The following is a 55,618-nucleotide window of genomic DNA, read 5'->3' on the forward strand; positions in this document are numbered from 1 at the left end:
TGGTGCGGGCCGGCGTTCCACGGAACCGGCGTGGCACCCATGTGGCCCGCGGCCCGCTGAAGCCGGGTCCGCGCGGCCCTGTCCGGGCCGCCGCTGTCGCCCATGTCCCGTGCGCCTACGACGCCGGGCTGGTGACCCCCGCGACGGGCCGCTGGAGCGGCGCGAGTGGGCGCGTGGTCACCACCCGGCGGCCGCGCTCGTCGTCGTGGATGCAGGTGGACCCGGCCAGCCGGCGTACGATCTCCAGCCCGCGGCCGTGCTCGTCCGGCGGGGTGCTGTCGGAGGAGGCCCCGTCGTGGTGCCGGGCCTCGCCGCTGTCGGTGACGGTGATGACCAGGCCGTCGTCGTGCATGCACAGGCGGATCGACATCTGGGCCCGGCCGTGGCGCGCGGCGTTCGCGGCGAGCTCGTCGACGATCAGCTCGGCGGCGATGCGGTCCTCCGCGGCCAGTCCCCACAGCCCCAGCAGCTCGGACGCGAAGTGCCGCGCGGCGCCCACGTAGGCGGGCTCGGCGGGCTGAACGAGTTCGGCCGAACGGGTGGGGGTGGTGTCACCGCACATGACGTGTGGGCCCTTCATCGATGAGGCCCGCGGTCCCGGCGACCGCGGGGTCGCCCCACCGGCCACGCCGCCCCGCGCGGCACGCCGCGACGTCGGCCTCCCTTCCGGCCGCCGTGCCCGGCACCGCTCCCGTCCCCCCGCGCGGATAGCGTGAACGTGTGCGTCTTCTTGTGATGTCCGATACACACCTGCCCAAACGTGCCAAAGAGCTTCCGGCCGAACTACTGGACCGGATTCCCGAGGCCGACGTCGTCCTCCACGCCGGCGACTGGGCCGACACCGCGACCCTCGACCTGCTCCAGGCGAGGTCCCGCCGGGTGATCGGCGTGTACGGCAACAACGACGGACCCGAGCTGCGGGAGCGGCTCCCCGAGGTCGCGCGGGCGGAGCTGGGCGGGCTGCGCTTCGGGGTCGTCCACGACAGCGGCCCGGCGCAGGGGCGCGAGCGCCGCTGCGCGGAGCGCTTCCCGGATCTGGACGTCCTGGTCTTCGGGCACAGCCACATCCCCTGGGACAGCATGGCGCCGGGCGGGCTGCGGCTGCTCAACCCCGGTTCGCCGACCGACCGCAGGCGTCAGCCGTACTGCACCTACCTCACCGCCGAGGCGGCCGGAGGCGCGCTGACCGAGGTGCGGCTGCACGAACTGCCGCGGCGCTGACCCGCGCGGCGGCGGTCCGGATCACTGCTCCAGCGCCGGGTCGCCGGCCGGCCGGACCGCGCCCGAGGGCTCGGAGACCCTGACCGGCCCAGGGGCCTCGGCGGTCTCCACCTCCCGCTCCCCGGCCTCCGTCCCGGGTGCGACGTCCGCGGGCGGCAGCAGCGCCATGACCGCCTGGCGGTGCCCGTCGCTGGCGTCCTCGTCGTAGGGGTCGGGGGTCGCCGGAACCTGCACCCGGAGCACCGGCCCCGAGCCCAGCCGCACGTAACCGCGGCCCGGCGGCACCTCCGTGGCCGACGTGGAGCACTGGGGCGCGCCGAGCACCGCATGGGTCTGCTCCGCGGTGACCGCGCCCAGCAGCACCCGGGCCCTGGTCTGGGCGATGACCACCTGGGAGAGCGCCTCGGCGCCGTCGAGGTGGTCGGCGACGGCGACGGTCACGCCGGCCGCGCGGCCGTGCCGCAGCGGGATCTCGAGGAGATCCTGCGGGTCGGGGCGGCCCTCGGCGTGCGCGAGCTGGCTGAGCACCGTCGGCCGGTCGACGAGGATCCACAGCGGGCGCCGCACGTCGTCGGGTGCGGTGCGGCCCGCCTGCCGTGCCCGGTTGACGGCGATCAGGCGGCGCTCGGTCTCGTGCGCGGCCCACTCCAGGGTGGCCAGCGTGCCCGCGAGGCCGCTCTCGACGGCCATCACGCCGGGCCGGCCGGTCAGGCACGCGTATTCGCCGGTCCCGCTGCCGTCGACGACCAGGACGTCGCCGTCCGGCAGTGCCTGGAGCGCGATGGAGCGCAGCAGCGTGGTGGTGCCCGTGCCGGGCTGTCCGAGGGCGAGCAGGTGCGGCTCGGTGGAGCGCGGGCCGGTGCGCCAGATCACCGGGGGCGCGTCCCTGAGCCCCTCGCCGTCCTCGACCGGGACGGTGCGCTGCACCGCCTCGGGGTCGGTGAAGCCGAGCACCGTCTCGCCGGGGGAGGTGACGAAGCGCTGCGCGGCGATGCCCGTGGGCAGCGGGGGGAGTGCGGTGAGGGTGAGGTGGTTCTCCTCCTCGTTCCACTCGAAGCGGTACTCGCGGCCGCGCCCCACCTTGGCGTGCAGCACGTGCTCGACGCGGGCCCTGGCCGTGGCCTCGCCGTCGGTGAAGTAGGCGGGGTACCTGAGGTTCAGGCTGACCAGCCGCCCGTCCTCGAAGGTGTAGGCGCCGAAGGCGTTCTCCCAGCTGCCGTCGTGGGCGTAGAGCGGGTTGGGGTCGTCGGCGACGGACAAATACGGCACCAAAGCCTCGTACAGCGCGGTCAGCCGGTCGCCCTCGGCGCCGCTCGGCCCGGTCGGCGCGGGAGTGCGGTCCCGCCCCATCCAGCCGGCGGAACCCATCCAGGCGGCGACCATCAGGTAGGCCCCGTAGGGCAGCAGGACCAGGACGAGGAAGGCGGCCCCCACGGAGGCCAGCAGCGCCGGTCCGCGCCGGTCCTTGGGCGTGTTGCCCCACCAGTCGCGCGCCCAGCCGGCCTGACGGCGCAGTCCGCGCGCGATGACGAAGAGCGGGTGGAGGACGTCCGTGGTGCTGTCGACGGCGGCCCGCGCGAGCTCACGGCCGCGGGAGAGCGAGGGGCGGCTGCTCAGGAGGGCGGAAAGGGGGCGCCGGACCACGGGGAGCTCCAGAGGATCGTTGCGGGGAGGTACGACGGAACGGAACGGGAAGGGCCCGGTGCGGAGCGGCGCCGGGCCCGGTGGATCGGCCGTGCGGAACGGCCGCGCTAGAACTTGATCCCGCCCAGGAGGCTAGCCAGGCTCGCCCCGCCGGCCTTGATGCTCGGGGCGATGGCGGTGCCCGCGAGGTAGAAGCCGAAGAGGGCGCACACGAGCGCGTGGGAGGCCTTGAGTCCGTCCTTGCGGAAGAACAGGAAGACGATGATTCCGAGCAGGACGACGCCTGAGATGGACAGGATCATGGGGGCTACTCCTGTGTGATGGGGACTGTCACCATGAGTTGTTCCAGAATTACAGATAGTAATATGTTCTGAAAAGAGGCAAATGGGTGATTCATAGGGAAGTTCACCCTTTCGGCTCTGCCGAACTGTTTCTTCCGGCGCGATCCTCGCCGGTCGTCCGGCGTGCCATGTGGCAGGCCCCGCCGATGGAGCAGCGAAGTCGCCCGTTCGAGTGATCAAAATCGTTAAGCTTCGGCCATGGCTTCTGCGTGGTCCCCGCATCCGTGCCGTCGCGCACCGGGACACGCCCGGCGAGGCCGGGGCGGTCGAGGCCGCATAGGGTGGATCACGAACGGTCCCGGCCGCGCATGGCGACCAGCCTCTCCCAGTGAGGAACGATGAGCGAGCCGACCCCGCAGAACGACCTGGCGCAGGACCCCGGCGTCCTGCGACTCGCCGCCAAGATCTTCGACCTGGCCCGCCGGGGCGGCACGGAGACCCTGGCGGCCTACGTGGACGCCGGTGTGCCGGCCGACCTCACCAACGACAAGGGCGACACGCTCATCATGCTCGCCGCCTACCACGGCCACGCCGGCACCGTGGCCGCACTCCTGCAGCACGGCGCGGACCCCGACCGCGCCAACGACCGCGGTCAGACGCCGCTGGCCGGTGCCGTCTTCAAGGGCGAGGACGAGGTGGTCCGCGTCCTCCTCGAGGGCGGCGCCGACCCTGCCGCGGGCACCCCCTCGGCCATCGACACCGCCCGCATGTTCGGCAAGGACGCACTCCTCGAACTCTTCGGCGCCGCATGACCCCGGGCGCGCCACGACGACCGCCGCACCCACGATGAAGAGAAGTGGACCATGACGGAAACCGACAGCTGGAACAATCCGCTGCGCGATCCATCCGACCGGCGGCTGCCACGCATCGCGGGCCCGTCCGGCCTGGTGATCTTCGGTGTGACGGGCGACCTGTCCCGCAAGAAGCTGATGCCCGCCGTGTACGACCTGGCCAACCGCGGGCTGCTGCCGCCGGGCTTCTCGCTCGTCGGCTTCGCGCGCCGCGACTGGGCGGACGAGGACTTCGCGCAGGTCGTCCACGACGCCGTCAAGGAGCACGCGCGCACCCCCTTCCGCGATGAGGTCTGGACGGAACTGGCAACCGGAATGCGCTTCGTGCCCGGCGACTTCGGCGACGACCACGCCTTCGACGCCCTCCGCACGACCGTGGAGGAACTGGACAAGGCCCGGGGCACCAGCGGCAACTTCGCCTTCTATCTCTCGGTGCCGCCCAAGTTCTTCCCCCTGGTCGTGCAGCAGTTGAAGAAGCACGGGCTGTCCGACCCTCCCGCGGGGTCCTGGCGGCGGGCCGTCATCGAGAAGCCCTTCGGCCACGACCTGGCCAGCGCCCAGGAGCTCAACCGGGTGGTCCACCAGGTCTTCCCGCCCGCAGAGGTCTTCCGGATCGACCACTACCTGGGCAAGGAGACGGTCCAGAACATCCTGGCGCTGCGCTTCGCGAACACGATGTTCGAGCCGCTGTGGAACCGCTCCTACGTGGACCACGTGCAGATCACGATGGCCGAGGACATCGGCATCGGTGGCCGCGCGGGCTACTACGACGGGATCGGCGCCGCACGCGACGTCATCCAGAACCACCTGCTGCAGCTGCTCGCGCTGACCGCGATGGAGGAGCCCGCGGGCTTCGACGCCAAGTCCCTCGTCCAGGAGAAGCTCAAGGTCCTCCAGGACGTCCGGTACTCCGACGACCTGGGGGCGCACACGGTCCGCGGCCAGTACGCGCACGGCTGGCAGGGCGGCCAGGAGGTGCCCGGCTATCTGGAGGAGGACGGCATCGACCCCGAGTCCAGGACCGACACCTATGCCGCGATCAGGTTGGGCATCGACAACCGCCGCTGGGCGGGCGTCCCCTTCTACCTGCGCACCGGCAAGCGCCTGGGCCGCCGCGTCACCGAGATCGCGGTCGTCTTCCAGCGCGCCCCCCATCTTCCCTTCAGCCACAGCGACACCCAGGAGCTGGGGGAGAACGCCCTGGTCATCCGCGTCCAGCCGGACGAGGGCGTCACCGTGCGCTTCGGCTCGAAGGTGCCGGGGACGTCGATGGAGATCCGGGACGTGACGATGGACTTCGCCTACGGCGAGTCCTTCACCGAGTCCAGCCCGGAGGCCTACGAGCGGCTGATCCTCGACGTGCTGCTCGGCGACGCCAACCTCTTCCCCCGGCACCAGGAAGTGGAGGAGTCCTGGCGGATCCTGGACCCGATCGAGGAGTACTGGGACCGGCACGGCGAACCGGAGCAGTACACCGCCGGTACCTGGGGTCCGAAGGCGGCGGACGAGATGCTCGCACGAGACGGCAGGAGCTGGCGCCGGCCATGAACATCGACCTGACCGAGACCACCTCAAGCAAGATCAACTCCGCGCTGATCAAGGCACGCAGGGCCGTCGGCAGCCCGGCCGTCGGCATGGTGCTGACCCTGGTCATCGTCACCGACGAGGGCAACCACTACGACGCCCTCAAGGCCGCCTCCGACGCCTCGCGCGAGCACCCCTCGCGCATCCTGGTCGTCATCAAGCGGCCCGGCCGCTCCCCCCGCGACCGCCGCGGCGCCCGCCTCGACGCCGAGGTCCGCGTCGGCGGCGAGTCCGGCACCGGCGAGACGGTGCTGCTCCGCCTGCACGGCGAACTCGCCGACCACGCCCACAGCGTGGTCCTGCCGCTGCTGCTGCCCGACGCCCCCGTGGTGGTGTGGTGGCCGGTCGACGCGCCCCCCAACCCCGCCGCCGACCCCCTCGGCGCGCTGGCGCAGCGACGGATCACCGACGCGTACGCCGTCGAGCAGCCCATGGAGGAACTGTCGACCCGCGCCGCCGGCTACACCCCCGGCGACACCGACCTCGCCTGGACCCGGCTCACGCCCTGGCGGTCCATGCTCGCCGCCGCGCTCGACCAGGCCCGGGCCACGGTCACCTCGGCCGTCGTCGAGAGCGAGGCCGACAACCCCAGCGCCGAACTCCTCGCCCGCTGGCTCGGCAACCGCCTGCGCGTGCCCGTCGACCGCGTCGTCACCGACGGTCCCGTCGTCACCGCGGTACGGCTGCGCACCCCGGACGGCGACATCGACATCGACCGCCCCGAGGGCCCGCTGGCCACCCTCACCATCCCCGGGCAGCCCAACCGGCACCTCGCGCTGAAGGTCCGGCCGACCGCCGAGCTCATCGCCGAGGAACTGCGCCGGCTCGACCCCGACGAGATGTACGCCGCTTCGCTGCGCCACACCGACGTGGCGGAGCCACCCCGCCGGGCGAGGACCACCGCGCGCAGCACCAAGAAGCGGCCCACGCCGGCCAGCGCGGAGGCCGCCCAGTAGACCGACTGCCGCAGCAGCATGCCGGGGGCGGCGCACACCGCCGGGAGGATCAGCACGGCGGCCGTGGTGAACAGGTAGCAGACCACCACGGTCAGCGCCGACTCCAGGTGCGCCCGCCACCCGGCGCGGCCCCCCCGAAGGTGGAGCGCGCGTGCAGCTCGGTGGCCAGCACCGCCCTGGCCACCGTCACCACCGCGTTCGCCAGGGCGACCGGCACCCGCCCCGACAGCGCCATCAGCACCCCGGAGGACACCAGCCCCACCCCGCCGCCGCACACGGCGAAGCGCACGAACGCGGCCGGGAAGACTGGCCGGTTCCGCCGACAGCGCGCTGACCGCGCGCCGGCACGGTCGTGGCGACCTGCCAGCCAACGCTCAGCGTCGGGCAACGCCCTCCGCAGCGCCTCCTTCGCCGAGACCTTCCGTTCCTGGACGAAGCCGGCGCGCATCACGTACGGGTCATCGGTATAGCCGACCCTCTTCGCCTCCCACGCGGCAAGGAGGTCCGCGACCGGAGCGTCGCGTAGGGATGACCGTGCGGGTCGTGGAAGACCACCGCCGTCGACCTCCAGCACGACCACGAAGTGGTCGCCACCGTCGGCGGTGGGTGTGTCCGGCTGGTGGAGCAGTAGCCCCATGTCGACGGGACCGACCAGCACCGGACCGCGGGCGGAGGCCTCACGCAGCCGCTCTTCCGCCTCCTCCGCGGTACCGCCGGCCGTACGCGCGCAGCGCACGCCGAGCAGGGCGATGGCCGCGTCCAGACCCTGATCCGGGTCCCAGCCGTAGGGGTCGAACAGCGTAGGACTTCGCCCGCTGCGCAAGATCGTCGATGTCCACGACCGGGGAGCGTGGGGCCCGCCACTGACATCAGCCGACCGTGGACGGTTCCACGGTCAGGACAGGGCGAACGGGCCTTCCGTGGCCTTGCGGTGCTGCATGGCCGTGAGCTTGCGGACGAACAGGATGGCGAGGACCGCGGCCAGGATGTCCACGGCGTCCGCGGCGATGGCGAAGCCGGCGGCGTCGCGGAGGTCGTCGGCGTACACGGAGTTCTCGTTGGTGACGAGTGCCGACAGCAGGTGCAGCAGTTGGACGGCCACCCATGCCCCCCACCAGTACGCGACGGGGCCCGAGTCGGCGGGCCGCAGGCGGCCGTCCTGCGTGGTCTGGGAACTGGCGACCCAGGTCTCCCGGGCGATCCTGGACGGGATCCAGAAGAAGGCGATCGGGATGAACCAGCCGCCGATCGCCCACCCGCGACTCTTCTCGAACCCCTTGGGGGCGAACACCTCGCCGTTGGAGCGGACCCGGTGGAACCAGACGATGAAGACGACGCCCGTCGCCACCAGGGCGAGGAGTTGCAGGGCCGCGGCGTTGCCCGTCCACAGGTCGGAGCGGCTCAGCGCGGACTGGTCGACGGTGGCGAGTTCGTCGGCGACCGCCGTGCCCATGAGGGCGTAGCGACCGGCCTCCGCGGCGATCGCGAGCACGTCGACCACGATCACCAGCGACAGGAGCACCACCACCGCGGTCGCCAGACCCAGCGGGGAACGGAGCACGGAGGTGTTCGCCGGGAGCCCGGCAGGCGTGGGGTACGGGGCGCCGGGCGGCGGCCCGACAGGGTTGAGCGACATGGGATCCCCCCCAGGGACAGAGCATGGAGACGCGCTCGCCGAGCGGCGGGCACGAGGACATTACGGCAGAAGATCTTGGCGAGTCCACATCATTGACGCGTGATCGCCGCCTTCGGCCCGGTCACGATGCCCTGCGCGCAGGAACGGGCCTCCCGCCCGCCGGTTTCCACCGGGGAGACGACGGGTGCCGAAAAGCCCCGCCGACAGCAGGTCCACGAGCCGGTCCATCGAGGCCGCGGCCCGCTGGGCGCAAGTAATGCGAGGGTCGAGAAGCTTCGCCCGGAGGTCCGCGGCGCCCGGGGTGGCCGCGGGTTCACGCGCGGGCCCGGCGGTTCAGTCGTCTCCACCATTACCAGCGTCGACACTCCTGCCACTGTGTACCCGCCCCCTCCGCACGCCGCATCAGGTCGCCTTGATCAGGCGTTATGTCCATCCTTTGGAGGAGATGGGGTGGAACTGCGAGCACACTGCGCTGACACCTTGTGTGTAGACATTGAGTGTATAGACGGCGTGTATATTCGCTGCATGTTCTTCGACCCGTTCCGCCATCCGCTCGCGCCGCCCCAGGCCGCGACCCGCAACCGCCGATCCGTGTCGCACGACGGCATGCCGTGCCCAGGGGGCCCCGCATGAGCCGTCACGGCACTGGGGACGCGCCGGGGCGCATCCGCTCGGCGCTGCGGGACCTGGGGCTCGGGATGCGCCTGGCGGGCTCCGGAGGCCGCGAGGGGTGGATCAGAACGGCCCTGACCGCGGTGGGAGTCGGCCTCGGTGTGGCCCTGCTGTTCCTCGCCGCCGCGGTGCCGAACGTACTGGACGCCCGCGAAGAGCGCGGCCACGCGCGGGAGACGCCGAACTTCGAGAGCGAGGTCTCGGTGCGGCGCGGGGACACGACGTTCCTCTGGTACGACGCCGACACCGAATTCCGTGGCGAGGCCGTCGGGGGGCGGTTGCTGCGTCCGGACGGTCCGGGTGCTCCGCCGCCGCCGGGTGTGGCGCGCATTCCCGGGCCGGGGGAGATGGTGGTGTCGCCCGCTCTGCGCGAGCTGCTGGGTTCGCCGTCCGGGGCCCTGCTCAGGGAGCGGCTCGGCTACCGGATCACGGGGACCATCGCGGACCGGGGGCTACTCGAACCGGGGGAGTTGCGCTTCTACGCCGGGAGCGCGGCGCTCACCAGGGACGGGGGCGCGATCAGGTCCGCGGGGTACGGCCATGACCCCGGCTCCGGGCGTTTCGATCCGCGGCTGGTGGTGCTGGTCGCGTTGATCTGCGTGGTCCTGCTGGTGCCGGTGGGTGTCTTCGTCGCCACCGCCGTCCGGTTCGGCGGTGACCGCAGGGACCGGCGGCTGGCCGCGTTGCGGCTGGTGGGCGCGGATGTCGCGATGACCCGTCGTATCGCGGCGGGTGAGGCGCTGTTCGGTGCCGGGCTCGGGCTGCTGGTGGGGACCGGGCTGTTCCTGGGGGCGCGGCGGCTGGCGGGTTCGGTGCGGTTGTGGGGCGTGAGTGCGTTTCCGGCTGATGTGGTTCCTGATCCGGTGCCGGCGGGGCTGATCGTGGTGGCGATCGTGGTGGGGTCGGTCGCGGTCACGCAGTCCGCGTTGCGGTCGGTGGTGATCGAGCCGTTGGGGGTCGTGCGGCATGCCGGGCTGCGGCCCCGCCGGTTGTGGTGGCGGCTGGTCGCTCCTGTCGTGGGGGTCGGTGTGCTGACGGTGACGGGGTCGGCGGACGAGGAGCTGGGGTCGGGCGGTGTGTATCCGATCGTGGTGGGCGCGGTGTTGGTCCTGGTGGGGCTGACCGGGCTGTTGCCATGGCTGGTGGAGGCCGTGGTGAGGCGGCTGCGCGGGGGGCCGGTGGCGTGGCAACTGGCGGTGCGCCGGTTGCAGTTGAGCAGCGGGACGGCGTCACGGGCGGTGAGCGGTATCACCGTTGCGGTGGCCGGGGCGATCGCGCTGCAGATGGTGTTCGGGGGTATGCAGGAGGACTTCGCGACGTCGTCGGCTCCGAGGGCCGCCGGGTCGGGGTCCGCTCGTGCCGGTGCCGTCCGCGCGGACTTCGGTGTGGCCACTGCTTCGGGGAGTGTGGGTTCCCCGGCGCTGGCGGAGCGGCTGGCCGGGGAGTTGCGGCAGGTCGAGGGTGTGCGGCGGGTGGTCGCCACGGTTTCGACGTATGTGAGCCGCCTGGATGGGGGTGGGGGGCCCGGGTCGGTCACCACGCTCACGGTGGCCGGTTGTGCGACGCTGCGGTCCCTGGCCTCGTTGCCCTCGTGCCGTGACGGTGACACCTTCGTGGCTCATCAGCCGGGGACGTCGCGGCGGGCCCGGCAGGAGAATCTCCTCACCGACGAGGTCGCCGGGCCGGGTGCGCGGATGGATCTCGACGCCGTGTCCGACGGTGTACCGGAGGGCGTCCCGGAGGGTGAGTTGTGGACGCTGCCGGTGTCGGCCCGCGCGGTGGTGGCGGTGCGGGATCCGGTGGGTGACGTGCACGACGGCATCCTGGCCACCCCGGGGGCGCTGGCCGGGCACCGGTTGCCGCGGGCGTCGACCTCCGCGTGGGTGGCGGTCGACCGCGGTGTTCCGGACGCGGCGGAGCACTTGCGCAACGCCGCGGCGCGGCTGGATCCGACGTTGCGGGTCCACGGGCTGGTGAATGTGCAGCGTGACCGGCAGTACTCCAGTGTGCAGACGGGTCTGCGGATCGGTGGGACGCTGACGGTGGTGCTGATCGCGGCGGGGTTGCTGGTGGCGCAGATCGAGCAGTTGCGGGAGCGCAGGCGTTTGCTGTCGGTGCTGGTGGCCTTCGGTACGCGGCGCGGGACGCTGGCGTGGTCGGTGTTGTGGCAGACGGCGGTGCCGGTGGTGGCGGGTACGGTCGTGGCGATCGCGGGTGGGCTGGTTCTGGGCCGGGTGTTGCTGGGGGTCGTGGTGAAGCCGGTGCGGGACTGGTGGGTGTTCCTGCCGTACGCCGGGATCGGTGGGGCGGCGGTCCTGGCGGTGGCGGTGCTGAGCCTTCCGGCGTTGTGGCGGATGATGCGGGCGGACGGGCTGCGTACGGAGTGACCGTGGTGCCGCCGGTCCGCTTCGCGGGCCGGCGGCAGTCGGCTTCGGCTCTTGGAAGGGCCGTTGGCGTGTGGGGACGGTCTTGCGGGTGCGCGCCGGGGGGAACCGCGTCGGCCTCTTGACGTGTCCTGATGGGCGGTGCCAACATCGCGTCCATCAATGTTTGCGTAAACGTGCGCCGACCGCGGTCGCTGATGTTTGCGCAACCATCCCAGTCCCGCCCGTTGCGGCAGGGCCCCGCACGACGATGTGAAGGATGGGATCATGGCTGCCGTACCGCCGCCACCGGGCACCGGCCGGACCGCTCCTCCCCGAGGACGCCGGGGCCGGCGCTGGCTGGGATGGGGCTTCGTGGCACCGTTCATGATCGTCTTCGCGCTGGTCTTCCTGGCGCCGATCGGTTACTCGATCTACCTGAGCCTTTTCCGCGACCGCCTGATCGGCGGGACCTCCTTCGTCGGCCTGGACAACTACGTCCAGGCCTTCCAGGACGGCCAGTTCTGGTCCGGTCTCGGCCGCGTCGCGCTGATCCTCGCCGTCCAGGTGCCGATCATGCTGTTCATCGCGCTGCTGGTCGCCATCGCCCTGGACAGCGGGCGGCTGCACGGCCGGAAGTTCTTCCGGATCACGATCTTCCTGCCGTACGCGGTCCCGGCCGTCGTGGCGACGCTGATGTGGGGCTTCATGTACGGCGACCGCTTCGGCCTGGTCGCCGACATCAACGACACCTTCGGTGCCTCGCTGCCGAACCCGCTCTCGCCCAGCCTGGTGCTGGCGAGCATCGGCAACATCGTGACCTGGGAGTTCGTCGGCTACAACATGCTGATCTTCTACTCGGCGCTGCACGTCGTGCCGCGGTCCCTGTACGAGGCGGCCGAGATCGACGGCGCGAGCCAGCTGCGGATCGTCACCTCCATCAAGATCCCGGCGATCCGCGGGGCGCTGGTCATCGCGACGATCTTCTCCGTCATCGGCAGCTTCCAGCTGTTCAACGAGCCGAGCATCCTCAAGCCGCTGGCGCCCAATGCCATCACGACGTACTTCACACCGAACCTCTACACCTACTCGCTGTCCTTCTCCGGGCAGCAGCACAACTACGCGGCGACCGTCGCGATCGTCATGGGGGTCGTCACGATGATCACCGCCTACGTCGTGCAGCTGCGCGGCATGCGCAAGGAGGCCTGACGATGGCCCAGGCGAGCACCCAAGCCGGCGTCCCGGCCCCGCGGCGCGAGAGCGGCGGCGCCGCACCGTCCGGGCGTCCGGCGGGCCGGCGGCACTCCGCGGACCGGCCCCGGCGCAGTGTCCTGCTCACCGTCCTGACCGCGCTCGTCGCGGTCTACACCCTGGTCCCGCTGGCCTGGCTGGTGATCAGCGCGACCAAGACCCAGAAGAGCCTGCTGGACTCCTTCGGGCTGTGGTTCAGCGGTGACTTCGCGCTGTGGGACAACATCTCGCAGACCCTCACCTACGACGACCACATCTTCGTGCGCTGGCTGCTCAACACCCTGCTGTACGTGGCGCTGGGCGCGGGCGGTGCGACCTGCCTGGCCGTACTGGGCGGCTACGGCCTGGCGAAGTTCGACTTCCCGGGCAAGCGCGCGGTGTTCGCGGTGGTGATCGGCGCGGTGGCCGTGCCGGGCGCCGCCCTGGCCGTGCCGACGTTCCTGATGTTCAGCAAGATGGGCCTGACCAACACGCCGTGGGCAGTGATCGTGCCCTCGCTGATCTCGCCGTTCGGCCTCTACCTGATGTGGGTCTTCGCCTCCGAGGCGATCCCCGACGAGCTGCTGGAGGCCGCCCGGGTCGACGGCTCGGGGGAGATCCGCACCTTCTTCCGGATCAGCCTGCCGCTGCTGGGACCCGGCATCGTCACCGTGCTGCTCTTCACCGTGGTCGCGACGTGGAACAACTACTTCCTGCCACTGATCATGATCAAGGACCCGGACTGGTACCCCCTCACCCTGGGGCTCAACGCCTGGAACGCCCAGGCCGCCACCGCGGGCGGGCAGCCGGTGTTCAACCTGGTGGTCACCGGCTCGCTGCTGACCATCGTGCCGCTGATCGCGGCCTTCCTCCTCCTGCAGCGCTTCTGGCAGTCCGGGCTCGCCGCCGGCAGCGTCAAGGAATGATCACCGGCGCCGCGGCGGCGCCGTACCCACCCTCCCCCTGCGGTCCCGCGCCCGGCACACCGTGCCCTGGCGACGGGTGGTGCCGCAGACCATCACCACAACGAAGTGAGATGCGATGACGAACAAGCCATTGCGCCGTTCGGCGCAGGGGATCGCGGTGCTCTGCGCCGCGGCGCTGGCCCTGACCGCGTGCGGTTCCTCTGACGACTCCGGCTCGGGTGCCAAGGCCGCGGACGCGGGCAGCGTCGAGGCCGCGCTGAACAAGGGCGGCACGGTGACGGTGTGGGCGTGGGAGCCGACGCTGAAGCAGGTGGTGACCGACTTCCAGGCCACGTACCCGAAGGTCAAGGTGAAGCTGGTCAACGCGGGCACGGGCAACGACCAGTACACGGCGCTGCAGAACGCGGTGCAGGCCGGTTCCGGGGCGCCGGACGTGGCGCAGATCGAGTACTACGCGCTGAGCCAGTTCGCGCTGGGCAAGTCCGTCACCGACCTCGGCCCGTACGGTGCCAAGGACCTGTCCAAGGCGTACTCGCCCGGCCCGTGGAACTCCGTCGCCGTGGGCGGCGGTGTGTACGCGCTGCCCATGGACTCCGGGCCGATGGCGATGTTCTACAACAAGAAGGTCCTCGACAAGTACAAGATCGCGGTTCCCACGACCTGGGACGAGTACCTGACGGCGGCCCGCGCCCTGCACAAGGCCGACCCGAAGGCGTACATCACCAACGACACCGGTGACGCCGGGTTCGTCACCAGCCTGATCTGGCAGGCCGGGGGCCATCCGTACACGGTGGACGGCACCAAGGTGAACGTCGACTTCGGCGACGCGGGCACGAAGAAGGTCACCGAGGTCTGGCAGAAGCTGATCTCCGAGAAGCTCCTCGCGCCCATCGCGTCCTGGAGCGACCAGTGGTACAAGGGCCTGGCCGACGGCACGATCGCCACGCTGTCGACCGGCGCCTGGATGCCCGCCAACTTCGTCTCCGGCGTGCCCTCGGCGTCCGGTGACTGGCGTGCCGCGCCGCTGCCGCAGTGGCAGGCGGGCCAGAGCGCCAGCGCCGAGAACGGCGGCAGTTCGCTGGCGGTGATGGAGGCCGCCAAGGACAAGCCGCTGGCCTACGCCTTCGTGAAGTACGCGAACAAGGACGCCGGCGTCCAGGCCCGCATCAAGGGCGGCGCCTTCCCGGCCACGACCGCGGACCTGAACTCCCGGGCGTTCCTGGACACCGAGTTCCCCTACTTCGGCGGCCAGAAGGCCAACGAGATCTTCGCGAAGTCGGCGGCGGACGTCGTCAAGGGCTGGTCGTACCTTCCGTACCAGGTGTACGCCAACTCGATCTTCAACGACACCGTCGGCAAGGCCTATGTGTCCTCCACGCCGCTGTCGGACGCCCTGGGCACCTGGCAGGACGCCTCGGTCAAGTACGGCAAGGACCAGGGCTTCAGCGTCGGTGGCTGACGCCCCGTCGAGATCCGCGGCCGGTGCCCGCGGCTCCCCCACGGGGGAGCGCCGGTGCCGGCCCGGGGGCCCGCGGACGGCCGGTCCGCGCAGCTGCGCCCCCCTAGACTTCTGACCACCAACGGCTGTGAAACGTATGAGGTGTACGACGCACGTGGACGGGACCGGACAGAGCTCTGCGGCGGGCGCGCAGCGGCGGCGGCGCGGTGCGTCGATGGCCGACGTGGCCAAGCTGGCGGGCGTCTCGGCGCAGACCGTCTCCCGGGTCTCCAACGGCTTCCCCGGGGTGCTGGAGGAGACCCGGCGGCAGGTGCTGGCCGCGATGAAGGAGCTCGGTTACCGGCCCAACAGCGCCGCCCGCGCCCTCAAGCGCGGTGAGTTCCGCACCATCGGCGTCATCCTGTTCAACCTCTCCAGCACCGGAAACATGCGCACACTGGAGGCGGTGGCCTCCTCCGCGGCCCGTGAGGGTTACGCCACGACGCTGCTGCCGGTCACCGCGCCCACGCAGGACGGGGTCCGGGGCGCGTTCACCCGGCTCGGTGAGCTGGCGGTGGACGGCGTCGTGATGATCATGGAGGTCCACCTGCTGGACGCGATGACGGTGGCGCTGCCGCCGACCGCTCCGGTGGTCGTGGTGGACTCCGACGCCGGCGACCGGTACTGCGTGGTCGACACCGACCAGGCCAGCGGCGCGCGGGCGGCCGTGGAGCATCTGCTGGGCCTCGGCCACGGCACGGTGCGGCACATCGCCGGCCCGGAGGAGTCGTTCGCCGCCGAGCGCCGCGTGGGTGCCTGGCGGGCGGCCCTGGAGGCGGCGGGGCGCGAGGTGCCGCCGCTGCTGCGCGGCGACTGGTCCGCGGAGTCCGGCTACGAGGCCGGGCTGCGGATCGCCGGGGACCCCGGCTGCACCGCGGTGTTCGTCGCCAACGACCAGATGGCACTCGGGCTGCTGCGAGCCCTGCGCGAGCACGGCCGGCGGGTGCCGGAGGACGTCAGCGTCGTGGGCTTCGACGACATCCCCGAGGCCGCCTCGTACATGCCGCCGCTGACGACGATCCACCAGGACTTCGCCGAGGTCGGCCGGCGCTGCGTCGACGGGGTGCTGCGGCAGATCCGCAACGACGAGGCGGAGCGGGGCACCACGCTGGTGCCCACCAGTCTGGTCGTGCGCGCCAGTACCGCCCCGCCGCCACACGGCCGCTGACCTTGCCCCGGAAGTTTCCCGCGGTCACCGCACCATCGCGATGGCAACGCAAACATCCCGTCACGGGGCGTCCCCGCCGCACACCGGCGAACGCCCCGTGACCGCACCGCACGCACCAGAACTCGACTCCACTGGAGGAGCACGGCCCATGCCCGTACTGCGGATCGAAGGGAACGAATTCCGCCTCGGCGGCGAACCGTTCCGCATCATCTCCGGTGGCCTGCACTACTTCCGCGTCCACCCCGCCCAGTGGCGCGACCGGCTGCGCAAGGCACGGCTGCTCGGACTCAACACCATCGACACCTATGTGCCGTGGAACCTGCACCAGCCGCGACCGGGGACCTTCCGTGCCGACGAAGGCCTGGACCTGCCGGCCTTCCTGGAACTCGCGCAGCAGGAGGGCCTGCACGTCCTGCTACGCCCCGGCCCGTACGTCTGCGCCGAGTGGGAGGGCGGTGGACTGCCGTCCTGGCTGCTCGCCACGCCCGGCATCCGGTTGCGTACCGTAGACCCGCGCTACCTGGCGGCGGTGGACGACTACCTGGACCGGCTGCTGCCGCTGGTCGTGCCCTACCTGTCCACCAACCAAGGGCCCGTCCTGGCGGTGCAGGTGGAGAACGAGTACGGCGCCTACGGTGAGGACCCCGTCTACCTGACGCACCTTCAGGACAAGCTGCGTGACGGCGGCGTGGACGTCCCCCTGTTCACCTGTGACCAGCCCGCCGACCTCGCCCGCGGCAGCCTCCCGGGCGTCCTCGGCACCGTCAACTTCGGCAGTCGCCCCGCGCAGGGCCTGGCCGCGCTGCGCGAGCACCAGGGCGACGGGCCGCTGATGTGCACGGAGTTCTGGAACGGCTGGTTCGACCGCTGGGGCGGCGTGCACGTCGTCCGCGACGCCGCGTCCGCCGCCGCCGACCTCGACGAAATGCTGTCGGCCGGCGCCAGCGTCAACCTGTACATGTTCCACGGCGGGACCAACTTCGGCTTCACCAACGGCGCCAACGACAAGCACACCTACCGGCCCACCATCACCTCCTACGACTACGACGCGCCCCTGGACGAGGCCGGCGACATCACCCCCAAGTACCTGGCCTTCCGCGACGTGCTCGCCCGGCACACCACCGTCCCCGGCGAGCCCCTGCCCGAGCCGTCCAAGAAGCTGAACCTCCTCGGCGTCCCGCTCACCGGCAGCGCCCCGCTGCTCGGCTCCGCCGACCGCCTCGGCGAGGCGGTGACCGGGCCGCGCCCGCTGACCATGGAGGAACTCGGCCAGGACTTCGGCTTTGTGCTGTACGAGACCGCGCTGCGCGAGCCGGGCCCGGCCCTGCTGCATTTCGCCGGGATCGCGGACCGGGCGCAGGTCTTCCTCGACGGCGCCCCGGCGGGCGTCCTCGAACGCGAACTGCACGAGAGCGCCCTGGCCGTCACCGTGCCCGCCGGCGGAGCCACTCTGACCGTCCTCGTCGAGAACCAGGGCCGCGTCAACTACGGGCAGGGCATCCACGACCGCAAGGGCCTCACCGGGACCGTCACCGCGGGCGGCATTGAACTGACCGGCTGGAGCAGCAGGCCCCTGCCCCTGGACGACCTGTCGGGCCTGACCTTCACCACCGGCGGCCCGCAGCCCGTGGGACCCGCCTTCCACCGCGGGGAGTTCGAGGTGGAGCAGCCCGCCGACACGTACCTGGACCTCACCGGCTGGACCAAGGGCAACGCCTGGATCAACGGCTTCGCCCTCGGCCGCCACTGGTCCCGAGGCCCCCAGCGCCGCCTCTACGTCCCCGGACCGGTCCTGCGCGCCGGCACCAACGAACTCGTGGTGCTGGAACTCCACGCGACCGCCCGCGCGACGGCCGACCTGCGCGACACCCCCGACCTCGGCCCGACCGAGGAGTGAGCGAGGAGTGACCGAGGCCTGAGCCCCGCCGCCCCGCCGCCCCGCCCCGCCGTCCCGGTACCCCGGACGGCGGGGCGGCGCCGCCGGCCGGGCCGGCTCGTCATGGCGGCGTCCGCCCGCCCTTCAGACGAGGGCGGCTGCGATCATTGCCGGCGGCCGACCCACCTGTTCGGCCGCACCACGTGCCCGGCCTGCGCCGCGGGCTTCTGCGTTCCGGAGCGGATCACGGCCTTCGTGCACCCGTGACGCACGAGCCGTACGGCGTCTGCATCTGCCGCGCGGGAAGAGCAGCAGACCCACAGGTCGGCGGTCTCCCTCCACACGCGGCCGGCGAGGCGGCGGACGGCGGCCCCGACCACGGGTCGCGCCTGTCCATCGGGGGGGAGCCGGTGGGACGGCTCCGGTTCCGCGGGCAACCGAACGGCGCCCCACCTGGTTGGAACAGGGGTGAGGAGTTCAACCGGGACAGGAGCGCGATGGCAGGGGCCCGTCGTACGCGGTTCGCGGAGGTCCGGACCGGGCGGCACAGAAACTCCGGGGAGAGCCCGGGGTGCACGTACGTGAGGCGCCGGTCGACGCGGGGACGTCTCGGCGGGTGGATTGGGAGTGAGGAACATGCGCGCCGCGCCTGACGAGCAGTGGCACGAGACGGAACAGGCGCTGCGCCGCCTCCTGCGCGACGGGGTGCCGCAGCCCGCGACGCCCGCCGACCGCATGAGGCAGATCCGGCGGCGTGTGCAGCGTCGCCGGAGGCGCCGTGCGGCAGCGGCCGGGGCGGCCACGGCGGTGGCCGCCGTCGTGGCCTGCGTGGCCCTCGTACCGGGGCTGCGGCCACCGGGTGACGTACAGCCGGCGGCCGCGGCCCCCGAGCGGCAGCGTGCCCTCCCCACCGCGACGCCCCCGGCCGGCACCACGCGGCTCCTCAAGACGGTCCGTCTCCTGCACGGGGCCGGACTGATCCTGCAGGTACCGCGAAGCTGGCACAGTCTGTCCGTCGACGACCGCGCCACGGCGACGGGTTTCGTCTCCTCACAGCCCCTGAGCCGCCCGTCACGCGGCTTCTGCCCCGACCTGGCCGATGACGCGCTCCCCGCCTGCGTGCCACTGAAGGCTCTGGAGGAAGGCGGGGTGCTGCTGTCGTTCCGGCCCGCCGTGACGGGTAAGGCCGGCCTGGCGACGCCGCTGCGGATGGGCGAGCCGGTACGCGCCGGGAAGAACTGCCGGATCCTGAGGGGCGACACGGAGATCGTCGCCTGGGGGAGCGGTCGCGCAGCCCCGTACGGCAAGCCCTTCGAGGTACGCGTCAACGTGTGCCTGCGCGAACCGTCGGAGGCCACCCTCGCCACGGTCACGCAGGTCCTGGGAACGGCGTTCCCCCGTGTCGCCGGCTGACGCGAGCGCGACCCACGCGGCGAGTGCCGGCGGATATTTTCGGGGCGGCTCCACACAACCAAACCCTTGCCCGGCATGTCGTACATGACGAGAAAGCAGGAGCCGCGATGCAAGGGGGAACCATGCGTGCGAAACGATACGGGGCGGTGCTGGCCGCCCTGGTGATGACGGGTGCGGGGATGGCCGTGGCGGCGCCCACCGTGGCCGCGGCGCCCGCGGCGGCGTGCCCGACGGGCTGGGGCAGCCTCCCGAAGTCCGCCACCGACGCCGACTTCGGGCCGCTGACCGACATCAGGACCGGCCGCCACGAGTGCTACGACCGCGTGGTGTTCGACGTGCCCACCGCGGGCACGGACACCATCGGCTACACCGTGCGGTACGTCGCCGCCGTCCACCAGGACGGCTCGGGCCGGGTCATACCGGTCTCCGGCGGAGCGATCATCGAGATCAGGGTCGCCGCCCCCTCGTACGACCCGCAGACCGGTGCCGCGACCTACCCGGGCCGGGCGGGGCGGACGCTGCCGGGGGTCGACCTGACCGGCTACCGGACCTTCCGGGACGCCAGGTTCGCGTCGAGTTTCGAGGGTGACACGCAGGTGGGTCTGGGGGTCCGGGCCCGGCTGCCGTTCCGGGTGTTCCAGCTGTCCGACCGCCTGGTGGTCGACGTGGCCCACACCTGGTGAGGCGCGCGCCGGCCGCGCCCGGTGGCGTGGGGGCCACCGGACCCGGCCTGGGCGGAACCGGCCTTGACCCGTAACTCCTGTGCATTCCCGGGGCGGTTGAACACTCCGGGGGTGGGCTCCGTATGTATCGGCGGCTTGTCGTGTTCAGGCCGCCAATCATCAGGCGCGCAGGAGGGTTTCCTTGGTACGCAATTCGCGCAGACGTGCTACCGGTACACGTAGCGGCACCTTTGTGGCCGTCGCCCTGATGCTGGGAGGCGGAGTCCTTGTCACGGCGAACGTTTTCGCCTCGGCGACCGAGGGTGACTCGTCGGGCCAGACCGCCCGGACGACCTCCGCGGGCCAGGCGCTCACGGTCGACTGCCCCGACGTCGGCACGCAACTGACCTCCGTGCCCGAACAGGCGAAGGAGGACGTCGACAAGGAACTCGCCCTGCTGGACAGCCAGATAGCGGAGGCCTACCAACGGCTGAAGGAGACGTCGGCAGCCCAGCAGCAGGACCCCGGCTTCGTCGACAACGCGATACTGGGCCCGCTGAAGGACAAGCGCGCCGCGACGATCGCGCGCATCCTGCAGGCCATCGACCGGGTGGGGGACCCCCCGCAGGGTGTCGAGGGCCTCGCGGGGTGCACGGTCCGCGCCGCCGACGCCCAGGAGGGCCGGCAGGGCCAGGAGGGGCAGCAGGGCAGTCCGCAGCCGTCCACGGGCGACGGCGGCCAGAACGGCCAGGCCGGCCAGGGCGCCCCCGGCGACCAGGGCGGCGGTCAGGCCAATGCCGGGCAGGGCGGCAACGGCCCCGTCGCGGCGGACTTCGCCGACATCATGAGCGTGAGCCCGAACGCCCCGCGCGGCCCGCAGCCGTCGGACGCCTCCTCCGGCACGTTCTCCTCCGAATGCGGTGTCAACGCCAACGGCCTGTTCAACTCCGACAACATCATCGTCGCGCCCGGCGTGACCAACGGCGCCCATCACTTCCACGACTACATCGGCAACCAGTCCAACAACGGGCTCGCCACCATCGACGACCTGGCCAAGGCGGAGACCAGTTGCAAGGACCAGGGCGACAAGTCCTCGTACTACTGGCCCGTGCTGCGCGTGCAGGACGGCACCGTGGAGCGGGACGCCCAGGCGCCCGGCGGCGGCACCGAGGGCAACGCCGGGAAGATCGTGACCCCCAAGCAGGTCACGCTCACCTTCGTCGGCAACCGCGTCAGCAAGGTCACGCCTATGCCGCGCCTGCTGCGGATCATCACCGGCGACGCCAAGGCGTTCGTCAACGGGCCGGCCAACGCCAACGCGTCCTGGAGCTGTACCGGTCTCGAGGACCGGCAGCTGAAGGACAAGTACCCGCTCTGCCCCGACGGCAGCGACGTGGTCCGCACCTTCCGCTTCCAGAGCTGCTGGGACGGGCAGAACGTCGACAGCGCCAACCACCGAACCCACGTCGCGTTCGCCGACGCGGGCGGCAACTGCCCGCAAGGCTTCAAGGCCATCCCGCAGCTGGTCCAGCGCATCGTGTACGACGTCAAGGCGCCGAGCCTCCAGGACGGCGGGAAGACTGTGCCGCTGTTCGCGGTGGACTCCTTCCCCGAGAACCTGCACAAGCCGATCACCGACCACGGCGACTTCATCAACATCTTCGACGAGGGCCTGATGCAGCAGGTGGCCGACTGCATCAACCAGGGTCGCACCTGCGGCGCCGGCGACGACGGCGCGGAGGAGCCCGGCAACGGCGACGACAACGGCGGTGCGGAGCAGCCCGGCAACGGCGACGACAACGGCGGCACCGAGCAGCCCGGCAACGGCAACGACAACGGCGGCACCGAGCAGCCCGGCAACGGCGACGACAACGGCGGCACCGAGCAGCCCGGCAACGGCGACGACAACGGCGGTGCCGAGCAGCCCCCGGCGGACACCCCGGACGACGACCAGAACGGAGGCGGTGACACCCCCGACGCTCCCGTCACGGTGACGCCCAAGGCCGACTCCACACCTCCGGCGGACCAGGGCGACACCGCCACCCCGCCCGCCGGCGGCCACGAGCACCACGGCGAGCAGCAGGGCCAGCAACAGGGCGGGCAGCAGGGCCAAGAGCAGTCGGCGGCGCCCGGGCAGACCCCCGCCCCCGGCGGGTTCGCCCCGAGCCCCGCGGGACAGGCGGGCCAGCAAGCGATCAACGGCGGGCTGGCCGACACCGGGACCAACCTGTGGCCGGCCGGCCTCGGAGCGGTCCTCGCGATCGCGGGATTCCTCCTGCTCCGTCACGTGAAGCGCGGCTCGCTCTAGCCCCGCCTTCCACGCCGCCGCAGTGAAGTCCCTTGTGGCGACCGGGTGCATCGCCCGGTCGCCAGGGGCGTTGTCCGGCCGGCACTCCACCAGGAACCCGCTGTCCGGCCTTGTCCTTCGCCGGGTGGCGGGAGTGGAGCGGGACGTCGGTCGTACGGGGGGCGGTCTCACGGAGACCGCCCCCGATCGTGCCACCAGGCCGCAGGCAGGAAGGTGCGGCGGCGGCTGACTGCTTGGCGTCCGCGGCGCCGGTTCGACCAGCTCAGCGCGTGGCGAAGACGCATGCGGCACCCATGGTTTCTCCCGTTTCTGGCTCGCGCGCGATACAGGGCAGATGTCAGGCAGCAGCTGGACCCCACGAGCGGAGATCAGGGAAGGTACGGGCGTGCACATCTTCCCCAGCCAGGCTCAGCATCCGTCTCCAGGACACATGGTCATCTGCGGCGACGACGCGCTCGTACACCGGCTCGCCCACGAACTGGCCGCCTCTACGGTGCGCACGTCACCGTGGTCCTGCCGTCGTTGCGCCGCAACCACGGACCGCAGATCGTCGAGTTGACGCCTCGTCACGGGGTGCGTGTGATGGAGGCCGCCGACCCGGTCGAGGCCGCCTTGCATGAGGCGGGGGTGCATTTCGCGGTGGCGCTGGCGCTGGCGTACGAGGACGACCAGACCAACATCCACGCTGCCTTACGAGCCCGGCGCATGAACCCGGACGTCCGCCTGGTGATCCGCATGTACAACCGCAAGCTGGGGCGCCATCTGGAGGAGTTGCTGGAGCGTGCCGCCGCGGCGCGCTCTCCCCACCTGAGGCCTTCGGAGCTCGACGCCTCCACCACCGTCCTGTCCGATGTCGACACCGCTGCCCCGGCGCTGGTGGCGGCCGCCGTGGTGGGGAGCAGTAAGGTCGTCCAGGCCGACGGACTGCTCCTGCGTGCTGCCGAGCGGCCCTTGAACAGTGAAAACGATGGCTTGCGCCGCCCACCTGCGCTGTGCACCCTGGCTGTGCTGTCTGACTCCCGGTCTGATCCGGACGGAGAAGCCGGCAGCCTCGGCACCGGCGGCGCGCAACTGCTGCCCGACGATCAAACCGTCCAGGCGGCGACCGGAGTGCACGGCCGCGTGGTGCTCGAAGCCATCAGCAGGCAAGCGGAGGAGCCGGCCGCCCGGCGACGCCGGCAGGCGGCTCCGCCGCTGCGTGAACTGTTCTCCCCGCGGCTGTGGCACGCCGCTGCCGGACTCGTCGCCCTGCAGGTGATCTTCGCCGCCATGACCTGGCATGTCATCGGCGGCTCCCCTCCGCACGCGGCGTATCTTTCGCTGCTGGATGTCCTCAACATCAACGATCCAGCCGTGGACGAGCGCCCCGCCCGTCAGGTCCTCCAGTTACTGTCCGGACTCGCCGGCATGGCGCTGTTGCCGGTGCTCTTCGCGATCGTGCTGGAGACGCTGGGGGCCTTCCGTACCGCCTCAGCCCTGAGGCTGCCGCCCCGCGGCTTGTCCGGACACGTCGTACTGGTCGGCCTGGGCAAGGTCGGCAGCCGGGTCCTGGACCAGCTGTATGCGCTCGGCATCGACGTCGTCTGCATCGAGCGGGACCCCGAGGCCCGAGGTGTGGCCACGGCCCGTGCACGCCGCGTGCCGGTCGTCATCGGGGACGCCACGCAAGAAGGCGTCATGGAAGCCGCCCGCATCGCCGGCAGTCGTGCGCTGATGGCGCTCACCAGCGACGACACCACCAACCTCGAAGCCGCCCTGTACGCACGCGAGGCCGCCCCAGCGCTGCGCGTAGCGATGCGCCTGTTCGACGATGACTTCGCCTCCACCGTCTACCGTGCGCTGCGGGACTCCTATCCCGAAGCCACGACGCGCAGCCGCAGCGTCTCCACCCTGGTGGCGCCCGCGTTCGCCGACGCCATGATGGGGCGTCAGATCCTCGGCGCCATCCCGGTGGAACGCCAGGTTCTCCTCTTTGCCGCTGTGGAAGTGCGCGGTCACGTCGAGCTGGAGGGACACACCATCCGTGATGCCTTCCACCCCGGCGAATGGCGGGTACTCGCACTCGACCTGGCGGCTCCGCCCGACCGACGCCCGGACCTCGCGGCCGGCAACTACCATGATTTTCCTTCCCGTGAGCCGGAACTGGCCTGGGACCTGCACCCCTGATACGTTCTCCAGCCTGATGACCGCGTGGTTCTGGCGGCCACCCGCCACGAGCTTGTCCGCCTGCTCCAACACCGCGGACATCAGGCCCCGGCAGTGGAGTGACACCCCTGACAGTGGGCGCGACGCGGGCGGTGGCAGGGGCCGCGGCAGCAGCGGCTGGAAGGCGGGGACGCCGGCGCCGTCGAGGAGCCGGCGCATGTCCTCGGCGGGCAGACCGGGGTTGCAAGCGGCGAAGCGGGTCGTGCCGGGGTCGTCGAGCAGCTCCCGGAGCAGCGGTACGGGGAGCCGCGGATGCCGGGCCGCCGCCCATCGCAGGTCCGGGTCGCGGGCCAGTGCCCTCAGGGCCTCCTCGGGCAGATCGGGGTCGTCCAGCGCGAGACGGCGTTCCTCCCTACGACCAGGGGGTCAGCCACGTCCCGAGTTCCGCGGCCGCCCGCCCGCCGAGCATGTCGACGGCGCCCGGCAGGTTCAGCGCGTGCGCGCTCGCCCCCGCCCACCACAGCAGCGCCGTGAGCAGCAGCCCCCCGGTCAGGACCGGTATCGCCGCGCGCCGGTACGTCATCTGCCACCCCCGCTTCGATCGTCCGTCCAGCGGGCGTTGATCATAGGCGAACACCGTCCCGGCCCTTGGACGGGGCGGGCCTGCCGCTTCGGGTCCCGCAGTCCCCTGGTGCCGGCCATCGCTCCGGCCGCGGCCGGCGGCGTCCCGGTCGCCACCAGCGGTGCGACGGCCTCCGGTGTCCCGTACGTCGACGACAGCACACGCACTTCGTTTCTCCCCGCGCCCCGAATTCCGGTTGCGGTGGGCGATTCCTCGGTACTCCCGGGGCCTTGCCGCAAGACCCCCGGGGCGCTGTACGTCGGGAACGGATTGGGGCCGGACGAGCCCCTTTCCTTTTCTTTTTGCCGCCCTCGCCCGCCGGAGGGGCGTCCCGCCCGCCCCGGCGCAGCGCCGAGGCCCACGTCCCGCCGCGAGACGCAGAAAATCCCCGTTCCGCAATTGCGGAGCGAGGATTCCCTCACGTATATTGAGTGTTTCTGTGCGCGCACAGAAACGGCCCCTCAATGGGGGCCACTAGAAACAGCATATCCGACAGGGAGCGAATGTGTCAACTCGCGAAAGCGTCGAACTGCAGAAGGAGCAGGAATTCATCGACCGGCTCTACGGGCGGGTCGACACGCTGCGCGGGGTCGCCGCCCAGCGCGTCGACGACGCGCTGTCCCCGGTCGGCACCGGCATGCAGGCCCGGCTCGAACGCGACGTCCTCGTCGCCGAGCGATCCGGGCTGCTGGCGGCCCTCAACGCGGTCGACGGCTCGCTGTGCTTCGGCCGGATCGACCTGCGGGACGGTGCCGCGCACCACATCGGCCGCATCGGGATCCGTGAGGACGACATCGACCACACGCCCCTCCTCATCGACTGGCGCGCACCGGTCGCCCGGCCGTTCTACCTCGCCACCGGGCACACGCCCATGGGTCTGCGCCGGCGCAGGCACATCACCACCGAGGGCCGCCGGGTCACCGAACTGCACGACGAGATCCTCGACCTCGAGGACGACGACCGCAGCGGCTTCGAGGACCGCACCGGCGACGCCGTGCTGCTCGCCGCCCTCAACTCGGCGCGCACCGGCCGCATGGCCGACATCGTGCGGACCATCCAGGCCGACCAGGACCGCATCATCCGCGCCCCGCACCGCGGCGTCCTCGTCGTCGAGGGCGGACCCGGCACCGGCAAGACCGCGGTCGCGCTGCACCGGGCGGCCTTCCTGCTGTACGAGCACCGTGAGTTGCTGGCCAAGCGCGCGGTCCTGATCGTGGGCCCCAACCCGGCCTTCCTGCGCTACATCGGCGAGGTGCTGCCCGCCCTCGGCGAGACCGGCGTCATGCTCGCCACGCAGGCCGAGCTCTTCCCCGGCGTCCACGCACGCGGCACCGACACCACGCGCGCAGCGGCCGTCAAGGGCGCCGCGGGCATGGCCGAGGCGCTGGCCCTCGCCCTGCGCGACCGCCAGGCACTGCCCGAGCCCGGCGCGCCGATGATCATCCCGCACGACGACGGCGAACTCGTCCTGGACTGGGAGATCGCCTACCAGGCCCGGGAGGCCGCCCGCGAGACGCGCCTGCCGCACAACCTCGCCCGGCCGTACTTCGCGTTCCACGTCATCGACACCCTCACCGCGCAGCTCGCCGACCGCATCGGCGCGGACCCGTACGGCGGTCCCAACTTCCTCGGCCCGGACGACATCGCGCAGCTCGGCAAGGGCATCGCCGCCAGCGGCGAGGTGCGGGCGGCCGTGGCGGAGCTGTGGCCGATGCTCACCCCGCAGGAGTTCCTCGCCGACTACCTGGCCGAGCCGGTGTACCTGCCGGACGAGGACGCCGAGGCCATCCGCCGCGCCCCCGGCGACGGCGAATGGACCCCGGCCGACGTGCCGCTCCTCGACGAGGCGGCCGAACTGCTGGGCGTCGACGACAGCGCCGCGCGGGCCGCCGCCGAGGCCGAGCGCCAGGAGCAGATCGCCTACGCGCAGGGCGTCCTGGAGGTGTCCCGCGGCTCGGAGTCCTTCGAGTTCGAGGACGCGGAGTCCGAGGTCCTGGCCGCCCACGACATCATCGACGCCGAGCGGATGGCCGACCGGCAGGAGGAGGCCGACCACCGCAGCGCGGCCGAGCGGGCCGCCGCCGACCGGACCTGGGCGTTCGGGCACATCATCGTCGACGAGGCGCAGGAGCTGTCGCCGATGGCGTGGCGCCTGCTCATGCGCCGGTCCCCGACGCGCTCACTGACCCTGGTCGGCGATCCGGCGCAGACCTCGGAGGAGGCGGGCGTCGGGTCCTGGGACAAGATCCTCCGGCCGTACGTCGGCGACCGCTTCGAGCATGTGCGGCTCGGCGTCAACTACCGTACGCCCGCGGAGATCATGGACCTGGCCGCGCAGGTCGTACGCGGCGAGGACCCCGCCTTCGAGCCGCCCCGGTCAGTGCGCTCCACCGGCGAGAAGCCGTGGACGCGGCACTGCGGCGCCGATCTGGCCGGCGCGGTCGCGCAGGCCGTCGCGGAGCTGACCCCCGACGAGGGGCGCCTCGCGGTGATCGCGCCGCGCGCGTTGCACGAGGAGATCGCCGCCCCGCTCGACGGCGTCACGGCCGGCGCCGAGCCCGACCTCACCCGGCCCGTGGTGCTGCTCGGCCCCCGCGAGGCCAAGGGGCTCGAATTCGACCACGTCCTGGTGGTGGAACCGGCGGCGTTCGGGACCAGCGACCTGTACGTGGCCCTGACCCGCGCCACGCAGCGCCTGGGCATCGTCCACCGTGAGGACCTGCCCGAGTCGCTGCGCTGACGGGCGGCCGGCCCGACCCGACGGCCCCGGCACGGACGGGCCGGGGCCGTCGGGGGCCGTCCCGGTGTTTCCCACGCGGTGCCGTGGCGCCACACTGGGCGCGTCAACCGCGACCTCGATCCTGGCCTTGCCGCCGCGGGCGGCCTGCCGGCAGCCCCGGAGCACGCGGCGGCCGGCCTCGGCGCCGATCCCGTCACCGTGCGCGCCGGAGTGCGCCACGACGGCTCGCGCCCCTGCCCGGGCCGCGTGCACCGCAGCGCCGGCTGACGAGCGGTACCCGCACGCCCTGGCGCCCTGCCCAGGCGCCTGGCACGCCGTCCGGGCCCGGTGCGGCCCCGACCGCGAGGCGGTGCGTCGCCGGTGTCGCTGAACTCGTCCGGGACGTGCGTCGCCGCACCGAAAGCCGGCTTCGCGCGGTCACGGACCTGGCGGGGTCCATCCGGCGGTGACCGGACGGGCGCGGGCCGGCGGCGCGGTGAGCCCGAGCGGAACGGCCGCCCGGACGAGGCTAGTACCAGTGGTTGGCCTGCCAGAACGACCAGGCACCGCAGGGGCTGCCGTACCGGCTGTTCATGTAGTTGAGGCCCCACTTGATCTGGGTGCCGGGGTTGGTGCGCCAGTCGGCGCCCGCGGAGGCCATCTTGGAGCCGGGCAGGGCCTGGACGAGGCCGTAGGCGCCGGAAGAGGCGTTCGTCGCGGTGTAGTTCCAGCCGCTCTCACGGGTCACGATGTTGGAGAAGCACTGGTACTGCGAGGCGTCACCGATGATCCCCTGCGCCATCGCCTGGACTTCGGCCACGGTGTACGAGGCCTTCACGACCAGCGCGGCGCGGGCGGCGGCCTTGGCCTTGCGGTCGGCCTCGGCCTTCGACGCCGCCTCCTTGCGGTCGGCGGCGTCCTTGGCGGCCTGCCTGCGCGCGGCCTGCTCCGCGGACTTCCTGGCGCCGGCGTCGGCGGCGTCGGACTGCGCCTGCACCTGCTGCGTCAGGGAGGCCTGCTGGACCCGCTGGCCGGCGGGTATGTCCCCGAGGACCGTGGAGTCGGTGGCGGCGACGGGCTGCACGCTCGCCTGGCTGCTCGAGGCGACACCGACGACGGCGCCCACGGAGGTGACCGCCGTGGCCGAAGCCACCGCGATCCCCCGGACCGAGATCCGGCTCACACGGTTTCCTTCCAGCGTGGCCCGTTCGGTGACCTCCCGGACGCGATCGTGCCCGCCGCCCACTCCGGTGCCCGTACGCGCGTACGTACGGGTGTGCGGAGGACGGGGCCTGACTGGGCCGACAGCCTGCCTTAAGGGAACGCCCCAAGGCAATTCCCCCGGCACATTTCCTTACCCGCGCATCACCGGCCCCGGGGGTCTCTCCCGTACCGGTCGAGACGGCCGAGGGCGGTCAGTGGCTGGTGAGTTCGCCGGTGAGCTTGCCGTGGAGCGCGGCGCTGGGCTGGTTGAGGCCGGTGATCTCGACCGTCTTGCCGCGCTGGGCGTACTTGGTCTCGATGGCGTCGAGGACGGCGACGGAGGAGGCGTCCCAGATGTGGGCGGCGGACAGGTCGATGACGACCTTGTCCGGGTCGCTGGCGTACCGGAACCGGCCGATCAGGTCGTTGGAGGAGGCGAAGAACAGCTCGCCGGTCACGGAGTAGACGACGCTCGTGCCGTCGGGGCCGGTGACGGCGGTGACGTCCGCGAGGTGGGCGACCCGCCTGGCGAAGACGACCATCGCGGTCAGGGAGCCGACGACGACGCCGATGGCCAGGTTGGAGGTGGCGACCACGACCACGACGGTGATGGCCATGACGGCGATCTCCCCGGCGGGCATCCGCCGCAGCGTTTTCGGCGCGACGGAGTGCCAGTCGAACGTCGCGAAGGAGACCATCACCATCACCGCGACCAGGGCGGCCATGGGGATGTCGGAGACGACCGGACCGAAGACGATGCAGAGCACCATCAGGAACGTGCCGGCGAGGAAGGTGGACAGGCGGGTGCGGGCGCCGGAGACCTTCACGTTGATCATCGTCTGGCCGATCATGGCGCAGCCGCCCATGCCGCCGAAGAGGCCGGTGACGATGTTGGCGACGCCCTGCCCGATGGACTCGCGGGTCTTGGAGGAGCGGGTGTCGGTGATGTCGTCGACGAGCTGCGCCGTCATCAGCGACTCCATCAGGCCGACCAGGGCCATCGCCAGCGCGTAGGGGGCGACGGTGGTGAGGGTGTCCACGGTGAACGGCACGTCGGGCAGGCCCGGCACGGGCAGTGAGGAGGGCAGGGCGCCCTTGTCGCCCACGGTCGGCACGGCGATCCCGGCGGCGACCGTGATGACGGTCAGGATCACGATGGAGACCAGAGGGGCGGGGACCACCCTGGTGACCTTCGGGAAGAAGACCATGAGCGCCAGGCCCGCCGCGATGAGCGGATAGACCGCCCACGGCACGTCGTGCATCTCCGGGACCTGTGCCACGAAGATCAGGACGGCGAGCGCGTTGACGAAGCCGACCATGACCGAGCGCGGCACGAAGCGCATGAGCTTCGCGACCCCGAGCGCGCCGAGGACGATCTGGAAGACACCGGCCAGGATGACGGCCGCGACGAGGTAACCCAGCCCGTGCTCGCGGTTGAGCGGGCCGATGACCAGGGCCACGGCACCGGTCGCGGCCGAGATCATGGCGCGGCGTCCGCCGACGACGGAGATGGTCACCGCCATGGTGAAGGAGGCGAACAGGCCGATCGCCGGTTCGACGCCGGCGATGACCGAGAACGAGATGGCCTCGGGGATCAGCGCCAGGGCGACCACCAGACCGGCCAGCACCTCGGTGCGCCACACCTTGGGGTCGGTGAGCCAGTCGGGGCGCAGGGCGCGCATCAGTGCGGCGGGCGAGGCCACGGCGGACACGGCGGTATCGGCGGTATCGGCGGAATCGGCGGAAGAGGACAAGGGAACGGGAACCTGTCGTGTTCGGGCACGCCCCCGTGGACGGGTGGGGGAGCGCGGGAAGGGCGCGGGGGCCGGGACGGCACCCGCGGGCGGCCGGGACCATGGACGAGCGGCACGCGGGCGTACGTCCCCCGCACGGTTCGAGGTCTCCGCCGGGGGCTTCATCGGCCCCGACACGGCAGCGCGCGGGCCGACGTGGCCCGCTCCGGCGACTCTACCCTAACGTTAGGGTAGGGATCGGGGAGGGCGTGCGCGGTCGACGCCGCGCCGGCCGGTGAAGGAAGGGCAGGCCACGGCAGTGGACGGCAGGCACATGCAGATCGGCGAGGTCGCCGCACGGACCGAACTGTCGCTGCGCACCATCCGCCACTACGAGGAGACCGGCCTGGTCGCCCCGTCCGCGCGCTCGCAGGGCGGTTTCCGCCTCTACACCGAGACCGACGTCGCCCGGCTCATGGTCGTCCGCCGCATGAAGCCGCTCGGCTTCACCCTGGACCAGATGCGCGACCTGCTCGAGGCCATCGACCGTCTCGACGCCGCGGACCCGCCCCACGGCGAGGAGCGCGAGGCGCTCCTGGACCGTGTGCGCGCTTATGAAGAGGCCGCCGCCGGCAAGATCGAGGAGCTGCGCGTGCAACTGTCCCGCGCCGAGGACTTCGCTGCCACCCTCCGCACCCGGCTGGCCGGTCCCGGTCGCCCCCGTACGGCCGGTGACGCACCTGCATCACCGGCCGTACGGCCGCTACGACACCCTCAAATCCCCCTCTGAACCCGGCTCCGGCAGGCTTCGACCACCCCCGGTGATGGGCACGTGCCCGGCACAGGCAGTGGGGGGAGACGTCATGGACGAGGCAACGGCGGTCCGGCTGGAACCGCACGAGATCGCGCTGCTGCGCGGTGGCCCGAGAGCCGCCGTGACGGTCGCCGTGGTGGCGCTGCACCTGCGCGGAGCCGTGGAGTCCGGCCGGCCGGGCACCCTGCGCCGGGAGGTCTCCCCGGAGCAGACGGACCCGCCGCCGCACCGCCACCCGCTGGAGAAGGCGATACGCGTCGGGCTCTACCGGCCGGCGGGGATCAGGGAGCTGCTCGACCGCGCGGTCGTGCGCAAGGCGCTGTCCCGGATGCGCGCCGAGCTGGCCGGGGCCGGGCTGCTGCGCCTGGTGCGCCTCAGCCCGACCCGGGCCGCCCGCCGGTATGTCGCGGACCTGCGGCGGAACACACCGATGCCCCAGGACCGCGCGGGGCTCGCGGAGGAGGACATCCTGCTCGCGATCGCGCTCCACGGCGACCCGGCGCTGACCGCGCTCGTCCCGGCCTTCACCGGTGAGGCCGGGCTGATCGGCCGGGGAGCGGTCGCGGACGAGGGCCTGTTCCCGTTCGGCCGGCACGAGTTCCTGCGCCGGCGCGCCGACCACCCCGACGACGGCGCGAGCCACGGCTTCGACGGCGGCGCGGACCACACCGGCCACTTCGCCGACCACTTCGGCGGCGGCCTCGGCTGCGGCGGCGGAGGCGGCGGGGGTTCGGACTGACGGCGCCGGGGTCAACGCCGCCCGGGCCGGCGCCGAAGGGTCACACGGCCTTGAAGGGCTGCCGGTAGGACTTGCGCAGGGACCCGGCGGCGACGGGGAGCAGCGTCGCGAGGAGCTTGCCCTTGAGCGTGCCGGGGGTGCGGGTGAGTTCGACGTCGATCCGGGTGCGGTCCCCCTCGGGGGTGAGCTGGAAGATCCATCCGCCACCGGGCCCGAACACCTTCGAGTCGTGCGTGACGATGGTGACCCTCCCCTCCTCGGCGTCCCAGTCGTAGCGCGCCCGCTCCCAGGCGGACGCGGTGCCCTCGGTCACCTCGGCCCAGGTGTCGCCGATCGAGTGGACGGTGAGGTGCTCGGCGTCGATGGTGGGCCAGTTCCGGGCCCGGGCGGGACCGAAGTCGGTGAGGACCGCCAGGGCCTCGGACGGGCTGAGCGAGGAGATCAGGTGAAAACGTACGACGGCCATTGCGGCGTCCCCCACATCAGTAAGTAACCGTTCTGAACGGTGACGACGGTCGCACGGAGTGAAATCACCTGTCAAGCCAGTGACGAATCCAGAATCACCGGTTAGGATGGTGATGTGAAGCATGCCTTTCCCTGCGGGACACTCGCCCTCGACTTCCTGGGCACGCTGCGCGCACGACGCAATGCGGTGCCCACGGAGATGCTCGCGGCGCCCGCGGACCTCGACTCCTGGTTCGTCGAGTCCCGGATGCTCGACCGCGAGCCCGGCTCCGACGCGTCGGACGTCGCGGCGGCCCTGGAACTGCGGGAGTCGATCTACGCCCTGGTCGAGGCGCGGCTCGACGGCAGCCCGCTGCCCGCCGAAGCGGTCGCCGCGGTGAACCGCCACGCGGCACGGGCTCCCGTCGTGACGCAGCTCGCCCCCGACGGCACGACCCGCTCCGGCTCGGCCTCACAGGGCCTCGCCGCCCTCGCCCGCGAGGCGGTCGAGATCATCGGCGGCGTCGACGGGGCACTGCTGCGCGAATGCGCCCGCCCCGAGTGCACCCAGGTCTACCTCGACCGCTCCCGCGGCCGCCGACGCGAGTGGTGCGCGATGCGGACCTGCGGCAACCGTGTCAAGGCCGCCGCCTTCCGCGCCCGCCACCGCACCACGACGGCCTGAGGCCACCGCCTCCGGCGACGCGGGCAGACTCCGGTCACCAGACAGCGGTCGCGCCACCGCCGTTCCCGCCGCGGCGCGGCCGAGTCGCGTGGCCTTCAGCCGCACGGCGTTCGGGACGCGGAGCGGCGCGTCACCCCCCGTCCCTTCGGGGCCAGGCCGACGCGTACGCGTCCGCGTCGGCGAACGCCTCAGAACGCGACGGTGAGGTGGCGGGGGCCGCGGAGCATGGCGTTGCGGCGGTAGGGAGGCGGGTCCTGCAGCAAGGTCGCGGTGCCGAGGCCGGGGAGCAGCGCGCCGAGGGCCGTCTGAGCCTCGATGCGGGCGAGCGGCGCACCGTAGCAGAAGTGGATGCCGCTGCCGAAGCCGATGTGCTCGTTGTCCTTGCGGGTGGGGTCGAACCTTTCGGGGTCCCGGAACCGCAGGGGGTCACGGCTTCCCGAGGCGAGCCCGAGGATCACGGACGTCCCCTTCGGGACGACGGTGCCCGCGATCTCCACGTCGGCCAGCGGGATGCGCTCACGCAGATGCACCGGCGGCTCGTACCGCAGCAGTTCCTCCACCGCCTCCGGCATGAGTTCCGGTTCCTGACGCAGCCGCTCCAACTGGTCCGGGTGGCGCAGCAGGGTGAGCACGCCGTTGGTGATGAGGTTGACCGTGGTCTCGTGCCCCGCGATGAGGAGCAGGATCGCGGTCTGCGTCAACTCCTGATCGGTGAGCCGCAGCTCCGGATCCGGTTCGTTGACGAAATCCGAGAGCAGGTCGCCGGTGGGCCGGCCGCGGCGCTGGTCCGCGAGGCCGAGCAGATACGCGCCCAGCTCCATCCGGGCCTTGCGGCCCGCCTCGGCCCGGGCGGCACTGTCCTCGCCGGGGCTGATGTCGGCGGAGGCGACGAGCAGGTCGGTCCACTCCCGGAACCGTGGCTCGTCCTCGCGCGGGACACCGAGCAGCCGGCAGATGACCGTGACCGGCAGGGGATAGGCGAGGTCGTCGACGATGTCGATGTGCTCACGGCCGCGGAGCCCGTCGACCAGTTCCCGGGTGATCCCGGCGATCTCGCCGCGCATGGCGTCGACCCGGCCGGGACTGTGGGGCGGGCCGAACGGCCGCATGGCCAGTGTGCGCAGCCGGTGGTGCTCGGGGTCGTCCAGCCGCAGGAACGGCAGGTGCCGCGTCTCGTCCGACGCCGGCGGGGCCGGTGTGGTGCGGTTGCGGGGGTCCGCGCTGAGCCGTGGGTCGTGGAGCAGGCCCACGACCTCGTGGTAGGTGCCGACCAGGTAGCTGCCGTCCGTCTGCCGCACCACGGGCCCGGCCTCACGGAGCTCCGCGTACAGCGGGTACGGGTCGGGGCGGCTGGCGTAGTCGGTGATCCGTTCCAGCAGGGTCTCGGCGGTCATGCGTGGTGGCTCCTCGTGGATGGGCGGGGGTGGGTCACCCGGTGGGCCTCGCCAGGACCAGCCGCCGGTCCGGCAGGTACCCGGTGAGCGCGACCGTGGGACCGTGCGAGAGCCTGCTCGGGTCCGGCACATCGGAGGGGACCGGGACTTCGGCCGCCGCACGCCGGTCCGCCGCCCCCGGCGGGGGCGGGAACGGGGCCGCGGTCTCGATGAGGCGCTCGTAGTACTCCAGCGACTTGGCCATGTTGACCGTGACCGCCGCGGTCACCCGGCCGCGGTAGCCGTAGGCCACCACCAGACGGCGCGCCTCCAGCGAGCCCTGGGCGATGACCACCTGGTCGGAGAAGGTGGGGACACCCACCGACTTGATGTTGTGGCCGAACTGGCTCGACCAGAACGTCGGGACGCTGAGGTGCGGACGCCGCAACGGCCCCGGACTGATCATGTTGTGGGCGGCCACCTCGGCCTGGTCCACCGCGTTGCGCCAGTGCTCCAGGGAGAGCAGCTGGTACTCGTACAGCGGGTGCGGGAAGCGCGAGACGTCACCGGCCACGAAGACGTCGTCCGTGACGATCCCGTACATGTTGAACGCCCGGCACCCGGCGTCGCAGGCGATCCCGCGCGGACCCGCGGCCAGCCCCGAGTCCGCCAGCCATTCGACGTTGCGGACCGCGCCCATGGCGACGACGCACACGTCCGCGTCGACGCGGGTGCCGTCCGAGAGGTCCGCGCCGGTGAACCTGCCGTTGCCGCGCAACGAGGTGACGGTCACGCCGCAGCGCAGATCCACACCGTGTGCCCGCTGCATGGCGGCCGCGAGCTTGGACAGCGTCCCGCCGAGCGCGCCCACCAGCGGCGCGGGGCCGCGCTCGGTGACCGTGACCTCCAGACCGCGCTCGCGGCACACGGAGGCGATCTCCGAACCGGTGAAGCCCGCGCCGATCACCAGGACGCGGCGCGGCCCGGCGGCCAGCCGCTCGGCCAGGCCGGCGGCGTCGTCGCTGGTCCGCAGGGTGAACACCCCGTCGAGGGCGGCCTCCTCGGGAACCGGCCAGGGCCGCGCCCGCGTCCCGGTCGCGATCAGCAGCCGGTCGAACGGCAGCGACGTGCCGTCCCCCAGCAGCACCCGCTTCTCGAGCGGGTCCAGCCCGGTGGCAGGCACCCCCAGCCGCCACTCCGCGTCCGGATCACGGCGCATCGGCAGCCCGGTGGCGTCCGCCGGCACCTTGCCGAGCAGCACGTGCTTGGACAGCGGGGGCCGGTCGTACGGCGGGTGAGGCTCGTCCCCGACGACGGTCAGCGAACCGGTGAAGCCCTCGTCGCGCAGCGTCTCCGCGGCCCGCAGGCCGGCCAGGGACGCGCCGACGATGACGATCCGGCCCTTCTTGAGGTCACCGGACACCGGCGCTCACCTCCTCGCCGACCAGGATCGCCTGGACCGGGCACGCCGCGGCGGCCTGCCGCACGCGTTCGTACTGGTCGTCCGGAAACGCCGGGTGGTACAGCAGTGCCTCCTCACCGTGCAGTTCGAACACGTCCGGCGCAAGGAACACGCACTGCGCATAGCCTTGGCAACGGGTGAGATCCACGACAACGCGCATGCCCAGCCACTCTCTCCGGCCTGTTGGTGTCCCTCCATTGATAAGCCCCGCGGGCTCCGGGCGCGCGTCCGGATACTCCGCCAGGATGCGTCAGCCCCCCGACGGGGCCAGGCTGAGCCGGTGCGATGCCGAGTGATCGTGTACCCGCCGTCGGGCAGCGGCGGCCGCCGCGTGCGGTGCGACGGCAGGATCCTCGGCCTCGCCTACGGACCCCGTGACGTCCTCGCCTTGGTACGCCGCGCCGGGCTCCGCATGCGCCTGGGCGACCTGTACGACAGCGACCTCGTCGAATGGCGCGGCGCCGGCCCCACGACCTGGTGACCGGCGCGCCGACGAGGCTACGGACGCGGCCAGAGGTGCGTCATCACGCCCAGGTCGATCACCGACACCCACTCCGCCGAAGGGATCGCCCGCTCCACCACGAACCACTCGTCCGGACGCCCGTCGAAGCGGCTGCCCGTCGGCGCCTCAGCGGATCCGGCGGGCAGCCTCATCCCCGCCCAGGCACGCCACCGCTGCGCCTGCGGCGCCGGCACCTCCACCGTGATCCGCACCGTGCGTCCGCGCCAGTTACGGCAGGTCGTCCATCTCCTGCGGCCAGGTCGCCCTGATCTTCGCGTCCGCCAAGATCAGCGGCCACAGCCCCGGCCGCGTGAAATGGAAAAGCAGCATGCGGGGACCTACTGGCGTATCACCGCCGCGTGTGTTTCCCGGCAGGTGACGACGAGCGCCGCCCTGGGTCAGCCGACCGGACCGGGCCGATCGAGCGGCGAGCCCGCGGCGACCACCGCGACCAGTTCGAGCGGCAGTTCCTTGTCCTCCTGGCCGACGGCGAGCCCGAGCCACCGGCCCCTCTCCGGGAGGGGCCACACCCGCACGCCCACGACGTGCCCGCTGAGTGAGGCGTACGGCTCGGGCACCGCCTCGCCTTCGCAGCCGGCCCTCAGACACGGCCACAGATCCACTTCGCGCGGCTCGCCCCAGCGCTCCGTGAACGTCGCGCCCAGGGCCTCGAGATCGGCCCGCAACTCCCGCTCGGCCCTTTCCCAGGCCTGCCCGTCCGGGTCGTCCCAGAAGTCTTGGCTCGCCCGCAGGATCCGCACCCGGTACCCCGGACCGCCGTAGCCGCCGGCATCCTGGACGTCCGCCTCCGGGAAGGGCTGGGCGATCATCGTTTCGGTCAGTGACAGGTATTCCTCGACCGCCGCGCTGGTCATGAGCGCAGACTATGGCACCGCACGGACAGGCGGTCCGGGGAGTTCATCGCGGTCAGCGCAGGCGGTAGGGCGGTTCCTGGGCGCAGCCCCTGGTCAGCGCGGTCCGTCAACACGCCGTCGCGCCGGTGCCGGCGCTCACAGCAGCGGGCCCGCAGAAGTCGCAGGGGCGCCGCACGCGACCGTCCGCCGATCCGGCCAGGGGTTCGTCGTCGTTCGCGGTAGCGGAGTGCCACGCGTGGTGGGGTGGCGCGGAATGCGGTGGCACATCGCCGCGGTCGGTTCGCAGAAGCTTTGCGCCCCGGCGCCCCGGCGCGCCCTGCCGACATGCCACCGCGCGTGGCCGTCCCGTCAGGCCGCGTCGGCCGCCGCGGCGAGGATCCGGGCCAGTTCCGCGGGCTGGGTCACCATGGGCCAGTGGCCTGAGTCGATGTCGGCGAAGTCGACGTGCTTGGCCCGGGCGAGCTCCGGGACGTCGCCGGCGTTGATCCACTGCTGCGCCTGCGCGGGCGTGAACTCCGGGCACACGACCACGACCGGGACGTCGAACCTTCCTTCGCCCGTCAGCCGCACCACTGCCCTGGACACGCCCGCGGGCACGGGGATCGCGGCAGCCGCCAATTCCCGCCTGGCCCCGTCGTCGAGGTCGGCGGCGTCCGGCCCCTCGAACGGGCCCCAGCCAGGGAAGGGCATGGCGTCGTCCCGCACCTCGAAGAAGTCGGCGTACGGCTGACCGTCGGCGGTCGGGAAGCCGCCGATGAGGGCGACCTTGGCCAGCCGCCCCGGCCGCCGGTCGGCGGCCAGCCAGGCCAGTGTGCAGGCGGCGGAGTGCCCCACCACCATGGGCTTGCCGGGCGCCGCGTCCACCGCGGCGAGCACCGCCTCCAACTGGTCGTCGAGCGTGGCGGTCACGGAGCCGTCCCCTTGCCCCGGGAGAGTGAGCGGCACGGGGCGATGGCCGAGCGCCTCCAGCGCGGACGTGACTCGGCCCCATACGGATCCGTTGAGCCACAGGCCGCCGATGAGCAGGATGTCCATGGTCAGTTCCCCTTCTTCAGCTTCGTGGACGTCACCGTAGGCCGAGATCCGGACGATCCGGTGCCGGTATGTCCGGCGACCCCTCAAGGAGCGGATTAGCCTGCTCCTGTGCCGAACGACCTCAGTCCCACCGCGCGTGCGTTGCGCGCCCTGGAAATCCTCCGGACGCGCCCCGGAACGACGGCCGGCGAACTCGCCGTGCGGCTGGGAGTCACGGAGCGAGCGGCTCGCCGGTACGTCGGGATCCTGCGAGAGGCCGGCATCCCCGTGGAGTCGGCCCGTGGGCCGCACGGCGGTTACCGGCTGGGGCGTGGGACGAGACTGCCCCCTGTGCACTTCACACAGTCCGAGGCCCTGGGGCTGGTGATGGCGGTACTCAGCGGCCGGCCGGCCGCGGCCGACACCGACGATCTGGTCGGCACCGCCCTGGGCAAGGTCGTCAAGGCGCTCCCGGAGGGCATCGGCCAACAGGCGGCCATGCTGCGGGAGTACGCGTCGGCCGCCCCGGACCCGTACTCGGCCCGCCCCGATCCGGCCATCACCAGCGAACTCGTCGACGCCGTCGCGGACCGGCGCCGCGTGCTGGTGACGTACCGCAGCGAGGCCGGCAACGAGTGGGACGCGGAGGTGGATCCCTGGTCCATCGTCGTCCGCTACCGGCGCTGGTACTTGCTGTGCCACTCCCATCGCGCGGACGCGATCCGCACCTACCGGCTCGACCGGGTCCGCGCGGTCCGGCCGACGGAGCACGGATTCGAGCCGCCCAGGGGCCTCGACCCGGTGGCGGTGCTCGAGGAGAACCTTGGTCTGGGGTGGGAGTTCGCCACCCGCGTGGTGTTCGACACCCCCCTTGCCGAGGTGGCCCCGTGGATCCGGCCGCCCATGGGGCGTCTTGAGCCCGCGGGGGACGGATGCGTGCTGGTCGGCAGCACCCGCAACCCGGACATGTACGCCCAGGAATGGCTGGCGAGGCTGCCGTTCCCCTTCCGCGTAGACGGCGGGGAGGAACTGCGCGCGGCCGTCGCGGCGCTGGTGGCGCGCTTCACCGCCGCCGTGGCGGACCACGGCTGACAACCCTCGCCGGCTGTGCTGAGGCGCTCGTCGGCGCGGAAGCGTGGGCCTTGCGGTGGAGCCCGGGCCCGTCGGCGATCACTCGGTCGTGATCTTCCGAACCCGCGGGGACGGGCTGTTACACCTTGGTCATGAGCTGAGCCAGGGCCCATGACGTGTGGGCGCCAGGGTGGTCGCCGACGCGCCGGATTCCGTGCGCCGTCGACTGATCTCCTCGCGCTTTCGAAAGGCACGGCATTGTTCGCTCTCGTCTTCGGAGGGCACCTGTTGTACCTCCTTCTCGTCGCCCTCGTCTCGGCGGCGGTGCTGGGGGGCGTCACGTTCGCCCTGCGTGGCCGTTCCGACCGCCCCTGGGCCTATGCGGCCTGGGCGGCCACGACGACGGCCGCCCTGTTCCTGACACTCTGGCTCAGACCCACCGGTACGGGCTGGGTGAGGTGCACGGTGAGCAAGGACGTATGGGAGTCGTTCGGGACGACCCAGGGCTGGATGAACGTCGCCCTGTTCGTGCCGATCGGCTTCTTCGGGGTGCGCGCGGCCAGGCGTCCGCTGCCTCCTTTGCTGCTGTCCGTCCTCCTGGCCTGCGGGATCGAGACGGTCCAGGCCTGCCTTCCCGTCATCGGCCGTTACTGCGACACCAGCGACTTCACCACCAACGTCGCGGGCGCCTTCGCGGGCGCGGCCGTGGGGGTCCTGTCCCTCCGCTTCGCCGGTTCGCGGCTTTCTCCCTGGCCCACGCGTCACCGCTGGTTCCCGACCGTGACCGGTGCGGGGTTCCTGGCCGTGGCCTGCGTTCTGGCGACCGTCGTCGACGTGCGGGTCGTCGACCACGCCGAGCCGAACAGGCAGGCATCGGCGGAACAGCAGGCGGTGTTCGGGCAGGCGATCCGCAAGGCGCTGGGCGACGACGTCAGGATCGGCCGCGTCGAGGACAGCACGCCGTGCGGTATCGACGGCCTGCACGAGGAGGTGTGGGCTCTGCTGGAACCGCACGGGATCGCCTCCATGAGCTGGCCGCCCGCGGACCGGTTCGAGGTGAACGTGTCGGTGGGCCCCCAGACCGAGGCCGCCGCGGCCGGGAGACCCATCCCGGGTTCCTCCGGGCCGGTGCGCGACTCGGCGGCGGCCGAGCGGGCTGCCGGTCGGTACGTCGCCGTGCACTACCCGACCGCCGACACGAAGCAGCCCGCGGTGGACCGGGCCGACGTCGGCACGGGCGAGTCCTGGACGGTCACCTACGACTACCGCGACGACCGCATGCCGGCCGTGACGTCGCTGCAGGTGACGGTGAACCGCGCCGGACGCCTCCTCGGCGTCCGCCTTACCGCGCCCGCCGCCGGCCTGCGGGAGAAGACCGCGGGCTGCGGCTGACGAGCCCCGGTCCATCCCGTCGCCTTCACGCCCGGTTTCCGTCAGCCGCGCAATGCCACGTGGCCGCCTGTCGACCGGGCGGGGTATGCGTGGCTTGTTGCGCTCCCGCATGGAACGGGGGATACGGGGTTCGGCATGCGGCCGCCGGGCCCGGCCGTCTGTCGCATGACAGGCACGACGGCAGCGGCTGGGGCTCCGGGATCTGGGGCCTTGTCGCGGTGCTGGTCGTCCTGACGCTGGTGGTGGTCCTGGTCGTCGCCGTGCGACGGGGTTCCTCGCCGGACGACGGGTCCCTCGCCGGACGACGAGATTGATCCGGCGCGGACCGCCCGGGGCACCGCGGCGGAGCGGTCGGTGTCGGTGGTGGCGCCTAGCATCGGGCGGGACATCACGTTCGCCGCGATCACCTGTACCACCGGAGGCCGCAGTTGCCCTCGATCCATCGGGGCTCTCGTTCGTGGATACCCCTGGCTTCAGCCGGGGGAGGAAGCGAAGCTCCTGCGGAGCGGGGCAGGGATAGCCGGTTGGCCGCCAGGGCGGACCGGTGTCTGCCCCCGACAACCCGCACTCCGCCCACAAACTGATGATGTAGTGCGTGAGCCGTGGAGGCCGCCCATGTGAAGCGGGCGTTGAAGTACCGCTTCTATCCGACCGATGCGCAGGCAGCGGAGCTGTCCCGCACCGGTGGACGTCCCGGCGACTACTCCGACGGCCCCTGGGCATGGCGGTCCCATGCCACCGCCACCGCCCAGGTGACCCCGGGCCCCGCGGTCACCTTGAGCCGGGTCGCGGCCTCGGGGGTCCGTACCGCAGTGCCGTTCATGCTGCCCTCCGGCACGGCGGAGCAGTACTCCGTGGACGTGCCGTAGCGGCCCGCGTCGACGGTGAGCGTGCCCTCGCCCTGGCACTGCGTGGCCACGTAGACCGTCCCGCCCGCGGACTTCGCGGGCAGCGCCAGCATCGCCCTTCTGGCCGTGCGAGCAGACGCGGGCAGACCCAGGCCGACCACCGCTTCCGGAGCGGTGTTCGTCTCGATGTTCACCAGGATCGTGCGCGGCCCGACTCGCTGAGCCGGCACCGGCAACGTCCCCTCACGGAACCAGCGATACGCGGTCTGCGGATGCACACCCTGCGTCTTCGCCCATTCCGTCAGATTCACACTCTGACAACGACACTCACTCACACATGGTCACGCTCACTTACTCGATCTCGAGGGCCAGCAGGCGAAGACCCCCCGTGTGTGGACCGCGATCGGCGGATCATGGTGACATGCCCCGGCCGTGGCCGTACAGGTCGGCCGTTCACGAGGATCGGATACATCCGCGCGGCCGTTCGCCTGACACTCCGTGAGGAGCGTGACGCCGTACGCCCGGTGGTCCCTCCGGCTGGACTGACGGCACGTCGCGGCGCGCGCGGGGGAGATCGACGGGGCTGCGCGCCCGCGTCGAGCGAATCGCGAACCTTCCGGTCAGGTCGATGCCGCTGCGCTTTCGCTGTGGACGATCTGGATGAGGTTGCCGCAGGTGTCGTCCAGGACGGCGGTCGTGACCGGGCCCATCCGCACCGGTTCCTGCGTGAAGTACACCCCGAGCCCGCGCAGTCGCTCGAACTCCGCGTGGACGTCGTCCACGGCGAAGGAGGTGGCCGGGATGCCGTCCTCGACCAGCGCCGACTTGTACGGCTTCACCGCGGGATGGCCGGAGGGCTCGAGCAGCAGTTCCGTCCCGTCGGGATCCTCCGGCGAGACGACGGTCAGCCAGCGGTCCGTACCGATCGGGACGTCGTGCTTCTTCACGAAGCCCAGCACGTCGGTGTAGAAGCGCAGCGCCTTCTCCTGATCGTCGACGAAGACGCTGGACAGGTGGATCCTCATGGGGCGCTCTCCGGTGTGTCGGGCCTGAGCCACCGGGTCACGATGCGCTCAAGGGGTTCGGTGTTCAGGTCGTGGTACTTGTAGCGGCCCTGGCGCCGCGTGAGCACCAGGCCCGCGGATTCGAGTACGGCCAGGTGCTGGCTGACGGCCTGCCGGGACAGCCCCAGGCCGTGCTTCATCGCCAGCCGCCCGCAGATCTCGAACAGGGTCTGACCGTCCCTTTCCACCAGCTCGTCGAGGATGCGCCGACGGGTGGGGTCGGCCAGCGCCTTGAAGACATCCTCTGCCATGACCGGGAGAATAGGCAAGTAACGACTTGCCTATCAAGTCCGGGGCCGCCGGTGCCGCGTCAGGCGTCCATGTCGCAGCCGAGCTCCTCTGCGGCTATGTGTCTGAAGGAGTTCCCGTCGGCGACGGCCGCCGCATCGCGCCCGCGGAACCGTTCGAGCAGGGCACCGGTCAGCGCGTCGGCGGCCCTCATGGCATGGTCCGGGCCTTCGTCGGAGTCGTCTTCCGGCCCCTCGTACTGATCCGCCTCCTGTGCGGCCTGCTCGTAGGCCCGGGTGAACGCGGCAAACGCTTCGGGGCCGGAGTTCAGCGGGCGTGGTGCCCCGTTGCTCGGCGGCAGCCACGGTGAGCCATCACGCCGGCGCCGGCCGATCGCGTTCACACCCGGGTCGAGCGCCACCACGGCGTACCGGATGCCGTCGACGGTACGGTCCGAGATGAGCGCATGCCATGCTCCTGGGTACGGCCGTGCGGAACATCCCGCATGAGTGAGGGGTCATCCTCCGTCCGGTGCCCGCCGCGCGATCGCGAGGGCCGCGCCCGCGACCAGGAGGGCGGCGAGGGCCGCGTAGCCGTAGGGGAGGGCGAACGCGGCGGCGAGGCCGCCGACCAGCAGCGGGCCGCCGGCGTCTCCCAGTTCGCGGCCCAGTTCGGCCGCGCCCATGGTCTGGCCGAGGCGCTCTCGGGGTGTGGTGGTGGCGAGCGCGGCGAAGCCGAGCGGGGTGATCAGGCCGGTGCCGATGCCGATGAGGGCGGCGCCGCACAGCACCCCGGTCAGACCCGGCAGCATGGCGCAGCCCAGGCCGCCCGCGGCGAGCAGCAGCCCGGCGGTGATGCCGCCCGGTATGGTCAGGCGCCCGCTGTCCAGCGCGCGCCCGGCGCGGGGCTGCACGAGTGCCGCGCACGCGGCGAGGACCGACACGGCGGCGCCGGTGGCGACGGTGCCCAGGCCGGCCGCGCGACCGGAGACCGGCAGGAAGCCAACGCCGACCGACAGGGCGGCGGTCGCCCCGGCCAGGGCGGCGGTCGGGGCGAGGAAGACGGGGTCCGCCAGGCGGCGGGCCAGGTCGAGCAGCGTCTGCCGGGCCTTGGGCAGCGGCGGTACGACCGGGACCGCGACCGCCGCCCAGACGGCGACGGCCGCCCCCAGGACCGTCAGTACGGCGAAGAGCAGGCGCAGGCCGCCCGCCCACACCAGGACGCCGCCGAGCAGTGGCCCGAGGGTGTAGCCGATCGATTTGTAGATGCCGTACGAGCCGAACGCCCGCCCTTGCCCCGCCGCCGGGTTGAGACGCGCGACGAGCGCGGAGGCGGAGGGGGAGAAGGCGGAAGCGGCCGCTCCCTGGCCCAGCCGGGCCGCCCACAGCCAGCCCGGGCTGCCCGCGATGGCGTACAGGGCGGAGGCTGCGGCGAAGGCGACGAGCCCGCCCAGCAGTACCGGGCGGGCTCCGACGCGGTCGGCGAGGGTGCCGAACAACGGCTTGAGGACCACCTCGGCGCCGTCGTACAGGGCGAGCAGTCCGCCGAGCACGATGAGGGAGGTGACGGCGTCCCCGGAGAGGCCGCCCAGGCTGGCGGCGATGCCGTGCGCGCCGAAGGCGGTGGTGAACCCGGCCGCGTACAGCGGCCACATCTGCCGACGTGGCGCCGCCGCCCCGGCCTTCGCCGCCGGCGGGGTCATCGCGGCACCTTTGGTGTCCCGTGCGGGGCGGCGCGCAGGCCGCGTCGCACGTCGTCCACTGTGTAGGGCACATCGGAGAACGTACAGCCGTCGCCGCGGGATCGTGCCGTCCGTGCGGTCACGCGGTGAGCACTCCTGTGGCGAGGAGACCGAAGAGCAGCAGGCCGACGGCGATGCGGTAGACCACGAAGGCGTTGAAGGAGTGCCTGGCGACGAACTTCAGCAGCCACGCAATCGAGGCATAGGCGACGACGAAGGAGACCGCGGTGCCGACCAGGAGCGGCGCGGCGCCGACCCCCGCGCCGACGGCGTCCTTCAGTTCGTACAGGCCTGCGCCGGTCAGGGCGGGGATGCCGAGGAAGAAGGAGAGCCGGGTCGCGGCCACCCGGTCCAGGTCGAGGACGAGCGCGGTGGACATGGTGGCGCCGGAGCGGGAGAAGCCGGGGAAGAGCAGCGCCAGGATCTGCGAACTGCCCACCAGCATGGCGTCCTTGAGGCTGGTGTCGTCCTCGCCGCGCTTGTGACGGCCCATCTGGTCCGCCGCCCACATCACGCCGCTGCCCACGATCAGGGAGCCGGCCACCACCCACAGCGAGGCGAGCGGGCCTTCGACGAGCGGTTTGGCGGCCAGGCCGACGGCGACGATCGGGACGGTCGCGTAGATGACCCACCAGGCGAACTTGTAGTCGTGGTGGTTGCGCTCCTCGCGGTCGAGGATGCCGCGGCCCCAGGCGGAGACGATGCGCACGATGTCCTTGAAGAAGTACACGAGCACCGCGGCGATCGCGCCGACCTGGATGACGGCGGTGAAGCCGACGACGGAGGTGTCGTCGACGGGGATGCCCATCAGCCCTTCGGTGATCTTCAAGTGGCCGGTGGAGGAGACCGGGAGGAATTCCGTGATTCCTTCGACCACTCCCAGGACTGCGGCCTGGCCGATGCTGATGGCGCTCATCTGGGTCCTATTTCTGTGACGCGGTGCGGGTGGCGCGGGCGGGGCGGTGCCTGATCCGGCACGGGGAAGGCCGGGGCCGGTTCGTGCAGCAGCGGATCGGCCGCGTCGGCGGCGTCCGGGCGGATGTCGACCAGGGGCACGACGGCGATCCGGGGGCCGATGGTGAAGCGGGGGCGGGCGCGGTGGCGCAGCATCGAGGCCACCGTCACCGCGTGGTGCTCGTCGGCCAGGGCCGTGGCGAGGTTGAGCGTGATGCGGATGGTGCCGGGTTGTGGATCAGGCAGGTGATCTTCATGCGGTGGGTTCCCGGCTCGTCTCCGTGCCGGTGCGGTCGCCGCGGCGGCGCGAACGCAGCAGTTCCAGCGCCAGGGGCAGGAGGGAGAGCGCGACGATCACGCCGACGAGGGGGAGCAGGTAGCGGTCGACGTGGGGGATGCTCGCCCCGAGGGCGTAGCCGCCGAGCACCAGGGCGACCGTCCACACGAGGCCGCCCGTGACCTGCCAGAGCGCGAAGGTGTTGGCGGGTACGCGAACGATGCCGGCCAGCGGGTTGAGCACGGTCCGTACGACGGGGATGAAACGGGCGAGGACGATCGCCTTGCCGTGGCCGTACCGGGCGAGCAGGTCCTCGGCGCGGGCCGTGCCGTCGATCAGGTGCCGGTTGCGGGCGCGGCCCAGGAGGGTCCGTCCGGCGCGGCGGCCGATCAGGTAGCCGGCCTGTGCGCCGAGGAGCGCCCCGGCGGCGGCCGCCACCAGCACCCGGGGGAGCGACAGGTGCAGGCCGTCCGTCCCGGTGGTGCAGAGGAGCCCGGCCGTGAACAGCAGCGAGTCGCCGGGCAGGAAGAAGCCGATCAGGAGCCCGGTCTCGGCGAACAGCACCAGGAAGATGCCCGCCGTGCCGAACGCCGTCAGCAGCGACGTGGCGTCCAGGGGATTGAGGGCCACAGGCACCTGAGGGTCCTTTCCTGTCGTGCCCTGACCGGGGCAGGGCTGTCCCCGGGTGCGAGGGCATGGCACACTCGGGCGGACGGCTTTTACACCGCCGTAGAAGTTCTACACGAATGTAGAAGATGAGCGAGCGAACGACAAACCCAACGGGCGATCCCGCCCACGGACGCGGTCCCAAGCGCGCCAACGGTGCGCGCGAAGCCGAGATCCTCGGCCTGCTCCAGCAGGCCGACGGCGCGCTGACCCCCGGTGAGGTCGCCGAACGCCTCGGCGGCGAGCTGACCTACAGCACCGTGGTGACGATCCTCACCCGCATGCACGCCAAGCAGCTGCTCACCCGCACCCCGCGCGGCCGGGCCTACGCCTACGCCCCGGTGACCGACGACCCCGGGTTCGCCGCCCGGCGGATGCGTTCGGTCCTGGAGGAGCGGCCCGACCGCGAGGCCGTCCTCGCCCGCTTCGCCGACGGGCTCTCGGACGCCGACGCCGATCTCCTGCGCCAGCTGCTCGGCCCCGACCAGTAGGAAGGCGCCGCCGCATGCACATCGCCGTCTACCTTCCGCTGCTGCTGCCGCTGCTCGCCCCGCTCGGCGCGCGTCCCTTGTCCGAGCGGTGCGAACCCCGCCTGGCGACCTGGCTGCTCGCCGCCTCGGCGGTCGTCCTGGGTGTCGCGAGCACGATCTCGCTGGGCCTGCTCACCGTCGTCGGCCTGATCCGTGTCCCGCAACTGGCCGGCCTCGGCCACTGGTCGGCCCAGGCCGCGCAGCGCGACGACCCCGCCGAACTGTCCGTCTCGCTGATCGCTGGGCTGCTGCTCGGCAGTGCCGTCGTCATGGCCGCCCGCATGCTCTGGCGGCGTGCCCGCACGTTGGCGGCCGCCGCCCTGGAAGCCGCCTGTATGCCCGCCCGCGACGGGCTGGTCGTGGTCGAGGACGAGGCCCCCGACGCCTTCGCGATCCCCGGTATGCCCGGTCGCGTCGTGGTCTCCACCGGCATGCTCCGCACGCTGGACGAGGCCGAGCACGACGTACTGCTGGCCCATGAGCGCGCCCACCTGACCGGCCACCACTACGCGTTCGTCGCCCTGGCCCAGATCGGGGCCGCGGCCAACCCCCTGCTGCGGCCGCTCGCCACCGCCGTCACCTACACCATCGAGCGCTGGGCCGACGAGAACGCCGCCGCCGCCACCGGCGACCGCACCCGGGTCGCCCGATCCGTGGGCAAGGCCGCCCTGGCCGCCCGCCGCAGCCCGGCCCGCATCCGGGGTGCCGCCATGGGCATCCTCGGCAGGCGTCCCGGCCGTCGCGCCGGCCACCGGCCCAGGCCGGCCGGAGCGGGCCCCGTACCCCGGCGCGTCGCCGCCCTCCTTGCTCCACCGCTCGGAGGGCACCCGGTGCTCGCCGCCGCCACCACGGCCGTGCTCGCCGCCACGACCCTGTCCACCGCCGAAGCCGCCCACGACCTTCACCGTCTGCTGGAAACCGTCGGGGCCTGGTAGGGCGCGCGGCTGCGGGCGGCTCTCAGGCCGTGTCGTCGGGTTCGCCCGTGCCGTCGGCTCCGCCCGCTCGCAGACCGCGGCGGAGCGCGTCGAGCTGCTCGGCGATCATGCGCCGGCTGACCTCGGTCCGCGGGGCCAGCTGGGCCGCGCCGTGGAAGGCGCCCGGGAAGTGGTGCATCTCGCTGGGCACGCTCGCGGTGATCAGCCGCTGGGCGTAGGCCAGGTCCTCGTCGCGCAGCGGGTCGAACTCGGCGGCCGCGAGGTACGTGGGCGGCAGTCCTGCCAGGTTCTGCGCACGGGCCGGGGCGGCTTACGGGCTGACCTCGCCGCCACCGCGCAGCCCCTTGCCGCCGAGGTAGTGGTCCCAGCTCCGCTGGGCGCTGCGGCGGTTGAATCCGGAGGTGTCGGCGAAGGCCTGCATGGAGGCGGTGGCCAGTCGGTCGTCCTGGATCGGGACGCCGAGGCACTGCATGCTCAGGGCGGGGCCGCCGTGGTCGCGTGTGTACAGGGCGACCGCGGCCGCGAGGTTCCCGCCGGCGCTCTCCCCGGCCACGCCGATCCGGTCCGGGTCGCCCCCAAGCTCGCCGGCGTGCCCCGCCAGCCACCGCAGCGCGGCGTACGAGTCCTCCAGGGCCGCCGGGTAGGGGTGTTCCGGCGCGAGGCGGTAGTCCACCGGCACCACCACCGCGCCCACCTCGGCGGCGATGCGGGTCGTCTCGTCGCGGAAGAAGTCCACCAGGCCGACGACGAAGCCGCCGCCGTGCAGGTACAGCAGGCCGGGCAGCCTCCCGTCCCGGCCCGCGGGCCGGTAGACGTGCACGCGGACGTCCGGAGCGCCCTGCGGGCCCGGTACGGTGACCTCGCGGAAGTCCACCGGTACCGGCGGGGTGTAAGGACCGGCCTCCATCAGCGCCGCTTCCGCCCGCATCCGCGAGACTTCCGCGTGTGCGTCGGCCTCGGCGTGTCGGGCCATCCTCGGGGCCAGTTCCGGGTCGAACGGGAAGGCCAACGTCAATTCCTCCTGCGTGTGGCGCGCCTCGCCACGAACCCGACTGGCATTGCCGAAGTCAGAGCTGGAGTGTGTACGTAGTGAATCCTTGCCGGGTCAAAGATCTCGTGAGGTCGTGCACGACCCGTCGGGGATGTGCCGGGACCCGCCCGCCGCTCGGGCGAACCGGCCTGCGAGAGTGGGCCCGTGCTCCTGGATCCCGAGAAGACGCTGTTCGTCCGTGGCGCCACGCCTGTGCTCGTGCTGGCCGACGCACCCGTCCACCTCGCCCTGCCGCCCCTGGTCGCGCCCGACGGGGCGGTGCCTCCGTGCGAGGGCTGGAGTCTCGTCCCCCGGCTCACCCTGTGCGTCGTGGACGGACCCGGCGACCACGGATGCGTCGTCCCAGCCCTGGCCGCACCGGTGCTGGGCGGTGCCGACGGTGGTGCGGCACCGAGCGGGATGGCCGACTGGTGCCTGGACGTCGAACGGGTCGGCGGGGCGGTCGTCCTGTCGCTGGATCAGCTGCCCGAGGTGCTCGACTGGCCGGTCCTGCTGTCCTCCGGCGTGGCCCGCGGCGGCTTCATGCCCGCCCTGGCCTGACCGCGCCCGGGCCTCTGCCATGCCGAGCCGTGAAACGCCCTCCTCCGCCGCGCACCTTGCCGTCGTCGACCGCCTGACCGTGGCGGCCTTCCCCGACCGGACGCGACCACCGGGAAAGGGGAAGGAGTGGAGCGGCCCCGGATATCACCTTGCCGTGCTCCAGGAGAGTCAGGACTTCTGGGAGGACCGCGGTGAGGAAATCGTCGAGGCGGCCGAGCGGGACATCGAGGATGCCCGGCTGGCGCTGGACGCCGCTCTGACGGACCGCTGGGGCGAGCCCGAGGTCGTCGACCTCTGGCCCTACCTGGGGCTCGACGACGCCGGTCCCGATGTCGTGGCACCCGAGCCCATGAGCTTCCTGTGCGGGGTCGCCGGCAGCGTACGGGTGTGGAGGCTACCCTCAACCGGCCGCTGGCTCGGGCTGGCCGTCGGCCAGGCCGACCCCGAGTGGCCGGTCCAGTTGCTGGCCGCGGTGGGTGAGGACGCGGCCCTTCCACGGTGACCGTCGCGGGACTCCCCGCGGGCCCCGTCAGGTGGATCAGGCGGGGGAACTCCGCGGAACGCCGGGACCAGGTGACGGCGACGGCCTCCTCGGCGCCCGCGGTCCGGCCCGCGGCGTACGCGGCGCGGGCCTCGGCCCAGCAGGGTCGGCGGTTTCGCCGCCGAGCCCGGCGAGGGCCCCGCGCAGTCCATGGCGGCCGCGAGCAGGCGCCGTTCGGTCCCCGGCGGCAGGGGCGCGGTGGAGGGCGTCCCCGTGGGATCGCCGTCGCGCAGCCCACTGCGACCGTCACTCGAACGACGGCCACCGGTCAACGCCCCACTCCCGCCATCCCGGCCACCGGGCGGGAGAGGCACCGACGTCCTTCCCGGCGAGTTCGGCGGCGGGCTCTTCGAACAGGGCCCACCGGCGCAGGAGGTCCGCCTCGCTCATCGGGAAGGTCCGTTCCGGGGTGGTGGCCTGGCGCCGGGCGACACGGGCCCGCTGTCGCGTGGTCCACCGGTACGTACACGAGGTGACAGGACCCGCCCGCGGATTGCGGCAGGCGGCGGATCGCCGACCCCTCGTCGCGCGGCCAGCATCCGAAGTCCAGGACCACATCGGTCCCGAGCGCCGGCGATTGCAGCGCGAGGCGCAGCAGCAGCCTACCGGCACGTCAAGCTTCCCGTCCGCCTCCGACGCGCCGAACGGCGGGATCATCCGCTCGTCCGGTTCGGGCGCAGCGCGCCGTGTTCCTCGGCGGGGCGCCGGGCCACGGTGGTCTTCCCGGCCCCGGGCAGGCCGGCCATCAGGAACAAAGAAGTCACCCGGAGATCCTGCCAGGAAAGGGACGGGGCCATCGGTGGCAGGGCATCCGACCCCCATGGACCTAATGTCCGGCGTGCCGCGCGCAGGACGGCACCGCATGACGTCACGCTGCTGCCGTGATCGGCGTGCGGTGAGCCGCCCGTCGCGAGGTCCGGCTCGCAGGCCGCACCCGGCATCCCCACGAAGGGCCTCAGACATGTCCGCTTCCCCTCCCGGCACACTGTCCCGCTCCGGCTCCCACGCCATCGACGAGCACGCCGTTCCGCCGTACGTCCATGACGCCGGCCTGCTGCTCCTCCGGCTGTTGCTCGGACTGACCATGGCGAGCCACGGGGCGCAGAAGCTCTTCGGCTGGTTCTCCGGGGTGGGCCTCGACGGCGCCGGACGCGTCTTCACCTCCGTCGGATATCCGGCGGGGAAGGCGATGGCCGTGCTGGCCGGGCTCAGCGAAGTCCTCGGGGGCGTGGGCCTGGCTCTCGGGCTGCTGACCCCGCTCGCCGCGGCGGCGGTGGTCGGCGTCATGGTCAACGCCGTCGCCCTGAAGTGGGGCGGCGGGTTCTTCGCCCCGGCGGGGGTGGAGTACGAACTCCTCATCGCCGCGGTGGCCGTCACGCTGGCCGTCGCCGGGCCCGGCCGCCTCGCGCTGGATCCGCACCTTCCGGGTGTGCGGACGCACCGGGTGGGCAACGGCGTCGCCGCGGTCGTCCTGGGTGTACTGCTGGGCGCGATCGTGCTGCTGTTCCGCGGCTGACCACTTCGTGGCCTCAAGGGGGTGAGGGCCCGCCGTCCGGCGGGCCTTCGCGCGTTCCCGGCTATCCCGCCACGGAGGCGGTGAGGCGCTCGGCGACCTCCGGGGCCGACGGCATGGCGGCGATCTCGTCACGGAGGCGCTGTGCCGCCGTGGTGAACCCGGGCTCGGCGAGCAGCCGGCGGACGGCGGCCGTGACCGACTCCGGAGCCTGGTCACCGATCGGCAGTGCCAGGCCCGCGCCCGCGGCCTGCAGCCGGAACGCCTGGCGCTGCTGCCCCGGCGCGTCCGGCACGACCGCGGCCGGGATCCCGCGTGCCGCCGCCCCGAACGTGGTGCCGGAACCACCGTGGTGCACGACGACCGACACGCCCTCCAGCAGCTCCGCCGCCGGGACGAAGGTGACCAGCTCGACCCGGCCCGGCTCCAGCCCGAGGTCCCCGACCGGGACGCCTCCGGACGTGGCGACCAGGTCGACGTCCAGCGCGCTCAGTGACCGCAGCAGCGGACCGAGTGTGGGTACCGCGCCGCGGGCGGTGCTGAGGCTGACGAGCACGCGGGGGCGGCCGGTACCGGGCACCCTGGCCGCGCGGGGCGTTCCCTCCGGGCCTTGGTGGGGCTCGGGCCGCAGCGCGATGCGCTCCAGGGGCGGCAGAACACCGTCGCGCTGCAGGCCGGGCGGGCAGATGTCCAGTAGCCAGCGGCCGGACGGCGCGTGGCGCGGCGCCTGCAGACCGCGGTCGAGGTAACGGGAGTGCGCCGTGGCGGCCAGGGCGTCCAGCACCTCGGGCTCCAGCGCCGGGTCGATGCCCATCACCGCGGACGGCACCTTGAGCACGGTGGCGACGAGCGGCCCCACGAAGTCGCAGTGCTCCGACACGACCAGGTCCGGCTCCCAGGCGCGGGCCCCGGCGAGCGCCTCGTCCACGGCGAGATCGACCCGCGCCCCGGCGAAGAACTCGGCGACCAGCGCCGGCGAGGGATTGGTCATCATGTCGACACCGCTGCGGCGGGACACCTCGGCGACCGCCACGTCGACGGTGGGACCGGCGGGGATGAGCTCGAAGCCCTCCGCCCCGACGGGGCCGGCCATGGTGGCGGCGGAGACGAAGGCAACGGTGTGCCCCTGCTTCCGCAACGCCCGGGCGAGCGGCAGAAGGGGCAGGAAGTGGCCGGTCAGGGGGGTGTTGAACATGAGGACGCGCATGGGTATCGAGATCACCTGTGTGCTTGTGCCACGTGGCGCGGCCGCCGTGGGGCGGATCGTCGTCGCGGCGCGACTCCCCGGTCCGGTGCTTGCCCTGGACCCGGAACTGATTGCGGATGCAAGTATAGCGGGCTATTTGCCGAAGCAAGGACATGTCCGCCGGTCGGTGGACGAGCACGAGCACACCGCGCCGACTGGTCGCGCGGGCCGCGCGGGCCGCGCGGAACGCCGCGTCCGGGGCCGGGTGGGAGGCAGGACGGCGCCGTCGGTTCAGCGCCCGTGGGGGGATGCCCTTGGGCCCGTCAAGGCTGCGCCATTAGGGTGTCAGCAATGCGTCAAAACGTTGGCGCAGGGTGTGCCGGGAAGTCTGGTCGGCGTTGTCAGGGGCTGCGCGCCCGTTCGCCGATGTCCCGGAGGTCCGGCTCCATGGCCGCTGCCCCTCGTTCCCGCCCCCTGTTCCTCGGCGTGCTTCCCTGGCCGGAGCGACGGGCCGTCGCCCGCGCCTTGCGGACGGAGACGGTCGGCGGCCTCGTCCTTGTGGCCGCCGCGGTGGTGGCGCTGCTGTGGGCGAACAGTCCGTGGCGCGGGGCGTACGAGGCGATACGCGACTTCCACTTCGGCATTTCCGCCCTCGGACTGGACCTGTCGGTCGGGCACTGGGCCGCGGACGGGCTGCTGACCGTGTTCTTCCTGGTCGCGGGGATCGAGTTGAAGCGTGAACTCGTCGCCGGGGAGCTACGGACGCCGGCGACCGCCGCGCTGCCGGTCATCGCGGCCGTGTGCGGGATGGTGGTCCCGGCCGGGCTGTACGTGACGGTCGCCGCGCTCGGGGGTGGGAGCCTGCAGGGCTGGGCGGTGCCGATGGCGACCGACATCGCCTTCGCGCTGGCGGTGCTGGCCGTCATCTCCACCCATCTGCCCGCGGCCCTGCGGGCCTTCCTCCTCACCCTCGCGGTGGTGGACGACCTGGGCGCGATCCTGGTGATCGCCGTGTTCTTCACCTCCGACCTCAACCCCTGGGCACTGGTGGGCGCGGTGGCCGGTCTCGCGGTCTTCTACGCGTTGCAGCGGCTGCGGGTGGCCGGCTGGTGGTGGTATCTCCCGCTGGGACTGGTGATCTGGGTGCTGATGTACGACGGCGGCGTGCACGCGACCGTCGCCGGTGTCGCCATGGGCCTGATCCTGCGTACGACCCGGGACGACGACGAGACCGCCTCCCCCGCCGAGCGCACCGGGTTCCTGCTGCACCCGCTGTCCGCCGGCGTCGCCGTCCCGCTGTTCGCCCTCTTCGCGGCCGGAGTCACCGTCTCTCCCGGCGCCCTCAGCGAGGTGTTCACCCGTCCCGAGCCGCTCGGTGTCGTCATGGCCCTGTTCTGCGGCAAGATCATCGGCATCTTCGCCGGGACCTACCTGGCCGCCCGCTTCACACGCGCCCGCCTCAACCCCGACCTGGGCTGGGCCGACGTCTTCAGCCTCGCCACCCTGGGCGGGATCGGCTTCACCGTCGCCCTGCTGATCGGCGACCTCGCCTTCACCCCGGCGCAGGGCGAGCACGTCAAGGCCGCCGTCCTCGTCGCCTCCCTTGCATCGGCCTGCCTCGCCGCACTGCTCCTGCACCGTCGTAACCGGCTCTACCGGCGCCTGTGCGCCGAGGAGAACGCCGACGCCGACGGTGACGGCATCCCCGACATCTACCAGCGGCCCGTCGGCAGCCACACCGAAGTCGGGAAGCAGGCCTGAGAGCACTGCCACCCGAGGTCCTGCGCCCCGGCGTCGGGGCCCGACGGGGAATCCGGATATTCCGGGTGCCGCGACTGTGCCGGCCTGATCACACGCCTTTTCGGTCGGTATTTCGCTGTCTGCGGTGGTGGCGAGGCGCCCTGCGGCCGAGCTCGGGATATGTGTGGACGGCTGGATCACGGCCGCCGCCATGCGTGGCGCGCCCTGGCTGCGGAGGGTCGGTTCATGAGCGGCAGCGGACAGGCGACACCGGGCGGCCCGGCTGGAGGGCCGGATCGTCCCGGGGAACCCCAGGCACCGCCACGGCAGCGCCGCAAAGACTTCATGGCGGCTGTATCCGTCCGTGTCGGTGAGGCCGCGCGCCGGATCGGTTCGGCATCCGTCCGTGTCGGTGAGGCCGCGCACCGGATCGGTTCGGCCCCCGCGCCGCCGGGCCCCTTCCGGCCCGGATTCTGGCGCAGTCCGATCCGAGGGCCGTGGCTGACATCGGCCTTCGGTCTCGTACTCCTGTTGGGCATTCCGGTGATGTTCGTGACCGGCCTGCTCTCCTATGCCGCTTACAACCCGGGCCTGGGGCCGATCAACGACCAGACGCCGGACAAGGGCCTGCTGGGGTTCTATCTCTTCGACTGGCCGACCCACCCCTCCTGGCTGTACCGGCTGACCCAGGGCATCCACGTGACGCTGGGCGTGGTCCTCGT

General features: G+C 72.4%; 52 protein-coding genes and 4 pseudogenes (1 of these 56 cut by a window edge). 29 read left to right on the forward strand and 27 right to left on the reverse strand.

Features of this window, described 5'->3' with window-relative positions; genetic code table 11:
* Nucleotides 1–115: 115 nt before the first annotated feature.
* Nucleotides 116–562: an ATP-binding protein gene (locus tag AC3EUJ_RS14835; protein ID WP_431961671.1), complete on the reverse strand. Its 447-nt coding sequence runs from the start codon at nt 560–562 to the stop codon at nt 116–118.
* A 158-nt stretch (nt 563–720) separates the two neighbouring features.
* Between AC3EUJ_RS14835 and AC3EUJ_RS14840 the strand changes: the two genes are divergently transcribed.
* Nucleotides 721–1,221, forward strand: coding sequence for a metallophosphoesterase family protein (locus AC3EUJ_RS14840; protein WP_431961672.1), 501 nt, complete (start codon nt 721–723; stop codon nt 1,219–1,221).
* Between the two features lie 21 nt (nt 1,222–1,242).
* Here the strand turns inward: AC3EUJ_RS14840 and AC3EUJ_RS14845 are convergent, their stop codons facing one another.
* Together AC3EUJ_RS14845 and AC3EUJ_RS14850 are read right to left on the reverse strand one after the other, a co-directional pair.
* Entirely contained in the window at nt 1,243–2,865 is a 1,623-nt protein-coding gene (locus AC3EUJ_RS14845) for a hypothetical protein (RefSeq protein ID WP_431961673.1), read from the reverse strand.
* Nucleotides 2,866–2,972: 107 nt separating this feature from the next.
* Nucleotides 2,973–3,167 (reverse strand): hypothetical protein, encoded by a 195-nt coding sequence (locus AC3EUJ_RS14850; RefSeq protein ID WP_018534760.1) that lies wholly within the window; start codon nt 3,165–3,167, stop codon nt 2,973–2,975.
* Between the two features lie 377 nt (nt 3,168–3,544).
* Between AC3EUJ_RS14850 and AC3EUJ_RS14855 the strand changes: the two genes are divergently transcribed.
* Genes AC3EUJ_RS14855 through opcA form a run of 3 tightly spaced genes read left to right on the forward strand, consistent with a single transcriptional unit; the run spans nt 3,545 to nt 6,537 of the window.
* Complete coding sequence (locus AC3EUJ_RS14855; protein WP_431961674.1) at nt 3,545–3,958, forward strand: ankyrin repeat domain-containing protein; 414 nt, start codon at nt 3,545–3,547, stop codon at nt 3,956–3,958.
* 51 nt (nt 3,959–4,009) lie between these two features.
* Nucleotides 4,010–5,545: a glucose-6-phosphate dehydrogenase gene (gene zwf / locus AC3EUJ_RS14860; protein ID WP_431961675.1), complete on the forward strand. Its 1,536-nt coding sequence runs from the start codon at nt 4,010–4,012 to the stop codon at nt 5,543–5,545.
* The gene (opcA, locus tag AC3EUJ_RS14865; protein WP_431961676.1) at nt 5,542–6,537 is read left to right on the forward strand and encodes a glucose-6-phosphate dehydrogenase assembly protein OpcA; all 996 of its coding nucleotides are present in this window, start codon (nt 5,542–5,544) and stop codon (nt 6,535–6,537) included. The genes zwf and opcA overlap by 4 nt, the downstream gene beginning before the upstream one ends.
* 346 nt (nt 6,538–6,883) lie before the next feature.
* Here the strand turns inward: opcA and AC3EUJ_RS14870 are convergent.
* Both AC3EUJ_RS14870 and AC3EUJ_RS14875 read right to left on the reverse strand, forming a co-directional pair.
* Nucleotides 6,884–7,351, reverse strand: a pseudogene (locus tag AC3EUJ_RS14870) (hypothetical protein); the annotation flags it as partial.
* 81 nt (nt 7,352–7,432) lie between these two features.
* A complete protein-coding gene (locus tag AC3EUJ_RS14875) occupies nt 7,433–8,173 on the reverse strand; it encodes a DUF4328 domain-containing protein (protein ID WP_431961677.1) in 741 nt (246 codons plus the stop codon).
* A 629-nt stretch (nt 8,174–8,802) separates the two neighbouring features.
* Here AC3EUJ_RS14875 and AC3EUJ_RS14880 point away from each other — a divergent pair.
* The 10 genes and pseudogenes from AC3EUJ_RS14880 to AC3EUJ_RS14925 all read left to right on the forward strand — a co-directional run bounded on the left by AC3EUJ_RS14880 (nt 8,803) and on the right by AC3EUJ_RS14925 (nt 24,557).
* Nucleotides 8,803–11,232 (forward strand): ABC transporter permease, encoded by a 2,430-nt coding sequence (locus tag AC3EUJ_RS14880; protein WP_431961786.1) that lies wholly within the window; start codon nt 8,803–8,805, stop codon nt 11,230–11,232.
* 264 nt (nt 11,233–11,496) lie between these two features.
* The gene (locus AC3EUJ_RS14885) at nt 11,497–12,417 is read left to right on the forward strand and encodes a carbohydrate ABC transporter permease (protein WP_431961678.1); all 921 of its coding nucleotides are present in this window, start codon (nt 11,497–11,499) and stop codon (nt 12,415–12,417) included.
* A gap of 2 nt (nt 12,418–12,419) precedes the next feature.
* Nucleotides 12,420–13,364, forward strand: coding sequence for a carbohydrate ABC transporter permease (locus tag AC3EUJ_RS14890; RefSeq protein WP_431961679.1), 945 nt, complete (start codon nt 12,420–12,422; stop codon nt 13,362–13,364).
* Between the two features lie 115 nt (nt 13,365–13,479).
* On the forward strand, nt 13,480–14,823 hold the full coding sequence (locus tag AC3EUJ_RS14895) for an ABC transporter substrate-binding protein (RefSeq protein WP_431961680.1): 1,344 nt from the start codon (nt 13,480–13,482) through the stop codon (nt 14,821–14,823).
* A gap of 136 nt (nt 14,824–14,959) precedes the next feature.
* Nucleotides 14,960–16,030, forward strand: a complete 1,071-nt coding sequence (locus tag AC3EUJ_RS14900; protein WP_431961681.1) for a LacI family DNA-binding transcriptional regulator — start codon at nt 14,960–14,962, stop codon at nt 16,028–16,030.
* 148 nt (nt 16,031–16,178) lie between these two features.
* Complete coding sequence (locus AC3EUJ_RS14905; protein ID WP_431961682.1) at nt 16,179–17,927, forward strand: glycoside hydrolase family 35 protein; 1,749 nt, start codon at nt 16,179–16,181, stop codon at nt 17,925–17,927.
* 615 nt (nt 17,928–18,542) lie between these two features.
* Nucleotides 18,543–19,319 carry a hypothetical protein gene (locus AC3EUJ_RS14910; protein ID WP_431961683.1) on the forward strand — a complete coding sequence of 259 codons (777 nt, stop codon included), beginning with the start codon at nt 18,543–18,545 and terminating at the stop codon, nt 19,317–19,319.
* A 122-nt stretch (nt 19,320–19,441) separates the two neighbouring features.
* The gene (locus tag AC3EUJ_RS14915; protein WP_431961684.1) at nt 19,442–20,002 is read left to right on the forward strand and encodes an AMIN-like domain-containing (lipo)protein; all 561 of its coding nucleotides are present in this window, start codon (nt 19,442–19,444) and stop codon (nt 20,000–20,002) included.
* 247 nt (nt 20,003–20,249) lie between these two features.
* The gene (locus AC3EUJ_RS14920) at nt 20,250–22,289 is read left to right on the forward strand and encodes a DUF1996 domain-containing protein (protein WP_431961787.1); all 2,040 of its coding nucleotides are present in this window, start codon (nt 20,250–20,252) and stop codon (nt 22,287–22,289) included.
* A gap of 430 nt (nt 22,290–22,719) precedes the next feature.
* Nucleotides 22,720–24,557, forward strand: a pseudogene (locus tag AC3EUJ_RS14925) (NAD-binding protein).
* A 289-nt stretch (nt 24,558–24,846) separates the two neighbouring features.
* Here AC3EUJ_RS14925 and AC3EUJ_RS14930 read toward each other — a convergent pair.
* A complete protein-coding gene (locus tag AC3EUJ_RS14930) occupies nt 24,847–25,017 on the reverse strand; it encodes a hypothetical protein (RefSeq protein ID WP_431961798.1) in 171 nt (56 codons plus the stop codon).
* A 568-nt stretch (nt 25,018–25,585) separates the two neighbouring features.
* Between AC3EUJ_RS14930 and AC3EUJ_RS14935 the strand changes: the two genes are divergently transcribed.
* The gene (locus AC3EUJ_RS14935) at nt 25,586–27,796 is read left to right on the forward strand and encodes a HelD family protein (RefSeq protein WP_431961788.1); all 2,211 of its coding nucleotides are present in this window, start codon (nt 25,586–25,588) and stop codon (nt 27,794–27,796) included.
* 508 nt (nt 27,797–28,304) lie between these two features.
* Here the strand turns inward: AC3EUJ_RS14935 and AC3EUJ_RS14940 are convergent.
* Both AC3EUJ_RS14940 and AC3EUJ_RS14945 read right to left on the reverse strand, forming a co-directional pair.
* Entirely contained in the window at nt 28,305–28,958 is a 654-nt protein-coding gene (locus AC3EUJ_RS14940; protein ID WP_431961685.1) for an aggregation-promoting factor C-terminal-like domain-containing protein, read from the reverse strand.
* A gap of 232 nt (nt 28,959–29,190) precedes the next feature.
* Nucleotides 29,191–30,660: a SulP family inorganic anion transporter gene (locus AC3EUJ_RS14945; protein WP_431961789.1), complete on the reverse strand. Its 1,470-nt coding sequence runs from the start codon at nt 30,658–30,660 to the stop codon at nt 29,191–29,193.
* Nucleotides 30,661–31,030: 370 nt separating this feature from the next.
* Between AC3EUJ_RS14945 and AC3EUJ_RS14950 the strand changes: the two genes are divergently transcribed.
* Together AC3EUJ_RS14950 and AC3EUJ_RS14955 are read left to right on the forward strand one after the other, a co-directional pair.
* Nucleotides 31,031–31,501, forward strand: coding sequence for a MerR family transcriptional regulator (locus AC3EUJ_RS14950; RefSeq protein ID WP_431961686.1), 471 nt, complete (start codon nt 31,031–31,033; stop codon nt 31,499–31,501).
* A gap of 73 nt (nt 31,502–31,574) precedes the next feature.
* Entirely contained in the window at nt 31,575–32,264 is a 690-nt protein-coding gene (locus AC3EUJ_RS14955; RefSeq protein WP_431961687.1) for a TIGR04222 domain-containing membrane protein, read from the forward strand.
* Between the two features lie 40 nt (nt 32,265–32,304).
* Here the strand turns inward: AC3EUJ_RS14955 and AC3EUJ_RS14960 are convergent, their stop codons facing one another.
* Entirely contained in the window at nt 32,305–32,730 is a 426-nt protein-coding gene (locus AC3EUJ_RS14960) for a hypothetical protein (protein WP_431961688.1), read from the reverse strand.
* 114 nt (nt 32,731–32,844) lie between these two features.
* Between AC3EUJ_RS14960 and AC3EUJ_RS14965 the strand changes: the two genes are divergently transcribed.
* Nucleotides 32,845–33,393 (forward strand): CGNR zinc finger domain-containing protein, encoded by a 549-nt coding sequence (locus AC3EUJ_RS14965; protein ID WP_431961689.1) that lies wholly within the window; start codon nt 32,845–32,847, stop codon nt 33,391–33,393.
* A 188-nt stretch (nt 33,394–33,581) separates the two neighbouring features.
* Here AC3EUJ_RS14965 and AC3EUJ_RS14970 read toward each other — a convergent pair whose 3' ends face one another.
* The 3 genes from AC3EUJ_RS14970 to AC3EUJ_RS14980 are packed head-to-tail and all read right to left on the reverse strand — an operon-like array spanning nt 33,582 to nt 36,388.
* Nucleotides 33,582–34,787 (reverse strand): cytochrome P450, encoded by a 1,206-nt coding sequence (locus tag AC3EUJ_RS14970; protein WP_431961690.1) that lies wholly within the window; start codon nt 34,785–34,787, stop codon nt 33,582–33,584.
* A 34-nt stretch (nt 34,788–34,821) separates the two neighbouring features.
* Entirely contained in the window at nt 34,822–36,189 is a 1,368-nt protein-coding gene (locus AC3EUJ_RS14975) for an NAD(P)/FAD-dependent oxidoreductase (RefSeq protein ID WP_431961691.1), read from the reverse strand.
* Nucleotides 36,179–36,388: a ferredoxin gene (locus AC3EUJ_RS14980; RefSeq protein ID WP_431961692.1), complete on the reverse strand. Its 210-nt coding sequence runs from the start codon at nt 36,386–36,388 to the stop codon at nt 36,179–36,181. Before AC3EUJ_RS14980 ends, AC3EUJ_RS14975 begins: the two co-directional genes overlap by 11 nt.
* Nucleotides 36,389–36,508: 120 nt before the next feature.
* On the opposite strand from AC3EUJ_RS14980, the gene AC3EUJ_RS14985 reads away from it, so the two are divergent.
* Entirely contained in the window at nt 36,509–36,709 is a 201-nt protein-coding gene (locus AC3EUJ_RS14985) for a hypothetical protein (RefSeq protein ID WP_431961693.1), read from the forward strand.
* Nucleotides 36,710–36,726: 17 nt separating this feature from the next.
* Here AC3EUJ_RS14985 and AC3EUJ_RS14990 read toward each other — a convergent pair whose 3' ends face one another.
* From AC3EUJ_RS14990 to AC3EUJ_RS15000, 3 genes are all read right to left on the reverse strand, one after another.
* The gene (locus AC3EUJ_RS14990) at nt 36,727–36,942 is read right to left on the reverse strand and encodes a hypothetical protein (RefSeq protein ID WP_431961694.1); all 216 of its coding nucleotides are present in this window, start codon (nt 36,940–36,942) and stop codon (nt 36,727–36,729) included.
* A gap of 186 nt (nt 36,943–37,128) precedes the next feature.
* Nucleotides 37,129–37,605 (reverse strand): hypothetical protein, encoded by a 477-nt coding sequence (locus AC3EUJ_RS14995; protein ID WP_431961695.1) that lies wholly within the window; start codon nt 37,603–37,605, stop codon nt 37,129–37,131.
* 348 nt (nt 37,606–37,953) lie between these two features.
* Nucleotides 37,954–38,640: an alpha/beta fold hydrolase gene (locus AC3EUJ_RS15000; protein ID WP_431961696.1), complete on the reverse strand. Its 687-nt coding sequence runs from the start codon at nt 38,638–38,640 to the stop codon at nt 37,954–37,956.
* A 108-nt stretch (nt 38,641–38,748) separates the two neighbouring features.
* On the opposite strand from AC3EUJ_RS15000, the gene AC3EUJ_RS15005 reads away from it, so the two are divergent.
* The 3 genes and pseudogenes from AC3EUJ_RS15005 to AC3EUJ_RS15015 all read left to right on the forward strand — a co-directional run.
* Entirely contained in the window at nt 38,749–39,711 is a 963-nt protein-coding gene (locus AC3EUJ_RS15005; protein ID WP_431961697.1) for a helix-turn-helix transcriptional regulator, read from the forward strand.
* Nucleotides 39,712–39,978: 267 nt separating this feature from the next.
* Entirely contained in the window at nt 39,979–41,082 is a 1,104-nt protein-coding gene (locus AC3EUJ_RS15010) for a VanZ family protein (protein WP_431961698.1), read from the forward strand.
* A gap of 602 nt (nt 41,083–41,684) precedes the next feature.
* A pseudogene (locus tag AC3EUJ_RS15015) lies at nt 41,685–41,771 on the forward strand (helix-turn-helix domain-containing protein); the annotation flags it as partial.
* An 11-nt stretch (nt 41,772–41,782) separates the two neighbouring features.
* On the opposite strand, the gene AC3EUJ_RS15020 reads toward AC3EUJ_RS15015, so the two are convergent.
* The 8 genes from AC3EUJ_RS15020 to AC3EUJ_RS15055 form a co-directional block, all read right to left on the reverse strand.
* Complete coding sequence (locus AC3EUJ_RS15020) at nt 41,783–42,160, reverse strand: hypothetical protein (protein WP_431961799.1); 378 nt, start codon at nt 42,158–42,160, stop codon at nt 41,783–41,785.
* Nucleotides 42,161–42,550: 390 nt separating this feature from the next.
* A complete protein-coding gene (locus AC3EUJ_RS15025; RefSeq protein ID WP_431961699.1) occupies nt 42,551–42,955 on the reverse strand; it encodes a VOC family protein in 405 nt (134 codons plus the stop codon).
* A complete protein-coding gene (locus tag AC3EUJ_RS15030; RefSeq protein ID WP_431961700.1) occupies nt 42,952–43,245 on the reverse strand; it encodes an ArsR/SmtB family transcription factor in 294 nt (97 codons plus the stop codon). The genes AC3EUJ_RS15025 and AC3EUJ_RS15030 overlap by 4 nt, the downstream gene beginning before the upstream one ends.
* Before the next feature lie 59 nt (nt 43,246–43,304).
* Entirely contained in the window at nt 43,305–43,646 is a 342-nt protein-coding gene (locus AC3EUJ_RS15035) for an SUKH-4 family immunity protein (protein WP_431961701.1), read from the reverse strand.
* A gap of 93 nt (nt 43,647–43,739) precedes the next feature.
* On the reverse strand, nt 43,740–44,876 hold the full coding sequence (locus tag AC3EUJ_RS15040; protein ID WP_431961790.1) for an MFS transporter: 1,137 nt from the start codon (nt 44,874–44,876) through the stop codon (nt 43,740–43,742).
* 166 nt (nt 44,877–45,042) lie between these two features.
* Nucleotides 45,043–45,879: an undecaprenyl-diphosphate phosphatase gene (locus AC3EUJ_RS15045; protein WP_431961702.1), complete on the reverse strand. Its 837-nt coding sequence runs from the start codon at nt 45,877–45,879 to the stop codon at nt 45,043–45,045.
* On the reverse strand, nt 45,876–46,073 hold the full coding sequence (locus tag AC3EUJ_RS15050; RefSeq protein WP_431961703.1) for a hypothetical protein: 198 nt from the start codon (nt 46,071–46,073) through the stop codon (nt 45,876–45,878). Before AC3EUJ_RS15050 ends, AC3EUJ_RS15045 begins: the two co-directional genes overlap by 4 nt.
* A 97-nt stretch (nt 46,074–46,170) precedes the next feature.
* On the reverse strand, nt 46,171–46,830 hold the full coding sequence (locus AC3EUJ_RS15055) for a DedA family protein (protein ID WP_431961704.1): 660 nt from the start codon (nt 46,828–46,830) through the stop codon (nt 46,171–46,173).
* A gap of 119 nt (nt 46,831–46,949) precedes the next feature.
* On the opposite strand from AC3EUJ_RS15055, the gene AC3EUJ_RS15060 reads away from it, so the two are divergent.
* Together AC3EUJ_RS15060 and AC3EUJ_RS15065 are read left to right on the forward strand one after the other, a co-directional pair.
* A complete protein-coding gene (locus AC3EUJ_RS15060) occupies nt 46,950–47,351 on the forward strand; it encodes a BlaI/MecI/CopY family transcriptional regulator (RefSeq protein ID WP_431961705.1) in 402 nt (133 codons plus the stop codon).
* Nucleotides 47,352–47,365: 14 nt separating this feature from the next.
* Nucleotides 47,366–48,325 (forward strand): M56 family metallopeptidase, encoded by a 960-nt coding sequence (locus tag AC3EUJ_RS15065; protein ID WP_431961706.1) that lies wholly within the window; start codon nt 47,366–47,368, stop codon nt 48,323–48,325.
* Nucleotides 48,326–48,347: 22 nt separating this feature from the next.
* On the opposite strand, the pseudogene AC3EUJ_RS15070 reads toward AC3EUJ_RS15065, so the two are convergent.
* Nucleotides 48,348–49,298: pseudogene (locus tag AC3EUJ_RS15070) on the reverse strand (alpha/beta hydrolase).
* 222 nt (nt 49,299–49,520) lie between these two features.
* Between AC3EUJ_RS15070 and AC3EUJ_RS15075 the strand changes: the two are divergent.
* Together AC3EUJ_RS15075 and AC3EUJ_RS15080 are read left to right on the forward strand one after the other, a co-directional pair.
* Nucleotides 49,521–49,916, forward strand: coding sequence for a hypothetical protein (locus AC3EUJ_RS15075; RefSeq protein ID WP_431961707.1), 396 nt, complete (start codon nt 49,521–49,523; stop codon nt 49,914–49,916).
* A 154-nt stretch (nt 49,917–50,070) separates the two neighbouring features.
* Nucleotides 50,071–50,418, forward strand: a complete 348-nt coding sequence (locus AC3EUJ_RS15080) for a hypothetical protein (RefSeq protein ID WP_431961708.1) — start codon at nt 50,071–50,073, stop codon at nt 50,416–50,418.
* A gap of 285 nt (nt 50,419–50,703) precedes the next feature.
* Here the strand turns inward: AC3EUJ_RS15080 and AC3EUJ_RS15085 are convergent, their stop codons facing one another.
* Entirely contained in the window at nt 50,704–50,847 is a 144-nt protein-coding gene (locus AC3EUJ_RS15085) for a hypothetical protein (protein WP_431961709.1), read from the reverse strand.
* Nucleotides 50,848–51,110: 263 nt separating this feature from the next.
* Entirely contained in the window at nt 51,111–51,221 is a 111-nt protein-coding gene (locus AC3EUJ_RS15090; RefSeq protein WP_431961710.1) for an AAA family ATPase, read from the reverse strand.
* 197 nt (nt 51,222–51,418) lie between these two features.
* Between AC3EUJ_RS15090 and AC3EUJ_RS15095 the strand changes: the two genes are divergently transcribed.
* Entirely contained in the window at nt 51,419–51,973 is a 555-nt protein-coding gene (locus AC3EUJ_RS15095; protein ID WP_431961711.1) for a DoxX family membrane protein, read from the forward strand.
* A 61-nt stretch (nt 51,974–52,034) separates the two neighbouring features.
* On the opposite strand, the gene AC3EUJ_RS15100 is transcribed toward AC3EUJ_RS15095, so the two are convergent.
* Nucleotides 52,035–53,192 (reverse strand): glycosyltransferase, encoded by a 1,158-nt coding sequence (locus tag AC3EUJ_RS15100; protein WP_431961712.1) that lies wholly within the window; start codon nt 53,190–53,192, stop codon nt 52,035–52,037.
* Between the two features lie 411 nt (nt 53,193–53,603).
* On the opposite strand from AC3EUJ_RS15100, the gene nhaA reads away from it, so the two are divergent.
* Nucleotides 53,604–54,917 carry a Na+/H+ antiporter NhaA gene (nhaA, locus tag AC3EUJ_RS15105; protein ID WP_431961713.1) on the forward strand — a complete coding sequence of 438 codons (1,314 nt, stop codon included), beginning with the start codon at nt 53,604–53,606 and terminating at the stop codon, nt 54,915–54,917.
* Nucleotides 54,918–55,325: 408 nt separating this feature from the next.
* On the forward strand, nt 55,326–55,618 hold the beginning of the coding sequence (locus AC3EUJ_RS15110) for a molybdopterin-dependent oxidoreductase (protein WP_431961791.1). Its footprint extends 982 nt past the window's final position; 293 of the gene's 1,275 nt are visible here — the first part of the coding sequence; its start codon is at nt 55,326–55,328; the stop codon falls past the right edge of the window.

This window comes from Actinacidiphila sp. bgisy160 (genome assembly GCF_057707815.1).

What these genes read in the sequence shown, in the direction of transcription:
- nhaA (WP_431961713.1), top strand. Translation starts at nt 53,604, where the DNA reads ATGGCCGCTGCCCCTCGTTCCCGCCCCCTGTTCCTCGGCGTGCTTCCC.
- AC3EUJ_RS14920 (WP_431961787.1), top strand. Translation starts at nt 20,250, where the DNA reads ATGCTGGGAGGCGGAGTCCTTGTCACGGCGAACGTTTTCGCCTCGGCG.
- AC3EUJ_RS15045 (WP_431961702.1), bottom strand. Translation starts at nt 45,879, where the DNA reads ATGAGCGCCATCAGCATCGGCCAGGCCGCAGTCCTGGGAGTGGTCGAA.
- AC3EUJ_RS14930 (WP_431961798.1), bottom strand. Translation starts at nt 25,017, where the DNA reads ATGACGTACCGGCGCGCGGCGATACCGGTCCTGACCGGGGGGCTGCTG.
- AC3EUJ_RS14850 (WP_018534760.1), bottom strand. Translation starts at nt 3,167, where the DNA reads ATGATCCTGTCCATCTCAGGCGTCGTCCTGCTCGGAATCATCGTCTTC.
- AC3EUJ_RS15060 (WP_431961705.1), top strand. Translation starts at nt 46,950, where the DNA reads ATGAGCGAGCGAACGACAAACCCAACGGGCGATCCCGCCCACGGACGC.
- AC3EUJ_RS14945 (WP_431961789.1), bottom strand. Translation starts at nt 30,660, where the DNA reads ATGCGCGCCCTGCGCCCCGACTGGCTCACCGACCCCAAGGTGTGGCGC.
- AC3EUJ_RS14955 (WP_431961687.1), top strand. Translation starts at nt 31,575, where the DNA reads ATGGACGAGGCAACGGCGGTCCGGCTGGAACCGCACGAGATCGCGCTG.
- AC3EUJ_RS15050 (WP_431961703.1), bottom strand. Translation starts at nt 46,073, where the DNA reads ATGCTGCGCCACCGCGCCCGCCCCCGCTTCACCATCGGCCCCCGGATC.
- AC3EUJ_RS14855 (WP_431961674.1), top strand. Translation starts at nt 3,545, where the DNA reads ATGAGCGAGCCGACCCCGCAGAACGACCTGGCGCAGGACCCCGGCGTC.
- opcA (WP_431961676.1), top strand. Translation starts at nt 5,542, where the DNA reads ATGAACATCGACCTGACCGAGACCACCTCAAGCAAGATCAACTCCGCG.
- AC3EUJ_RS15000 (WP_431961696.1), bottom strand. Translation starts at nt 38,640, where the DNA reads ATGGACATCCTGCTCATCGGCGGCCTGTGGCTCAACGGATCCGTATGG.
- AC3EUJ_RS14905 (WP_431961682.1), top strand. Translation starts at nt 16,179, where the DNA reads ATGCCCGTACTGCGGATCGAAGGGAACGAATTCCGCCTCGGCGGCGAA.
- AC3EUJ_RS15030 (WP_431961700.1), bottom strand. Translation starts at nt 43,245, where the DNA reads ATGGCAGAGGATGTCTTCAAGGCGCTGGCCGACCCCACCCGTCGGCGC.
- AC3EUJ_RS14910 (WP_431961683.1), top strand. Translation starts at nt 18,543, where the DNA reads ATGCGCGCCGCGCCTGACGAGCAGTGGCACGAGACGGAACAGGCGCTG.
- zwf (WP_431961675.1), top strand. Translation starts at nt 4,010, where the DNA reads ATGACGGAAACCGACAGCTGGAACAATCCGCTGCGCGATCCATCCGAC.
- AC3EUJ_RS14980 (WP_431961692.1), bottom strand. Translation starts at nt 36,388, where the DNA reads ATGCGCGTTGTCGTGGATCTCACCCGTTGCCAAGGCTATGCGCAGTGC.
- AC3EUJ_RS14835 (WP_431961671.1), bottom strand. Translation starts at nt 562, where the DNA reads ATGTGCGGTGACACCACCCCCACCCGTTCGGCCGAACTCGTTCAGCCC.
- AC3EUJ_RS14885 (WP_431961678.1), top strand. Translation starts at nt 11,497, where the DNA reads ATGGCTGCCGTACCGCCGCCACCGGGCACCGGCCGGACCGCTCCTCCC.
- AC3EUJ_RS15065 (WP_431961706.1), top strand. Translation starts at nt 47,366, where the DNA reads ATGCACATCGCCGTCTACCTTCCGCTGCTGCTGCCGCTGCTCGCCCCG.
- AC3EUJ_RS14970 (WP_431961690.1), bottom strand. Translation starts at nt 34,787, where the DNA reads ATGACCGCCGAGACCCTGCTGGAACGGATCACCGACTACGCCAGCCGC.
- AC3EUJ_RS15040 (WP_431961790.1), bottom strand. Translation starts at nt 44,876, where the DNA reads ATGTGGCCGCTGTACGCGGCCGGGTTCACCACCGCCTTCGGCGCGCAC.
- AC3EUJ_RS15095 (WP_431961711.1), top strand. Translation starts at nt 51,419, where the DNA reads ATGTCCGCTTCCCCTCCCGGCACACTGTCCCGCTCCGGCTCCCACGCC.
- AC3EUJ_RS15085 (WP_431961709.1), bottom strand. Translation starts at nt 50,847, where the DNA reads ATGAGCGAGGCGGACCTCCTGCGCCGGTGGGCCCTGTTCGAAGAGCCC.
- AC3EUJ_RS14890 (WP_431961679.1), top strand. Translation starts at nt 12,420, where the DNA reads ATGGCCCAGGCGAGCACCCAAGCCGGCGTCCCGGCCCCGCGGCGCGAG.
- AC3EUJ_RS15025 (WP_431961699.1), bottom strand. Translation starts at nt 42,955, where the DNA reads ATGAGGATCCACCTGTCCAGCGTCTTCGTCGACGATCAGGAGAAGGCG.
- AC3EUJ_RS14875 (WP_431961677.1), bottom strand. Translation starts at nt 8,173, where the DNA reads ATGTCGCTCAACCCTGTCGGGCCGCCGCCCGGCGCCCCGTACCCCACG.
- AC3EUJ_RS14995 (WP_431961695.1), bottom strand. Translation starts at nt 37,605, where the DNA reads ATGACCAGCGCGGCGGTCGAGGAATACCTGTCACTGACCGAAACGATG.
- AC3EUJ_RS14900 (WP_431961681.1), top strand. Translation starts at nt 14,960, where the DNA reads ATGAGGTGTACGACGCACGTGGACGGGACCGGACAGAGCTCTGCGGCG.
- AC3EUJ_RS14895 (WP_431961680.1), top strand. Translation starts at nt 13,480, where the DNA reads ATGACGAACAAGCCATTGCGCCGTTCGGCGCAGGGGATCGCGGTGCTC.
- AC3EUJ_RS14880 (WP_431961786.1), top strand. Translation starts at nt 8,803, where the DNA reads ATGAGCCGTCACGGCACTGGGGACGCGCCGGGGCGCATCCGCTCGGCG.
- AC3EUJ_RS14915 (WP_431961684.1), top strand. Translation starts at nt 19,442, where the DNA reads ATGCGTGCGAAACGATACGGGGCGGTGCTGGCCGCCCTGGTGATGACG.
- AC3EUJ_RS14960 (WP_431961688.1), bottom strand. Translation starts at nt 32,730, where the DNA reads ATGGCCGTCGTACGTTTTCACCTGATCTCCTCGCTCAGCCCGTCCGAG.